The organism is Pseudomonas sp. 008 (assembly GCF_016861935.1).
GTDB lineage: Bacteria > Pseudomonadota > Gammaproteobacteria > Pseudomonadales > Pseudomonadaceae > Aquipseudomonas.
This window is the reverse complement of record NZ_BOMA01000005.1, coordinates 394,977-435,916: the sequence shown is the minus strand read 5'-3', so window position 1 is coordinate 435,916 and position 40,940 is coordinate 394,977. Positions and strand designations below refer to the sequence as shown.

Annotated in this window: 41 protein-coding genes and 1 tRNA gene (1 of these 42 only partly in view); 29 read left to right on the top strand and 13 right to left on the bottom strand. The window is 58.7% G+C overall.

Annotation, left to right across the window (positions count from 1 at the left end; genetic code table 11):
• Nucleotides 1-178: 178 nt before the first annotated feature.
• Nucleotides 179-2,071, top strand: a complete 1,893-nt coding sequence (mrdA, locus tag JUI81_RS13625; protein ID WP_019582845.1) for a penicillin-binding protein 2 — start codon at nucleotides 179-181, stop codon at nucleotides 2,069-2,071.
• A gap of 11 nt (nucleotides 2,072-2,082) precedes the next feature.
• Here mrdA and JUI81_RS13620 read toward each other — a convergent pair whose 3' ends face one another.
• On the bottom strand, nucleotides 2,083-3,042 hold the full coding sequence (locus tag JUI81_RS13620) for a LysR family transcriptional regulator (protein WP_204124461.1): 960 nt from the start codon (nucleotides 3,040-3,042) through the stop codon (nucleotides 2,083-2,085).
• A 121-nt stretch (nucleotides 3,043-3,163) separates the two neighbouring features.
• On the opposite strand from JUI81_RS13620, the gene JUI81_RS13615 reads away from it, so the two are divergent.
• Nucleotides 3,164-3,919, top strand: coding sequence for a class II aldolase/adducin family protein (locus JUI81_RS13615; protein ID WP_019582843.1), 756 nt, complete (start codon nucleotides 3,164-3,166; stop codon nucleotides 3,917-3,919).
• 229 nt (nucleotides 3,920-4,148) lie between these two features.
• Here the strand turns inward: JUI81_RS13615 and JUI81_RS13610 are convergent, their stop codons facing one another.
• Genes JUI81_RS13610 through mfd form a run of 3 tightly spaced genes read right to left on the bottom strand, consistent with a single transcriptional unit; the run spans nucleotide 4,149 to nucleotide 10,889 of the window.
• Nucleotides 4,149-6,839: a DEAD/DEAH box helicase gene (locus tag JUI81_RS13610; protein ID WP_028939825.1), complete on the bottom strand. Its 2,691-nt coding sequence runs from the start codon at nucleotides 6,837-6,839 to the stop codon at nucleotides 4,149-4,151.
• 11 nt (nucleotides 6,840-6,850) lie between these two features.
• A complete protein-coding gene (locus JUI81_RS13605; RefSeq protein ID WP_204124460.1) occupies nucleotides 6,851-7,429 on the bottom strand; it encodes a CsiV family protein in 579 nt (192 codons plus the stop codon).
• Nucleotides 7,430-7,439: 10 nt separating this feature from the next.
• Nucleotides 7,440-10,889, bottom strand: a complete 3,450-nt coding sequence (mfd, locus tag JUI81_RS13600; protein ID WP_018930293.1) for a transcription-repair coupling factor — start codon at nucleotides 10,887-10,889, stop codon at nucleotides 7,440-7,442.
• A 354-nt stretch (nucleotides 10,890-11,243) separates the two neighbouring features.
• On the opposite strand from mfd, the gene JUI81_RS13595 reads away from it, so the two are divergent.
• Nucleotides 11,244-12,707 carry a glyceraldehyde-3-phosphate dehydrogenase gene (locus JUI81_RS13595; RefSeq protein ID WP_026331975.1) on the top strand — a complete coding sequence of 488 codons (1,464 nt, stop codon included), beginning with the start codon at nucleotides 11,244-11,246 and terminating at the stop codon, nucleotides 12,705-12,707.
• Between the two features lie 99 nt (nucleotides 12,708-12,806).
• On the opposite strand, the gene JUI81_RS13590 is transcribed toward JUI81_RS13595, so the two are convergent.
• The 3 genes from JUI81_RS13590 to JUI81_RS13580 all read right to left on the bottom strand — a co-directional run bounded on the left by JUI81_RS13590 (nucleotide 12,807) and on the right by JUI81_RS13580 (nucleotide 15,044).
• Nucleotides 12,807-13,496, bottom strand: a complete 690-nt coding sequence (locus tag JUI81_RS13590; protein WP_019582840.1) for an endonuclease — start codon at nucleotides 13,494-13,496, stop codon at nucleotides 12,807-12,809.
• Between the two features lie 4 nt (nucleotides 13,497-13,500).
• Nucleotides 13,501-13,791 carry a DUF1654 domain-containing protein gene (locus JUI81_RS13585; RefSeq protein ID WP_204124459.1) on the bottom strand — a complete coding sequence of 97 codons (291 nt, stop codon included), beginning with the start codon at nucleotides 13,789-13,791 and terminating at the stop codon, nucleotides 13,501-13,503.
• Between the two features lie 164 nt (nucleotides 13,792-13,955).
• Complete coding sequence (locus JUI81_RS13580; RefSeq protein ID WP_019582839.1) at nucleotides 13,956-15,044, bottom strand: asparaginase; 1,089 nt, start codon at nucleotides 15,042-15,044, stop codon at nucleotides 13,956-13,958.
• A 334-nt stretch (nucleotides 15,045-15,378) separates the two neighbouring features.
• Between JUI81_RS13580 and JUI81_RS13575 the strand changes: the two genes are divergently transcribed.
• The 8 genes from JUI81_RS13575 (at nucleotide 15,379) to JUI81_RS13540 (ending at nucleotide 23,008) form a co-directional block, all read left to right on the top strand.
• A complete protein-coding gene (locus JUI81_RS13575) occupies nucleotides 15,379-15,828 on the top strand; it encodes a hypothetical protein (protein WP_204124458.1) in 450 nt (149 codons plus the stop codon).
• Between the two features lie 175 nt (nucleotides 15,829-16,003).
• The gene (locus JUI81_RS13570; protein ID WP_019582837.1) at nucleotides 16,004-16,960 is read left to right on the top strand and encodes a sugar ABC transporter substrate-binding protein; all 957 of its coding nucleotides are present in this window, start codon (nucleotides 16,004-16,006) and stop codon (nucleotides 16,958-16,960) included.
• Between the two features lie 56 nt (nucleotides 16,961-17,016).
• Nucleotides 17,017-18,570 carry a sugar ABC transporter ATP-binding protein gene (locus tag JUI81_RS13565; RefSeq protein ID WP_019582836.1) on the top strand — a complete coding sequence of 518 codons (1,554 nt, stop codon included), beginning with the start codon at nucleotides 17,017-17,019 and terminating at the stop codon, nucleotides 18,568-18,570.
• Nucleotides 18,567-19,544 (top strand): ABC transporter permease, encoded by a 978-nt coding sequence (locus tag JUI81_RS13560; RefSeq protein ID WP_007940220.1) that lies wholly within the window; start codon nucleotides 18,567-18,569, stop codon nucleotides 19,542-19,544. The genes JUI81_RS13565 and JUI81_RS13560 overlap by 4 nt, the downstream gene beginning before the upstream one ends.
• A 3-nt stretch (nucleotides 19,545-19,547) precedes the next feature.
• Nucleotides 19,548-20,567, top strand: coding sequence for a LacI family DNA-binding transcriptional regulator (locus tag JUI81_RS13555; RefSeq protein ID WP_019649606.1), 1,020 nt, complete (start codon nucleotides 19,548-19,550; stop codon nucleotides 20,565-20,567).
• Between the two features lie 60 nt (nucleotides 20,568-20,627).
• Nucleotides 20,628-21,545 carry a ribokinase gene (gene rbsK, locus JUI81_RS13550; RefSeq protein WP_204124457.1) on the top strand — a complete coding sequence of 306 codons (918 nt, stop codon included), beginning with the start codon at nucleotides 20,628-20,630 and terminating at the stop codon, nucleotides 21,543-21,545.
• Nucleotides 21,542-21,946: a D-ribose pyranase gene (gene rbsD, locus JUI81_RS13545; protein WP_019582833.1), complete on the top strand. Its 405-nt coding sequence runs from the start codon at nucleotides 21,542-21,544 to the stop codon at nucleotides 21,944-21,946. Before rbsK ends, rbsD begins: the two co-directional genes overlap by 4 nt.
• Nucleotides 21,947-21,979: 33 nt before the next feature.
• Entirely contained in the window at nucleotides 21,980-23,008 is a 1,029-nt protein-coding gene (locus JUI81_RS13540) for a nucleoside hydrolase (protein ID WP_204124456.1), read from the top strand.
• 38 nt (nucleotides 23,009-23,046) lie between these two features.
• On the opposite strand, the gene JUI81_RS13535 is transcribed toward JUI81_RS13540, so the two are convergent.
• The gene (locus JUI81_RS13535) at nucleotides 23,047-23,253 is read right to left on the bottom strand and encodes a hypothetical protein (RefSeq protein ID WP_019582831.1); all 207 of its coding nucleotides are present in this window, start codon (nucleotides 23,251-23,253) and stop codon (nucleotides 23,047-23,049) included.
• Between the two features lie 132 nt (nucleotides 23,254-23,385).
• On the opposite strand from JUI81_RS13535, the gene JUI81_RS13530 reads away from it, so the two are divergent.
• Both JUI81_RS13530 and JUI81_RS13525 read left to right on the top strand, forming a co-directional pair.
• Nucleotides 23,386-23,691 (top strand): hypothetical protein, encoded by a 306-nt coding sequence (locus JUI81_RS13530; protein ID WP_018930280.1) that lies wholly within the window; start codon nucleotides 23,386-23,388, stop codon nucleotides 23,689-23,691.
• A 166-nt stretch (nucleotides 23,692-23,857) separates the two neighbouring features.
• The gene (locus tag JUI81_RS13525; protein ID WP_019582830.1) at nucleotides 23,858-24,175 is read left to right on the top strand and encodes an I78 family peptidase inhibitor; all 318 of its coding nucleotides are present in this window, start codon (nucleotides 23,858-23,860) and stop codon (nucleotides 24,173-24,175) included.
• A gap of 71 nt (nucleotides 24,176-24,246) precedes the next feature.
• On the opposite strand, the gene JUI81_RS13520 is transcribed toward JUI81_RS13525, so the two are convergent.
• Nucleotides 24,247-24,459, bottom strand: coding sequence for a cold-shock protein (locus JUI81_RS13520; RefSeq protein ID WP_003179963.1), 213 nt, complete (start codon nucleotides 24,457-24,459; stop codon nucleotides 24,247-24,249).
• Nucleotides 24,460-24,749: 290 nt separating this feature from the next.
• On the bottom strand, nucleotides 24,750-25,052 hold the full coding sequence (locus tag JUI81_RS13515) for a hypothetical protein (RefSeq protein ID WP_018930277.1): 303 nt from the start codon (nucleotides 25,050-25,052) through the stop codon (nucleotides 24,750-24,752).
• 373 nt (nucleotides 25,053-25,425) lie between these two features.
• On the opposite strand from JUI81_RS13515, the gene thrS reads away from it, so the two are divergent.
• From thrS to JUI81_RS13470, 9 genes are all read left to right on the top strand, one after another.
• Nucleotides 25,426-27,348: a threonine--tRNA ligase gene (gene thrS / locus JUI81_RS13510; protein WP_007940231.1), complete on the top strand. Its 1,923-nt coding sequence runs from the start codon at nucleotides 25,426-25,428 to the stop codon at nucleotides 27,346-27,348.
• Nucleotides 27,348-27,899, top strand: coding sequence for a translation initiation factor IF-3 (gene infC, locus JUI81_RS13505; RefSeq protein ID WP_172435341.1), 552 nt, complete (start codon nucleotides 27,348-27,350; stop codon nucleotides 27,897-27,899). The genes thrS and infC overlap by 1 nt, the downstream gene beginning before the upstream one ends.
• 60 nt (nucleotides 27,900-27,959) lie before the next feature.
• Nucleotides 27,960-28,154 carry a 50S ribosomal protein L35 gene (rpmI, locus tag JUI81_RS13500; protein WP_002553160.1) on the top strand — a complete coding sequence of 65 codons (195 nt, stop codon included), beginning with the start codon at nucleotides 27,960-27,962 and terminating at the stop codon, nucleotides 28,152-28,154.
• Nucleotides 28,155-28,182: 28 nt separating this feature from the next.
• A complete protein-coding gene (rplT, locus tag JUI81_RS13495) occupies nucleotides 28,183-28,539 on the top strand; it encodes a 50S ribosomal protein L20 (protein WP_007905879.1) in 357 nt (118 codons plus the stop codon).
• 109 nt (nucleotides 28,540-28,648) lie between these two features.
• A complete protein-coding gene (gene pheS / locus JUI81_RS13490) occupies nucleotides 28,649-29,665 on the top strand; it encodes a phenylalanine--tRNA ligase subunit alpha (RefSeq protein WP_007940232.1) in 1,017 nt (338 codons plus the stop codon).
• Nucleotides 29,666-29,691: 26 nt separating this feature from the next.
• On the top strand, nucleotides 29,692-32,073 hold the full coding sequence (gene pheT / locus JUI81_RS13485; RefSeq protein WP_028939817.1) for a phenylalanine--tRNA ligase subunit beta: 2,382 nt from the start codon (nucleotides 29,692-29,694) through the stop codon (nucleotides 32,071-32,073).
• A 3-nt stretch (nucleotides 32,074-32,076) separates the two neighbouring features.
• Nucleotides 32,077-32,379 (top strand): integration host factor subunit alpha, encoded by a 303-nt coding sequence (ihfA, locus tag JUI81_RS13480; protein ID WP_002553164.1) that lies wholly within the window; start codon nucleotides 32,077-32,079, stop codon nucleotides 32,377-32,379.
• A complete protein-coding gene (locus JUI81_RS13475; protein WP_003179985.1) occupies nucleotides 32,360-32,716 on the top strand; it encodes a MerR family transcriptional regulator in 357 nt (118 codons plus the stop codon). The genes ihfA and JUI81_RS13475 overlap by 20 nt, the downstream gene beginning before the upstream one ends.
• Before the next feature lie 89 nt (nucleotides 32,717-32,805).
• Nucleotides 32,806-32,882 (top strand) — tRNA-Pro (locus JUI81_RS13470).
• Nucleotides 32,883-33,455: 573 nt separating this feature from the next.
• Here the strand turns inward: JUI81_RS13470 and JUI81_RS13465 are convergent.
• Nucleotides 33,456-33,818, bottom strand: coding sequence for a helix-turn-helix domain-containing protein (locus tag JUI81_RS13465; protein ID WP_096480799.1), 363 nt, complete (start codon nucleotides 33,816-33,818; stop codon nucleotides 33,456-33,458).
• 112 nt (nucleotides 33,819-33,930) lie between these two features.
• Between JUI81_RS13465 and JUI81_RS13460 the strand changes: the two genes are divergently transcribed.
• On the top strand, nucleotides 33,931-34,665 hold the full coding sequence (locus tag JUI81_RS13460; protein WP_096480798.1) for an SDR family NAD(P)-dependent oxidoreductase: 735 nt from the start codon (nucleotides 33,931-33,933) through the stop codon (nucleotides 34,663-34,665).
• A gap of 72 nt (nucleotides 34,666-34,737) precedes the next feature.
• Complete coding sequence (locus JUI81_RS13455) at nucleotides 34,738-35,337, top strand: NADPH-dependent F420 reductase (protein WP_204124455.1); 600 nt, start codon at nucleotides 34,738-34,740, stop codon at nucleotides 35,335-35,337.
• Between the two features lie 167 nt (nucleotides 35,338-35,504).
• Here the strand turns inward: JUI81_RS13455 and JUI81_RS13450 are convergent, their stop codons facing one another.
• On the bottom strand, nucleotides 35,505-35,957 hold the full coding sequence (locus JUI81_RS13450; RefSeq protein WP_096480796.1) for a helix-turn-helix domain-containing protein: 453 nt from the start codon (nucleotides 35,955-35,957) through the stop codon (nucleotides 35,505-35,507).
• 160 nt (nucleotides 35,958-36,117) lie between these two features.
• On the opposite strand from JUI81_RS13450, the gene JUI81_RS13445 reads away from it, so the two are divergent.
• The 5 genes from JUI81_RS13445 (at nucleotide 36,118) to JUI81_RS13425 (ending at nucleotide 40,459) form a co-directional block, all read left to right on the top strand.
• A complete protein-coding gene (locus JUI81_RS13445; RefSeq protein WP_230172884.1) occupies nucleotides 36,118-36,630 on the top strand; it encodes an NADPH-dependent F420 reductase in 513 nt (170 codons plus the stop codon).
• A 105-nt stretch (nucleotides 36,631-36,735) separates the two neighbouring features.
• Nucleotides 36,736-37,704, top strand: a complete 969-nt coding sequence (locus tag JUI81_RS13440; protein ID WP_204124454.1) for an SDR family oxidoreductase — start codon at nucleotides 36,736-36,738, stop codon at nucleotides 37,702-37,704.
• Nucleotides 37,705-37,788: 84 nt separating this feature from the next.
• Complete coding sequence (locus JUI81_RS13435) at nucleotides 37,789-38,730, top strand: SDR family oxidoreductase (protein WP_096480794.1); 942 nt, start codon at nucleotides 37,789-37,791, stop codon at nucleotides 38,728-38,730.
• Between the two features lie 113 nt (nucleotides 38,731-38,843).
• Nucleotides 38,844-39,464 (top strand): NADPH-dependent F420 reductase, encoded by a 621-nt coding sequence (locus JUI81_RS13430; RefSeq protein WP_204124453.1) that lies wholly within the window; start codon nucleotides 38,844-38,846, stop codon nucleotides 39,462-39,464.
• Between the two features lie 587 nt (nucleotides 39,465-40,051).
• On the top strand, nucleotides 40,052-40,459 hold the full coding sequence (locus JUI81_RS13425; protein ID WP_018930269.1) for a DUF3224 domain-containing protein: 408 nt from the start codon (nucleotides 40,052-40,054) through the stop codon (nucleotides 40,457-40,459).
• Between the two features lie 269 nt (nucleotides 40,460-40,728).
• On the opposite strand, the gene JUI81_RS13420 is transcribed toward JUI81_RS13425, so the two are convergent.
• Nucleotides 40,729-40,940: the end of a LysE family translocator gene (locus JUI81_RS13420; RefSeq protein ID WP_204124452.1), read on the bottom strand. Its footprint extends 415 nt past the window's final position; only the last 212 of its 627 coding nucleotides appear in the window; its start codon lies beyond the right edge, outside the window; the stop codon is at nucleotides 40,729-40,731.

Genomic DNA, 40,940 nt, shown 5'->3' with positions numbered 1-40,940 from the left:
CTTTGGCAACAGAAGGCTAGCGGATGGCCATTCCTGGTAACGGTCGCATCGTTCGTGAAACTTCGGCAGAGCGCGCTAAAAACCACGCCGTTTTTGGTATGGTGCAGCTCGTTTCAACGGACTGACTGCAAGCCTACGGATCGGTACTCCCGTTTATAGTCAAAGAGTTGCTGCAGAAATGCCCGAACCGATACCAATCAAGGACCACGAGAAAGAGACGCTCCTGGTCAACAAAAGACTGATGGCCTGCGCCTTGTTCGTCGCCGCCATTACTTGCGCGCTGGTGGTGCGCATGTACGTCCTGCAGGTTGTCGAGTTCGACTATCACTCGACAATCTCCGAAAACAACCGCGTCCATGTCCTGCCGATCACTCCAACTCGTGGGCTGATCTACGACCGCAATGGTGTGGTCCTGGCAGACAACCGGCCCAGCTTCAACCTGACCATCACCCGCGAACGCGCTTCTGATGTCAAACGCGAGCTGGATGAAGTGGTCAACCTCCTGCACCTGCCGGCCGAGGACCGTACGCTGTTCGACAAGGCGATGAAGCAGGCCAGGCACCCCTTCGTCCCGGTCACGCTGTTCTATGAGCTCAGCGAAGAACAGATAGCCGTACTCGCGGTCAACGAGTTCCGTCTACCCGGAATCGATGTAGAGCCGCAGTTCGTTCGCCACTACCCCATGGGCGCGCACTTTGCGCATTCGATCGGCTACGTCGGTCGCATTAACGAAAAAGAATCCAAAGCCCTGGACACGGTGGAATACCGTGGCACCCAATCCATTGGCAAAACCGGTATCGAGAAATTCTACGAATCAGAATTGCACGGCCATGTGGGTTACGAAGAAGTCGAAACCAATGCTCAGGGCCGCGTGCTGCGAGTGCTCAAGCATACCGACCCGATCCCCGGCAAAAACATCGTCCTGAGCCTCGACGTCAAACTTCAGGAAGCCGCCGAGGAGGCATTGGGCGATCGGCGTGGCTCGGTGGTCGCTCTCGATCCGTCGACTGGCGAAGTATTGGCCATGGTCAGCAAGCCAAGCTTCGACCCGAACCTGTTTGTGACGGGCATCAGCTTCAAGGAATACGCGGCACTGCACGACTCCATCGACCGGCCGCTGTTCAACCGTGTGCTGCGCGGGCTCTACGCACCTGGCTCGACCATCAAGCCGGAAGTGGCGATCGCCGGCCTCGACGCCGGAGTCGTAACCCCGCAGACCCGAGTCTTCGATCCGGGCTATTACCAGTTACCGGATTTTGATCATAAATACCGTAACTGGAATCACAGTGGTGATGGCTGGGTGAACATGGACACGGCGATCATGCGCTCCAACGACACCTACTTCTACGATCTGGCCCACAAGCTGGGCATTGATCGTCTGCACGACTACATGGCGATGTTCGGCCTTGGCGAGAAGGTCTCGCTGGACATGTTCGAAGAGTCTCCCGGGTTAATGCCGTCTCAGGCCTGGAAGCGCGCCACGCGGCGACAGGCGTGGTTTCCCGGCGAGACAGTGATCCTCGGCATTGGCCAGGGCTACATGCAGGTCACTCCTCTGCAGCTGGCACAGGCCACCGCGCTGATCGCCAACAAAGGTGTATGGAACCGGCCGCACCTGGCCAAGACCGTGGATGGCGTCGCGCCGGTGGACGAGCATCCGATGCCGAACATCCTGCTCAAGGATCCGCGTGACTGGGAGCAGGTCAATCACGGCATGCAGATGGTGATGCACGACGCCCGCGGGATTGCCCGAGCGGCGGCACAGGGCGCGCAGTACCGCATCGCCGGCAAAAGTGGCACCGCGCAAGTGGTGGCGATCAAGCAGGGTGAGCGCTACAACCGGGCGAAAACCCTGGAGCGCAACCGCGACAACGCCTTGTTCGTCGGATTTGCCCCGGCTGAACATCCGCAGATTGTCATCTCGGTGATGATCGAAAACGGTGAGGCCGGTGGTCGCGTCGCCGGCCCTGTGGTGCGGCAGATCATGGATGCTTGGCTACTCGATCAGGACGGCCACCTGAAGCCGCAATACGCCGCGCCGAGCAAAGCCCCGGGCGACCCTCACGTTTAAGGATCAAGGCTTCACAGCACAGGCTCACGAATGCTGAGCATGTGCTGGAAGCTTTCCAGGAACACGGTTTCGGCCTGACTCATCTTCTGTTCTCGATTCCACAACAGCTGGATATCGGAATCCACCACGCCATCTTCCGGCGGCAAACGCCAGAGCAAACCTTGCTCGACATCCCGGCGTACGAGATGAGTCGGCAGACACCCAATACCAAACCCTGCACAGATCAAGCGGTAAATTTCTTCGAAACTGGTAGATGACGCGACGATCTTTCCGGTAAAGCCTTGCTGGTCGCGAAACAGTGTGAGGGGGGAAAGGTTGCCGCCGAGCTGATCGCTGGTGAAGCTGACGAAGTTCTCTGCGGCGAGCTGTTCCAGGGTCAGATTCTCTTGTCCGAAAAGTCGATGACGTTGCCCGCAAAAGTACGCATAACGCTCGCGAAACAGCACTCGCTGTTCCAATCGTGGCTGCGGTAGACGGCACAATCCAACGCCAATGGTCGCGGTTTTTTGCAGCAGCGAACTGATGATATTCGAGCTGCCCATCACCTCGACTTCCAGCTCGATTTTCGGGTGGGCTTCATGGAAGTCAGCGAGGAACTCATCGTAGTGGCGTGCCTGCACACCGCTGACTGTGAGGATGCGAATCTTACCCACCACGTCGTCGTGCCGACTCTCCAGCACCGTTCCCAATCGGGAAATATCGCCGTAAATGTCTGTCGCAATGCTCAGGACTTCTTCCCCGGTTTCCGTCAGATCGAACCGCCTTCCATTGCGGGCGATCAACACGCATTCCAGTTGTTCCTCCAGACGCTTCAAAGCCTGGCTGACCGCCGACTGGGTGATGTGCAGCCGTGCTGCGGCCCGACTCATGCTGCCTTCCTGACTGATCACCAGATAAGTGCGCAGCAGGTTCCAGTCGAGACGGTCATTCAGAAAGCGACGACCGACCCAAGGGTTAGAGCTTGAGGGCATAAAACTCCATGTAGTAGCAGTTCTAATAATAAAGATAAGAATATGAAATTTTACTAATCCTTGCATGGAAGCGATAAAGCTCACAAGCGCCACAGAGTGCGCTGACTAAAGAGGTGTATTCGTGAGCAAACCTGAACACATCGGCACGGTTGAATGGCAAGCCCGTTGCGAACTGGCCGCGCTGTATCGTCTGGTCGCGCACTTTCGCATGACCGACCTGATCGACACCCACATTACCCTGCGGATTCCAGGGCCTGAGCATCACTTTCTGATCAACCGCTACGGGGTTATTTTCGACCGCATGCGCGCCTCGGATCTGGTCCGCATCGATCAGGAAGGGCGAGTGGTCGATCCGGCTTATGAAGGTCATCGAGTCAATGCAGCAGGCTTTGTGATCCACTCAGCAATCCACATGGCTCGTCCTGACCTGAATTGTGTGATCCATACCCACACGGCTGCCGGCATGGCCGTCGCCGCGCAGAAGCACGGCTTGTTGCCGATCAGTCAGCACGCGTTGAAGTTTTACGGCAAGTTGGCGTATCACACCTATGAAGGCATTGCCCTATCGCTGGATGAGCGCGAGCGTCTGATTGCCGATCTGGGGCCGCATCGGGCGATGATCCTACGTAATCACGGACTGCTGGTCGGTGGCTCCGGCGTGGCCCAGGCATTTCAGGAAATTCACTTCCTGGAGCGTGCCTGTCAGGCACAGGTTCAAGCGCTGGCCGGTGGTTCGGCGCTGCATTACCCGTCTCCGGAAGTCTGTGAGCACACCGCCGAACAGTTTGACCGCGATGAACAGGACAACATCATCGACCTGGCCTGGGAGGCCGCTCTGACCCTGATCGAGTCCCAGCGCGAGTCCTACTTATCGTAAACTCTGTCATCAACAGCATTGTTTTGCTGTCCCGCGAAGGCGTCAGCACATTCAATATCGGCGTTGACTGAGACACAGCCTTCGCGGGCAAGTCGGGTCGCCGCATCGCTCGCTCCTGCTGGAGGACATGTTCGATTTCAGAAGACCCCTTTCGCGAGCAAGTTCCCGCAGGATTGCTACTCACCCTGTGGGGGCAAGCTTGCTCGCAATGGTGATCTGACTATCCCTGCTACTTATCAATTTTTTCCGGCAACGGCGCAAACAACGCCTCGATATCATCGCTCTGCAGCTTCCAGTCCCCGGTCTTGCGTCCATCCAGCACGCCTGCGGCCAGATCGGATTTTTCCTTCTGCAGATGCTGAATCTTCTCTTCCACCGTGCCCCTGGCAATCATCTTGTAGACGAACACCGGCTTCTCCTGACCAATGCGATACGCACGATCCGTCGCCTGATTTTCCGTCGCCGGGTTCCACCAAGGGTCGTAGTGAATCACCGTATCGGCTTCGGTCAGGTTCAGGCCCACACCGCCAGCCTTCAAACTGATCAGAAAGATCTGACGCTTGCCGCTCTGGAATTCCTTGACTGGCGTGCGTCGGTCACGGGTCTGGCCGGTCAGGATCGCGTACGCCACGCCGCGTTTGTTCAGCTCGTCCTCGATCAGCGACAACATTGAGGTGAACTGCGAGAACAGCAGAATCCGCCGACCTTCCTCGAACAGCTCTTCAAGCATTTCCATCAGGCTATCGAGTTTGCCGGAGGTGCTGCCGCGAGCGGGCAGGGCAGCATCGTTGACCAGGCGCAAATCACAGCACACCTGACGCAGCTTCAGCAGTGCCTCAAGAATGATGATCTGGCTGCGTGCCACGCCTTTGCGGGTGATCTCGTCGCGGACTTTTTTGTCCATTGCCAGGCGCATGGTTTCATACACATCGCGCTGGGCTTCGTTGAGCTCGACCCAATGGACGATTTCGGTTTTCGGCGGCAGTTCGGTGGCCACTTGTTCCTTGGTCCGGCGCAGCAGGAACGGTTTGATCCGACCGTTCAGGTGTTGAAGTCGTACTTCACTGGCACGCTTTTCTATCGGTACGCGGTAATCGCGGTTGAAGCTTTTCACATCACCGAGCCAACCCGGCAGCAGGAAGTGGAACAGCGACCACAGCTCGCCCAAGTGGTTTTCCAGCGGCGTGCCACTCAGGCACAAACGCTGGCGAGCATTCAGCTCACGGGCCGCATGGGCGGCCTTGCTGTTGGGGTTCTTGATGTACTGCGCTTCATCCAGCACCAGTACGTGCAACGGCTGCGCGGCTAGACGTTCGACGTCCTTGGGCAGCAGTGCATAGGTGGTCAGGATCAGGTCGTAATCAGCCAGATTGTCGAAATGCTTTTTGCGACTGGCACCGTACAGCGCCAGCACTTTGAGTTGCGGCGTGAAATGCGCCGCTTCGTCGAGCCAGTTCGGAATCAGGCTGGTGGGCATGACCACCATGCACGGCCGATCGAGGCGCCCGGCATTCTTCTCGCTGAGAATGTGCGCCAGGGTTTGTAGGGTTTTGCCCAGGCCCATGTCGTCCGCGAGAATCCCGCCGACCTCCAGTTGTCGCAACGACTGCATCCAGCTCAGGCCTTCCAGCTGATACGGGCGCAGGGTGGCATTCAGGCCCTCGGGCGCTGCGGCGGTGTGGTCCTTGATGTCGCGCAGGCGCTGGGCAAAGGTGCGGATCTGCTCGCCACCTTCCCAGAGCAGCGGCAGGCCTTCCAGCGGGTTCAGTCGCGTGGCGTCGGCCTTGCTCAGGCGCAGCGTGGTTTCGCCGGGCTCTTGCAGGTAAAACTCACCAAGGGTGGCCAGCACTGGTTTCAGGCGGCCGAAGGGCAGGGCGACCTGCAGCGGGCCCTGGTCGGTGCTGCGGCGTTGCGGAATGTTCACCAGGATCAGTTCGTCGTCACGACGTCGGGCGAGCCGTTCCGGGTTGAGGATTTCGGTGTGGGAGCGCATCAGGTTCAACAGGATCGGCAGCAGGCTCAGGCGTTCGCCGTTGACGATGATCCCCAGTTCCAGGTCGAACCAGTCGCGTTCCGGAGCCTGCTCGACGGTGGCGTACCAGTCGTCCACGGCAGTCAGGTCGAAGCCGAAATCCTCGTCGATCTGCAACTCCCAGCCTTGGGTGCGCAACTTCGGCAGCTCATTGAGGGTGAAGGTCAGCCAGGCGCTGTCGTTGACCATCTCGTAGAGTTCGCCGGCACTTTCCGGCAAGGCCTTGCTTTGTCGGGTGGCGACTTTGAAACCGAGGATCCGCAGCTGCTCCCTGTAGGTCTGTTCGACTTCCGGGTGACGTTTTATCCGCAGCGTCTGTGTTTCCTGACGAATCAGGATGTCAGCGTTTTTCTGTCCGCTGACGTATTCGTCCAGATAGCTGAAGGACAGCGCCGCGCGATGCTGAATGTAACGCTGCATTTTGCCGTTGCGCGGTTCGAAGGCGCTGAACTCGATGCTCGCCAGCCACAGGCGCGGCACCGGTTGCACGTTGTCCACCAGCACTTGCGGCGGCGCTTTCGGGCTACGGTTTTCCAATACGGCCTGAAGTTTTTCCAGCAGTTCGGCGTCTTTCGCGGCCGCCGGATACGCGAGGGTTTCCTGCACTTGCAGTAGCACCGCCGCGCAATGTTTGCAGTTGCTGTGAACCGGGCAGGTGCACGTGGCGTCGATCATCAGCAAGGTGCCTTTGGCCGACTCGCGCAGGCGAATGGTCTGACGGTAAACGTTACCGCCAGAGCCTTCGCAACTGGCGGTGATGGTGGCGTCGCCGACTTCGACGATCCTGACGCGGTTCTCCAGTGCGTAGCGGCGGCCACGCTCCAGGCTCTGTTCCTTGAATCGGCTGACCCAGGATGTTGCCAGGGGTTTGCTCAGGGTCGGGGGCATAAAGAAGTCAATCAGTCCGGAATTTCATCAGGGACTGGCCGAGGCGCAGGGGCGGTCAGCGAGGTGATCTTGATCAACAGGCCCAGGTGGCCATTGTCGAGGAAGTTCAGCAGGCCGTTCTTGGTGTGGCTTTCCTGCTTCAGGCGTTCGCTGGCGGTGACCATGCCGTTGGCGTCAATCTGATTGACCCAGAAGTCGGCGTCGACGTCAGTGAAGCGCCCCAGTTTCAGGTTCAGCGTGCCCTCGATCGGGAATTGGCCAAACTGTTCCTTGCCTTCGCTGATCGCGACTTTGCTGGCTTCTTCACCCAGGTGCTGTTGCCAGGCCTTGTGCAGCAACACCGTGTACTCGTTGCTGGCGGTGAGCTTTTCCACTTCGGCATTCAGGCTTGGCGTACGAAAGCTGTCGGGGCTGATGCGTTGGGCTCCGGCAGCCCAGTCTTCTGGCGCGGCGCGGCTGACGATGGCAGGCACGGCGTTTTGCCGTACCAGAATCATTTCAACCTGATACAGATCATCGGCAAACGCGGTCGAGGCGAGCAGCGACATCAACAACGTCATCAGCAAGGTCAGTGAGCGAAACAGGCGCATGCGGCGTCCTTCAAGCAGTGGTCGGAATGAGGCGCTCGAATAGCGCCTCTACAGTATTAAAGCGTTCTTCCGGGCGCTCCATGGGCACGAGGAATTTGAACATTGTGGCGCCTTCGAATTTGTAGCGTTTGGGCTGGCTCTGGATCAGTTTGATCAGTGTCAGCGGGTCGACCGGGGTCTGTGCCGCGAACTCGATCCGACCACCTTGCGGGCCGCCGTCGACTTTCTTGATGCCCAGCTGTTCGGCTTGCAATTTCAGCGCCGTGATCCGCACCAGGTTCTTGGTCGGTTCCGGCAACAGGCCGAAGCGGTCGATCATCTCCACTTGCAGGTCCTTGAGGCCTTCCTCATCGGTGGCCGAGGCAATGCGTTTGTAGAGAATCAGTCGAGCATGAACGTCCGGCAGGTAGTCTTCGGGAATCAACGCCGGTACACGCAGATTGACTTCCGGACCGCCGCCCAGCGGTTGATCGAGGTTCGGCTGTTCGCCCTTGCGGATCGACTTCACTGCACGCTCGAGCATTTCCATGTACAGCGTGAAACCCACGGCCTGGATCTGCCCGCTCTGGCCGTCGCCCAGCAGTTCGCCGGCACCACGGATTTCCAGGTCGTTGGTGGCGAGCACGAAGCCCGCGCCGAGGTCCTGGGTATTGGCGATCGCTTCCAGACGTTTTTCCGCATCGGGAGTGATTTGCTGGCGCGGGGGTGTCAGCAGGTAAGCATATGCCTGGTGGTGACTGCGACCGACCCGGCCACGCAACTGGTGCAACTGGGCCAGGCCGAACTTGTCGGCGCGTTCGATGATGATGGTATTTGCGCTCGGCACGTCGATGCCGGTCTCGATGATGGTCGAGGCGATCAGCACGTTGAAGCGCTTGTGATAGAAGTCGCTCATCACTTGTTCGAGTTCGCGTTCGCGCATCTGCCCGTGGCCAATGCCGATCCGCGCTTCCGGCACCAGTTCGGCGAGGTCGGCGGCGCATTTCTCGATGGTCTTCACGTCATTGTGCAGGTAGTAGACCTGGCCGCCACGCAGCAACTCACGCAGCAGGGCCTCTTTGACCGTGCTCTTGTTCTGTTCCATGACGAAGGTGCGCACCGACAAACGACGGGCCGGCGGTGTGGCGATGATCGACAGGTCGCGCATGCCCGACACCGCCATGTTCAGCGTGCGCGGAATCGGCGTTGCGGTCAGTGTCAGAATGTCAACTTCACTGCGCAGTGCCTTGAGCTGTTCTTTCTGACGGACACCGAAACGGTGCTCTTCGTCGATGATCACCAGCCCCAGGTTTTTGATTTTTACGTCATCTTGCAGCAGCTTGTGTGTGCCGATCACGATGTCGATCTTGCCTTCGGCCAGGTCCGCAACCGCGGCGTTCACTTCCTTGGCCGACTTGAAACGGCTCATCACTTCCACGGTCACCGGCCAGTCGGCAAAGCGGTCGCGGAAGCTGTTGTAGTGTTGCTGGGCGAGCAGGGTGGTCGGCACCAGAATCGCCACCTGACGACCGCCGTGCACCGCGATGAACGCCGCGCGCATGGCCACTTCGGTCTTGCCGAAACCGACGTCGCCGCAGACCAGCCGATCCATCGGTTTGGGCGCGAGCATGTCTTCGCGCACCGCTTCGATGGTGGTTTGCTGGTCCGGGGTTTCTTCGAACGGGAAACCGGCGCTGAAGGTCGCGTAATCGGCTTTCGGGTCGGCGAAGGCATAACCCTCGCGAGCGGCGCGGCGGGCATAGATGTCGAGCAACTCGGCGGCCACGTCGCGCACCTGTTCGGCGGCTTTGCGCTTGGCTTTCTGCCAGGTCTCGGAGCCGAGGCGGTGCAGCGGGGCCAAGGCATCGTCGCTGCCGGTGTAGCGGGCGATCAGGTGCAGGTTGGCTACCGGCACGTACAGCTTGGCGCCTTCGGCGTATTCGAGGGTCAGGAACTCGGCGGCCTGGTTGTCGATTTCCAGGATCGTCAGCCCCAGATAGCGGCCGACACCATGATCGATGTGCACCACCGGCGCACCTTCGCGCAGCTCGGTGAGGTTTTTGATCACCGCATCGTTGTTCGCGTCGGCGCGTTTCTCGCGGCGACGGCGCTGCATTACGCGCTGACCGAACAATGGGCTTTCGGCAACCAGGGCCAGCGCTGGGTCGTCCAGCAACAGGCCTTCGTCGAGTGGTGCAATGGTGATCGCCAAGCGCTCTTTGCTGGCGACAAAGTCCGGCCAGCTGTCGACGGTTTTCGGTCGCAGCTTCAAGCGTTCGAGCAATTCCAGCAGCACTTCACGACGGCCCGCGGACTCGGCGGTAAACAGCACGCGGCCGGGGAATTCGTCGAGGAAACTGGCCAGCGCCGCCAACGGCTGAGTGGCCTTGGCTTCGATGGCCAGGTTCGGCAGCGGCTGAGCCGGGAAGCGTTCGCGGCCGACACCGGTTTCGACGTCTTGTTGACTGGCCACCACACGGGGCCAGCTCTTCAGGCGCGCAAAGCAGTCTTCCACCGGCAGGAACAACTCGGCCGGTGGCAATAAAGGACGGGACGGATCGACGCGGCGTTCTTCATAGCGGTTACGCACATCATTCCAGAAATTCTCCGCGGCCTGTTCGATGCCCGGCAGGGAAAACACTTGCGTGTCCTGGGGCAGGTAATCGAACAGGGTGGAGGTTTCCTCAAAGAACAGTGGCAGGTAGTACTCGATGCCCGCCGGCGTAATCCCGCTGCTCAAATCCTGGAAAATCGGGCAGCGACGGAAGTCGACATCGAAGCGCTCGCGAAACCGCGCCTTGAAGCGGGTCACGGCTTCTTTCTGCAGCGGGAATTCCTTGGCCGGTAACAGCTTGACCGAGTCGACCTTGTCGATGGAGCGCTGGTTTTCCGGGTCGAAAGTGCGCAGGGTCTCGATTTCGTCGTCGAACAGGTCGATGCGATAAGGCAGCTTGCTGCCCATCGGGAACAGGTCGATCAGCGAGCCGCGCACGGTGAATTCGCCATGCTCGTACACGGTATCGACGTAGCGATAACCGGTGGCCTCAAGCCGGGTGCGCATCTGCTCGACATCGAGTTTCTGGCCGACATCCAGCACCAGGCTGCTGCCGAGCAGGAATTTGGTCGGCGCCAGGCGATGCAGGGCAGTGGTGATCGGCACCACCAGAACGCCATGCGCCAGCTCCGGCAACCGATACAGGCTGGCGATACGCTGCGAGATGATGTCCTGGTGTGGCGAGAACAGGTCGTAGGGCAGGGTTTCCCAGTCGGGGAAGTGCAGAACAGGCAAATCCGGGGCGAAGAAACTCAGCTCCTGTTCCAGCCGTTCGGCACTCTGGCTGTCGGCGGTCAGTAGCAAGGTAAAGCGCTTGGCAGCGCTGGCGGCCTCGGCGATGGCCAGGCTCAGGGCTGCACCGGGCAGGTTGCCCCAGTGCTGTTTACCTGCCGCGGCAGGGAGAAGCGGTAGACGCAGAACGGGCACGGAAGGTTGAGCTCCAAGCGTTGCGACAAAGTCGGTAATTGTAACGGTCTCGAGTGCCGGCTGTCAGTTGCAGACTGTGTCTATATACACAGGTTGAGCAAAATGTAGTGGTAATGACAAAAACTGGCGATTTAATACTGAAAATGTAGTGCCAAAACCGCCCAGTGTTACGGAGGGTTACGGACACTGTGGCGTTATCGTCGAAAAATTGACTGTGCTGAAAGCCCCGTATTTACTGGGCTGGCGCGGGGCGTGATTTTTTTGAACGGAATTTTGTTACCGCTCGTGCGACAGGCGCGCATTGCTACGGGAGGCTCTCGGCGGCATAATGTAGCCCCTTTTTTCTGCCCCTACATGTGGAAGGTTACCGTGACTCAGAAGCCCGACCAGTGTCTTGGTGAATGGATCGACCGTGAAGCACTCGCAGAAGCGATGATTCCGCTTATCGGTCAGCTTTACCGCAATAACAACGTGGTGAGCTCGATCTATGGCCGCAGTCTGATCAACCAGTCTGTCATCGCGATTCTCAAAGCTCACCGCTTTGCTCGCCATCGCCAGTCCGATGACAGCGAATTGTCCGTCCACGAAACATTCCCGCTGCTCAAGGCAATGAGCGAGCTCAAGCTCGGCGCTGCTTCGGTAGACCTGGGCAAGTTGGCCGTCAAGTTCAAGGCCGAAGGCAATGGCCGTACCGCCGAAGCGTTCGTCCGTGACGAACTGGCTGATGTGGTCGGAAAGCAGAATGGTTCCGGTCGTACCGGCACCGACGTTGTCCTGTACGGCTTCGGTCGTATCGGTCGTCTGCTGGCGCGCATCCTGATCGAGAAAACCGGTGGTGGCGACGGCCTGCGTCTGCGTGCCATCGTTGTCCGCAAGGGCGCCGAGAACGATCTGGTCAAGCGTGCCAGCCTGCTGCGTCGCGACTCGGTGCACGGTTCGTTCAACGGCACCATCACCATCGATGAAGCCAACAACACCATCACCGCTAACGGCAACCTGATCCAGGTTATCTACGCGAAGAACCCGACTGAAGTGGACTACACCCAGTACGGCATCAAAAACGCGCTGCTGGTGGACAACACCGGTGTATGGCGTGACGCCGACGGCCTGGGCCAGCACCTGGCCTGCCCGGGTATCGACCGCGTTGTTCTGACCGCGCCTGGCAAAGGCAAGCTGAAGAACATCGTTCACGGTATCAACCACGGTGAAATCACCGCTGACGACAAGATCGTTTCTGCCGCTTCCTGCACCACCAACGCCATCGTGCCGGTGCTGAAAGCGGTCAACGACAAGTTCGGCATCGTCAACGGTCACGTTGAAACGGTTCACTCGTACACCAACGACCAGAACCTGATCGACAACTTCCACAAAGGCAATCGTCGTGGCCGTAGCGCCGCGTTGAACATGGTGATCACCGAGACCGGTGCTGCCACTGCTGCCGCCAAGGCGCTGCCTGAACTGGCCGGCAAGCTGACCGGTAACGCGATTCGCGTTCCGACGCCAAACGTGTCGATGGCCATTCTCAACCTGAACCTTGAGAAAGCCACCACCCGTGAAGAGATGAACGAGTACCTGCGCTACATGGCGCTACACTCCGATCTGCATAAGCAAATCGACTTCGTCAACTCGCAGGAAGTGGTTTCCACCGACTTCGTGGGCTCGCGCCACGCAGGCGTAGTGGACGCTGAAGCGACCATCTGCAACGACAACCGCGTTGTTCTGTACGTTTGGTACGACAACGAGTTCGGTTACAGCTGCCAGGTAGTTCGCGTGATGGAAGACATGGCCGGTGTAAACCCGCCAGCATTCCCGCGCTAAGCCTTAGCCGCACATGAAAACGCCCCGACTTCGGTCGGGGCGTTTTTGTTTGGGCGCCTGGCGAGGGCGCAATCTGCCGGGGAAAGTCCTGGCAGCCGGTTAGCCGCAGGCCTTCATGTCTACTGGCCCGACAAACTCATTGCCGCGGCCCATCACGCACGCCACGCTCTGATTGCGCTGACGTTCCCAGGCCTGAACCGGGTAGGTCTTGTTCCAGGCTTCGTACAATTGCCGATCCTGTTTCGACAGGCGCAAGCCGTACTGTTTGCTCATGTAGAAATACGTTCGGGCGATCATGCCGCGAATGGAAGGCCGGGGCATGACCTTCTTCGCCTTGAAGTCGACCTGAGTCAGGCATGAGCCATATTGACCCGATTGCACGGGTAGCCAGCCGAAACTGAAATTGCTCCGATCGCCATTCACTTCGCCGATGCTGGGCACCAGATTGTGCAGGTCGGCCTCAGCTTTTTGATAGGTTGGGTCGTAGCGCGTGCAGTTCTTGCGACCTCCCTGTTGCCAGCACTGACGCTGATGGCCGATCTGCCAGGCCGGGACAATGTGTTCCCACTCGATGCGCGAGGCGCGCTTGGCGTTTTTGCGTGGCACATAACCACAGGCGGCGAGGTTCACGCGGTTGCCGGTGTATTTGCAGCCGCAATAAAACTCGGTGGATTGCGGAGCGTACAACTTCCAGGCGACTTTCTTGGCTTCGTTGAAGGTGCGTGGGGCGCCAGCCTGGGCACCAAGGGTGATGAGCAGAAACAGCAAGGCAAACCAGCGGACGCTCATTAACTCAATCTTCCTTCGGCACAACCCAGAAAATCTGCACGCCGCCATCGTCGCGATGGGCGAGGGTGACGTTGTCGTTCTCGTCGATTTCTTCGAGCAAACGCTCCCACTCATCCACGGGCTCGTCCGGAAGACGGAAGATCAGTGCAGTTTTGGCTTTCTGGGCGGTGGGGGAATTGATGATTTTCTGAACGCGCATACCCAGGCGTTCGTAAGCGTCAGGAGAGGCGGAGGTAGTGGCCACGGAGTTATCCTTATTAAGCTGTACGTGCATACAGTATTTAACTGTAGGCATTTTCGCAACTGCTTAAAATTCAAGAAAGTCCTCTGACAGTGGTTTTTTCCGTTCGGTGTAGGACGAAGGGAGATTCTTTATCGGAAAGACATCGTGAACCACTCGCCAGGACTGGCGAGTGGTGACAGCGGTGCCCGACCGCGAACGGGTCGGGCGAGGGCGTATCAGTACTCCCAGAACATCCGTTGCAGCTCTTTGCTGTCGTTGGTCTTGGTCAGTGCGACCATGGCCAGGATGCGGGCTTTTTGCGGGTTCAGGTCGTTGGCCACAACCCAGTCGTACTTGTCGTCAGGTTGTTCGGCGTTACGCAGGACGAAACCACCGGCGTTGACGTGGGAAGAGCGAATGATTTGCACGCCGTCCTTGCGCAAGGCCTGCAGGGCAGGGACCACGCGGGATGAGACCGAGCCATTACCGGTGCCGGCATGGATGATGGCTTTGGCGCCTGATTGAGCCAGGGCTTTGTAGGCGGTGTCGCTGACATTGCCATAGGAGTAGGCAATTTCCACGTCAGGCAGGCTCTTGATGGTTTTGATGTCGAATTCCGAGTCCATGGTGTGGCGCTTGGCCGGCAGGCGGAACCAGTAGGATTTTCCTTCGACCACCATGCCCAGCGGGCCCCAGGCGCTTTTGAACGCCTCGGTCTTGATGTTGATCATTTTGCTGACATCGCGACCCGACTGGATTTCATCGTTCATGGTCACCAGTACACCTTTGCCGCGCGCGTCTTTGCTGCTGGCCACGGCGACGGCGTTGTACAGGTTCAGCATGCCGTCGGCCGACATGGCAGTGCCTGGGCGCATGGAGCCGACGACGATAATCGGCTTGTCGGTTTTTTCCACCAGGTTCAGGAAGTAAGCGGTTTCTTCCAGGGTGTCGGTACCGTGGGTGATGACAATGCCATCGACGTCTTTGCTGTCGGCCAGTTCAGCCACTCGACGTCCCAGTTGCAGCAGGTTGTCGTTGGTGATGCTTTCGGATGCGATCTGCATGACTTGTTCGCCGCGAACATTGGCCAATTGGCTCAGTTCCGGAACTCCTGCGATCAATTGTTCGATGCCGACTTTCGCCGCTTGGTAGGTGGCACTGTTGGCGGCGCTGGCGCCCGCGCCGGCAATGGTGCCGCCGGTGGCCAGGATCACCACGTTCGCCAGTTTCTGTCGGGTTTCGACTTCTTTTGCCTGAAGAGCGGTAGGCAGAAGCATAAGCAGGGCCAAAGCGCCCGGAATAAAAGTGTTGAAGGCAGATTTCATTATTGTTTTCTCTAGTAGTGAGACGGTGCAGATGCAGGTTCATCTAGAAGCGCCCCAAGCAGATCTGAACGCCGGGGGTGGAGAGGAAGAGCAGGATCTGTACCAGTCGGGCGCTGGAGAGGGTGATCTTTTAACCTGATGATTTTTATCAATATTGTTGCCGTGGCTGGCGATACTTCGCGCCTGGCTGTCCGGGTTTCCGAATATGTTCAGCTTTTATGTTCGGCTCACCGACCTTCATTGAGAAGGTCGCCTTGCAAAATCAAAAATCGGTGCTAAAGAAAACCCCGCGCAGGTCGATGCTCCTTTAAAGGATCTTTTTTCAGGAGTTCACATGTCGTTTACTGTCGGTTTTGCAAATGCGGGTGCAATCACTATCGGGGGCAAGTCCCCGGCGACCATCAACGACTTGAGTGAAGCGACATCCGACGCCTCGACCCAGGCGCTGGGTGAAGAGCAGGGCGACGACAAGCAGGTCAGAACCGGTGGCGGCGCGGCGGCTCAGAGCGAAAGCAAATCCGAGAAAACCAGCAGTCAGAGTATTGCGGTGCAGGTATTGCTCAAGCGCATGCAGGAACTGCAGCAGCAACTGCGCGAACAACAGCAACAACTGGCGGCCGCTCAGGCAGCGAATTATCCGACCCCGGAAGCCAAGGCCACGGCTGTCATGACGATCCAGGGGCAAATCGCCGATACCAGTGCTGCGCTCGCGCAAGTGACAGGCAATCTGGTCAAGGAGCTGGCCAAGGATTCCAGCGGCGGTTTGGTCAACACCACGGCGTGAGGCAAAACGGGTTGGCATTTGCCTACCGAGACACAGAACGGGGCGTTGACAAATCTCGGCAGGGTTCGCATAGTTCGGTCTACGCAAACGTTTGCGCGGTCGCCGTCGATGGGTTGATCCATTGATGATCCAGCGTAAGCGTTGCCAAGAATAATCATAAGATCGGAGTGAACCCATGAAGCTGCCATTCGCTGGACGTCTTCTCGCTGTCGCTATGCTGGCTGCCGCATCCGCCGCGTTGCCTGTCTCTTCGGCATTCGCCGCAACCCCTGAAAAACCTAAAGTCGCGCTGGTCATGAAATCCTTGGCCAACGAGTTCTTCCTGACCATGGAAGACGGCGCCAAGGCCTACCAGAAAGACCACTCCGGCGACTTCGAGCTGATCTCCAACGGCATCAAGGACGAAACGGACACGGCCGGCCAGACGCGCATCGTCGAGCAAATGATCCTGTCCAAGGTCAACGCACTGGTCATCGCTCCGGCAGACTCCAAGGCCATGGTCCCGGTCATCAAGAAAGCAGTCGATGCCGGTATCACCGTGATCAACATCGATAACCAGCTGGACCCGGCTGTCGTCAAAAGCAAAAACATCACCGTTCCATTCGTAGGCCCGGACAACCGCAAAGGCGCGCGCCTGGTGGGTGAATACCTGGCCAAGCAACTGAAGGCCGGTGACGAAGTCGGCATCATCGAAGGCGTTTCCACCACCACCAACGCCCAGCAGCGCACTGCCGGCTTCAAGGATGCGATGGAGGCGGCGCAGATCAAAGTCGTGTCCCTGCAGTCCGGTGATTGGGAAATCGACAAGGGCGGCAAGGTGGCCTCGTCGATGCTCAGCGAATACCCGAACATCAAGGCCCTGCTGGCCGGCAACGACAGCATGGCGGTCGGCGCGGTCTCTGCCGTGCGTGCCGCCGGTAAGGCCGGCAAGGTGCAAGTGGTCGGTTACGACAACATCAATGCGATCAAGCCAATGCTCAAGGACGGTCGCGTCCTGGCCACCGCCGACCAGTTTGCTGCCCGGCAAGCAGTGTTCGGCATCGAGACCGCGCTGAAAATCATCAAAGGCGAGAAAGTCGATAGCGGCGCCAACGGCGTCATCGAAACTCCGGTAGAGCTGGTTACCAAGTAGTCTTTCTGGCGACACAACGGTGCTCGCCCCTTGGGGCGGGCGCATGGAGAGTTTTTATGTCAGTTTCCGCCCCGAACGCTGTCCTCTCGGTCAGCGGTATCGGTAAGACCTACGCTCAACCTGTCCTGACCGGCATCGACCTGACGCTGATGCGCGGCGAAGTGCTGGCGCTGACCGGCGAGAATGGTGCCGGCAAAAGTACGCTGTCGAAAATCATTGGCGGGCTGGTCGCGCCGACCACCGGCCAGATGCGATTCCAGGGTCAGGATTACTGCCCCGGCAGCCGCAGCCAGGCTGAAAAGCTGGGCGTGCGCATGGTCATGCAAGAACTCAATCTGTTGCCGACATTGTCGGTGGCGGAAAACCTGTTCCTCGACAACCTGCCCAGCCTCGGTGGCTGGATCAGCCGCAAGCAACTGCGCAGGGCGGCGATCGAGGCCATGGCTCAGGTCGGCCTCGACGCCATCGATCCGGACACCCTGGTCGGTGAGCTGGGTATCGGTCACCAGCAGATGGTGGAAATCGCCCGCAACCTGATCGGCGATTGCCATGTGCTGATCCTCGACGAGCCGACCGCGATGCTGACGGCCCGTGAAGTTGAAATGCTCTTCGAGCAGATCACTCGCCTGCAGGCGCGCGGCGTGGCGATCATCTACATTTCCCACCGCCTCGAAGAACTGGCACGGGTGGCCCAGCGCATCGCGGTATTGCGCGACGGCAACCTGGTCTGTGTCGAGCCGATGGCCAATTACAACAGCGAGCAACTGGTCACCCTGATGGTCGGCCGTGAGCTGGGCGAGCACATCGACATGGGCCCGCGCAATATCGGTGCCCCGGCCTTGACGGTCAAAGGGCTGACCCGTTCCGACAAGGTTCGCGATGTGTCCTTCGAAGTGCGCGCCGGCGAGATCTTCGGGATCTCCGGTTTGATCGGGGCAGGGCGCACCGAATTGCTGCGCCTGATCTTCGGTGCCGATACAGCCGACAGCGGCACCGTTGCGCTGGGGTCGCCGGCTCAGGTGGTGGATATTCGTTCACCGGCCGACGCGGTCGGTCATGGCATCGCGCTGATCACCGAAGATCGCAAGGGCGAGGGCCTGCTGCTGACGCAATCTATCAGCGCCAATATTGCCCTGGGCAATATGCCGGTGATTTCCAGCGGCGGCTTCGTCAACAACGGTGACGAGATGTCGCTGGCCCAGCGTCAGATCGACGCCATGCGCATTCGCAGTTCCAGCCCGACGCAATTGGTCTCGGAATTGTCCGGCGGCAATCAGCAGAAAGTGGTGATCGGCCGTTGGCTCGAGCGCGACTGCGCGGTGATGCTGTTCGACGAGCCGACCCGAGGAATCGACGTCGGCGCCAAGTTCGACATCTATACATTGCTCGGTGAGTTGACCCGTCAGGGCAAAGCGCTGGTGGTGGTATCCAGCGACCTGCGCGAACTGATGCTGATCTGTGACCGCATTGGCGTGCTGTCGGCAGGGCGTCTGATCGACACCTTCGAGCGTGACAGCTGGACCCAGGATGATTTGCTTGCCGCCGCGTTCGCCGGCTATCAAAAACGTGATGCGTTGCTCAACGAAGCAGCGCCTAGGGATCTTCCATGAATACTGCAACTCTGGTCGGCAAACGTAGTGGCAATTTTTACGGCCTCGGCACTTACCTGGGCCTGGCCGGTGCCTTGCTGGCGATGGTCGCGCTGTTCTCTGTGTTGAGCAGCCATTTCCTGTCTTACGACACCTTCAGCACCCTGGCCAACCAGATTCCCGATCTGATGGTGCTGGCGGTCGGCATGACCTTCGTATTGATCATCGGCGGAATCGATTTGTCGGTGGGTTCGGTGCTGGCGCTGGCGGCGTCGACAGTCAGCGTGGCGATTCTCGGCTGGGGCTGGAGCGTGCTGCCGGCGGCGTTGCTGGGAATGGGCGCCGCGGCACTGGCGGGCACCATCACCGGTTCAATTACCGTGGCCTGGCGGATTCCGTCGTTCATCGTGTCCCTCGGTGTGCTGGAAATGGCGCGGGGCCTGGCATACCAGATGACCGGTTCGCGCACCGCCTATATCGGTGATGCCTTCGCCTGGCTGTCCAACCCGATCGCGTTCGGCATCTCGCCGTCGTTCATCATTGCCTTGCTGATTATCTTCATCGCCCAGGCTGTGCTGACGCGTACGGTGTTCGGTCGTTACCTGATCGGCATCGGCACCAATGAAGAGGCGGTACGTCTGGCGGGGATCAATCCGAAGCCCTACAAGATCCTGGTGTTCAGCCTGATGGGGCTGTTGGCCGGTATCGCTGCGTTGTTTCAGATTTCTCGCCTGGAAGCGGCGGACCCGAATGCCGGCTCCGGTCTGGAGCTGCAAGTGATCGCCGCGGTGGTGATCGGCGGTACCAGCCTGATGGGCGGGCGCGGTTCGGTGATCAGCACCTTCTTCGGTGTGTTGATCATTTCCGTACTGGCGGCGGGTCTGGCGCAGATCGGCGCGACCGAGCCAACCAAGCGCATCATTACCGGTGCGGTTATCGTGGTGGCGGTGGTGCTCGATACCTATCGCAGTCAGCGCGCAAGCCGGCGGACCTGAGTCATGGCAACGATCAAGGATGTAGCGGCACTCGCGGGCATTTCCTACACCACGGTTTCCCATGTGGTGAACAAGACGCGGCCAGTCAGTGAGGAAGTACGGATCAAGGTCGAGGCGGCAATCAAAAGCCTCGACTACGTGCCCAGCGCCGTGGCTCGCTCGTTGAAGGCGAAAACCACCGCGACCATCGGGCTGCTGGTGCCCAACAGCCTCAACCCGTACTTCGCCGAGCTGGCCCGTGGCATCGAGGATTACTGCGAGCGCAATGGCTATTGCGTCATTCTCTGCAATTCCGATGACAACCTGGACAAGCAGCGCAGCTACCTTCGCGTGCTGCTGGAAAAACGCATCGACGGCTTGATCGTAGCGTCTGCCGGTGGTGACAGCAGCCTGGCCGAAGGCCTGACGGGCGTGCGTACGCCGATGGTGATCGTCGACCGTGACCTGGAGGGTGTCGATGCGGACCTGGTGCGCATCGATCACGAATACGGCGCCTATCTGGCGACCCGGCACTTGCTGGAGTTGGGGCATCGGGACATCGCCACGATTGGCGGGCCGGCGAGTACCAGCGTGGCGCAGATGCGTCTGGCCGGTTATTGCCGGGCGTTGAAAGAGGCGGGTGTCGAGGTGCCGCGCGAGCGCATGCTGGAAAGCGACTTCACCAGCACCGGCGGTTACAACGCCGCCGCGATCCTGCTGGAAAAGAACCCGCCCAGCGCGATCTTCGCCGGCAACGACATGATCGGCATCGGTGTGTTGCGTGCGGCTGCCGAGCGCAATATTCGTGTGCCCACCGAGCTGTCGGTGATCGGATTCGACGATATCCAGATGAGTCGTTACGTCTATCCGGCGTTGACCACCGTGGGCCAGTCAATCCTGCAACTTGGCGAGATGGCGGCCGAGGTGTTGCTGCGCCGGATCGCCGCGCCGGATCTGGCGACCGATCAGCGCATCGTGACGCCCAGTATTGTCCTGCGCGAATCGACCGCGCCGCTGGCCGGTGTGTTTGCCCAATATCGCTGAGCCGAAAGCACCGCTAAACAAAAAAAGCACCGCTGAAATCGAATTGATGAGTAAAGATGTATGCCAGCAAAAGTAGTGGTAATAGGCAGCCTGAACATGGACCTGGTGACCCGGGCGCCACGGCTGCCCCGTGGTGGTGAAACGCTGATCGGCCAGTCATTTGCCACGGTTTCCGGCGGCAAGGGTGCGAACCAGGCCGTGGCCGCGGCGCGGCTGGGAGCGCAGGTGTCGATGGTCGGTTGTGTCGGCAGCGATGCTTATGGCGAAGCGCTGCGCGGAGCGCTGTTGGCCGAGCGTATCGATTGCCAGGCCGTCAGTACGGTCGAGGATTCCAGCGGCGTGGCGTTGATCGTGGTCGATGACAACAGTCAGAACGCGATCGTGATTGTTGCCGGTGCCAACGGCGCGCTGACCCCTGAGGTGATCGACCGTTTCGACAACGTATTGCAGATGGCAGATGTCATCATCTGTCAGCTGGAAGTGCCGGATGCCACAGTCGGCCATGCTTTGAAACGCGGTCGTGAGCTGGGCAAGACCGTGATCCTCAATCCGGCACCGGCCAGTCGCCCGTTACCGGCGGATTGGTATGCGGCCATTGATTACCTGATTCCCAACGAAAGCGAAGCGTCGGCCTTGAGCGGTTTGCCGGTGGATTCACTGAGTACTGCCGAAGCTGCCGCGACCCGCTTGATCGCCATGGGCGCCGGTAAGGTGATCATCACCCTTGGTGCTCAGGGATCGCTGTTCGCCAATGGCACACGCTTCGAGCATTTCCCGGCACCGAAAGTGAAGGCGGTCGATACCACCGCGGCTGGCGACACGTTTGTCGGTGGTTTCGCAGCGGCCCTGGCGGCCGGCAAAAGCGAGGCCGAGGCGATCCGTTTCGGTCAGGTCGCCGCTGCGCTGTCGGTCACCCGGGCCGGCGCGCAACCTTCGATTCCTACCTTGTCCGACGTTCAGGCATTTAAAGCACCATGAAAAAGACACCTTTGCTCAACGTTGCGTTGTCGCGGCTGATCGCGTCCCTGGGTCATGGCGATACTGTCGTGATCGGCGATGCCGGCCTGCCGGTTCCGCCCGGCGTTGAATTGATTGACCTGGCCTTGACCCACGGCATTCCGGATTTCATCAGTACCTTGAAGGTCGTGCTCAGCGAAATGCAGGTCGAAAGCCATGTGCTGGCCCATGAAATTCTGGACAAAAAACCGTCGGCCTTGAGCACGCTGGATGAACTGAATGCCGACGGTGCGCTGGGCCGGCGTGAACTGCTCAGCCATGACCAATTCAAAGCGCTCAGCCGACAGGCACGGGCGATTGTTCGTACAGGCGAATGTCAGCCGTACTGCAACATCATTTTGGTGGCTGGCGTAACGTTCTAACTTTCCGTTCTTCCCACGCACAAGGAGTGCGCTATGCATCGCTATGCCCAGAAACTGCATCACCTGCTTCGGAGTCTGCTGCTTTTGTCCCTGATTACCGCAACAAGCGCCCACGCGGCGGAAAAGATCGACTTGATCATCGACACCGATCCGGGTGCTGACGACGTGGTCGCCTTGCTGTTTGCCCTGGCCTCGCCGGAAGAGCTGAACATTCGTGCGCTGACCACCGTCGCTGGCAACGTGCGTCTGGACAAGACTTCGCGTAATGCGCGTCTGGCCCGCGAATGGGCGGGCCGCGAAGAAGTGCCTGTTTACGCGGGTGCACCGAAACCGCTGATGCGCACGCCGATCTATGCCGAGAACATCCACGGCAAGGAAGGTCTGTCGGGCGTCACCGTGCACGAGCCGAAGAAAGGCCTGGCCAAAGGCAATGCGGTCAACTACCTGATCGATACCCTGAAAACCGCCAAGCCCCACAGCATCACCATCGCCATGCTCGGCCCACAGACCAACCTGGCCCTGGCGCTGATCCAGGAACCTGAAATCGTTCAGGGCATCAAGGAAGTGGTGATCATGGGCGGTGCGCACTTCAACGGCGGCAACATCACCCCGGTGGCCGAATTCAACCTGTTCGCCGACCCACAGGCGGCGGAGGTGGTGCTGAAGAGTGGCGTCAAGCTGACGTATCTGCCTCTGGACGTGACTCACAAGATCCTCACCAGTGAAGCGCGCCTGAAGCAGATCGCTGCACTGAACAACCATGCCAGCAAGCTGGTGGGCGATATTCTCAACGAGTACGTCAAGGGTGACATGGAGCACTATGGTATTCCGGGTGGCCCGGTGCATGACGCCACGGTCATCGCTTACCTGCTCAAGCCGGAACTGTTTACCGGTCGCTCGGTAAATGTGGTGGTCGACAGTCGCGAAGGGCCGACCTTCGGTCAGACAATTGTTGACTGGTATGACGGCCTGAAGGCGCCGAAGAATGCCTTCTGGGTTGAAAATGGCGACGCCCAGGGCTTCTTCGACCTGCTGACCCAGCGCCTGGCTCGCTTGAAGTAATCCAAAGACCCGCAGGTGCCAGCCTGCGGGTTTTTCCGCTACTCGGTATCCGTTACGCCCATGTAGTCGGCAGGGTACCTTTCGAGAACCTGGGTGATGAAGGTCTGGGCGGCCTGCGTCCCCAGTTCCTTGACCAGCAAATCGATACCAATGATTGCCAGCTCTTCCGGAGTGCCCGGGCTGTAAGAGCTGTGACCCTGTGGCCACTTGATTGTGATATTGGCGTCGATGCTTACGGTGGTCATGATGGGGCTCGTGAAGTCGGGAAAGTCTGAGTGTCGAGTTAACCATTTTGCAGGACGTTTGGCACTCCGACTTAGGCATCAGGGGAGGGCTATGCGACACTTGGTCTTTGACGAATTTTCAAGGATTGTGCTGTGCAGATCGATTTGAACACTCCTGACGGCTTGACCCTCGAAGCAGTGCGTCAGCTACTGGCCTCTGCCAGCGACGATGAGCACACCCAGTTGCGGGTCACCAAGGGCGGCATCGCCTACATTTCGTCGGGTGTCGTGGGCGGTACTGATATCGACGGGCTGCGGTTTCGCCTGGAAACATGGGCCAAGGGCTCAGGTTATGTCGGACGGGTCGCAGCCAGCGATGAGGTGTGGGTCATGCAGATCTTCAACGCGCTGAAAGACAACTGGCCGAATCCGCCGTACGACTACATCGACGTCTATTGAACGCTGTTCATATTCAGTGACGATTGCGGGATGAACGTCAGGCTGCTGCTCAGGCAAACTCGCCACTCGTCCAGATCGAGGGCAGGGTGATAGCGCCCGCCTTGAAACCAAACACCAAAATGGCGGTCGCACGATCTCTGCTTAATTTTTGAAAAAAGGAGGCTTCATGCCTTGGAAGCTCGCGTCATTGGGTACGTTGTTGGCCGCCACTCTGCTGGCCGGTTGCAGCAGTACGTCCACCGAGTCGGCAAAGGACCCTGTGGCGACCGATACCGGCCACAGCCGTTGTGAAGCAAAGTCTGCCGAATTCACCATTGGCAAAAAGGCTTCGCCCCAATTGCTGGAGCAGGCACGTACCCGCGCAGGCGCGCAGAATGCCCGGTTCCTCAAGCCTGACGACATGGTGACTCTGGAGTACCGCTCCGATCGCCTGAACCTGAACACCGACAGCAATCTGGTGGTCACCCGCGTCAATTGCGGCTGATTGCTTCAGGTTTTGTTTCACCCATAAAAAACCCCGTCACATGGACGGGGTTTTTTTAGTGCGCCAGAAAATTACTCTGGGCGAACTTGTGCAGCTTGCATACCCTTTTGGCCTTTCTCAGCCACGAAGGAAACGGTTTGGCCTTCTTTCAGGCTTTTGAAACCGTCGCTTTCGATAGCTTTGAAGTGTACGAACAGGTCGTCACCGCCACCTTGAGGAGTGATGAAGCCGAAGCCTTTTTCATCGTTGAACCATTTAACGGTGCCGGTTTGGCGATTAGACATGGTGTATCTCCAAGAAACATATATTTTCAGTAGTACTGTGCTGCTCAGGCCAACTGGGCACACCGGAGTATCATAGTCGAAATGTTCGCTTTGGGAGCCCCCCGGACGTGCTGTTTGCCCTACAGTCGTGTTTTCTTTGCCGCTTCATACGGCTGAAAGCCCCGTTTTAAAAGGCTTTCAGCCAAAAGTAAAGACAATAAAAAAAGCTGCAAAACCTGCATAAATCGTACGAAAAAGCTGAAAACCGTTACTTTTTATCAGCGTTGGGCCGAGTCAAAAGGACTTTTTCCTCACTTTTTCGCCGGTGCATTGGCCTTGCATTTGGCGATCTCGCCCAGTGCCTTCTGTTGCAGTTCCGGGGTGGCCTTGTTGTCCATCAGCGACTGAATATCGCTGGCCGGGTAGGATTTGATCGCGTCGGCGCCACAAGCGCAGTGGGATTTTGCCGCAGCAGCGCCAATCTGAGGGGAAGCCGCCTGTGTGCACTGAGCCATGTACTTCTCGCGCTCACCCTTTGGCCAGTCGGCGTGGGCCGCCAGCGGCAGCAACAGGACGACGGGGGCGACTACTGCGAATAAACGATTCAGACGCATGCTGAGATGCTCCTTTCGGGTCAATGTCTTTTATCTGATGGGTGACACGGGGTTCAAGTTCAGCACTCTGGCACAAAAAAGCCTGATTTGCCCCCGGAGAAAACCTCGGTGCATCGATGACCGTTCATCTGTGCTAGCATGCCTGGCGCGGGTGTTTGCAGGCTCCGGATGACCTTCCGTCCCGGCAGCGGCAAATGCGCGAATAACCCTGATTTGAATCCCAGTCACTCTGGTTCGGTTTTCCGGTTGGCCGCAAGGCTCCTGCCGCTGTAAGGCAGGCGTTCGTCATTGAATGGCCTGGATCGGATCTTGTACTGGCTCATCCCAACCCACGTGACCTTTGGTAGGGGTCACCACTAGGAGAGGAGGCGCCATGCCAACTATTACTCTTCCCGACGGCAGTCAACGTTCATTCGATCACCCGGTTTCCGTAGCCGAGGTCGCCGCATCCATCGGTGCAGGCCTGGCCAAGGCCACCGTAGCCGGCAAGGTCAATGGCAAGCTGGTCGACGCCAGCGACATCATCGACAGCGACTCTTCGCTGCAAATCATTACGCCAAAGGATGAAGAGGGGCTGGAGATCATTCGCCACTCTTGCGCCCACCTGGTTGGCCACGCGGTCAAGCAGCTGTACCCGACGGCCAAGATGGTCATCGGTCCGGTCATCGAAGAAGGCTTCTATTACGATATCGCCTTCGAGCGTCCTTTCACGCCTGACGACCTGGCCGCCATCGAACAGCGCATGCAGCAGCTGATCGAAAAAGATTACGACGTGATCAAGAAAGTCACTCCGCGCGCCGAAGTGATCGAAGTGTTCAAGGCTCGTGGCGAAGACTACAAACTGCGCCTGGTCGAAGACATGCCGAACGAGCAGGCCATGGGTCTGTACTATCACGAAGAATACGTCGACATGTGCCGTGGTCCGCACGTGCCGAACACGCGCTTCCTGAAATCCTTCAAGCTGACCAAACTGTCCGGCGCCTACTGGCGTGGCGATGCCAAGAACGAGCAATTGCAGCGCGTTTACGGCACCGCATGGGCAGACAAGAAGCAGCTGGCGGCTTACATCCAGCGCATCGAAGAAGCTGAAAAACGCGATCACCGCAAGATCGGCAAGCGTCTGGGCCTGTTCCACACCCAGGAAGAGTCGCCGGGCATGGTGTTCTGGCACCCGAACGGCTGGACTCTGTACCAGGTGCTCGAGCAGTACATGCGCAAGGTTCAGCGCGACAACGGTTACCTGGAGATCAAGACTCCACAAGTCGTTGACCGCAGCCTGTGGGAGAAATCCGGGCACTGGGCCAACTACGCCGACAACATGTTCACCACGCAGTCGGAAAACCGCGATTACGCCATCAAGCCGATGAACTGCCCGTGCCACGTGCAGGTGTTCAATCAGGGCCTGAAAAGCTACCGCGAGCTGCCGATGCGTCTGGCCGAGTTCGGTGCCTGCCACCGCAACGAGCCGTCGGGTGCGCTGCACGGCATCATGCGCGTTCGCGCCTTCACTCAGGACGATGCTCACATCTTCTGTACTGAAGAGCAGATGCAGGCCGAATCCGCCGCGTTCATCAAGCTGACCATGGACGTCTATGCCGACTTCGGCTTTAAAGAAGTCGAAATGAAACTGTCCACTCGTCCGGAAAAACGCGTCGGTTCCGACGAGTTGTGGGATCGCGCCGAAGCGGCATTGGCCGCAGCCCTTGATAGTGCGGGCCTGCCGTACGATCTGCAGCCGGGCGAGGGTGCGTTCTACGGTCCGAAGATCGAGTTCTCGCTGAAAGATTGCCTCGGTCGCGTCTGGCAGTGTGGTACCCTTCAGCTCGATTTTAACCTGCCTGTCCGTCTGGGAGCCGAATACGTCTCTGAAGACAACAGTCGCAAGCACCCGGTGATGTTGCACCGGGCGATCCTGGGTTCCTTCGAGCGCTTCGTCGGAATTCTGATCGAGCACTACGAGGGTGCATTCCCTGCGTGGCTGGCGCCGACCCAGGCAGTGATTATGAATATCACTGATAAACAAGCCGATTTTGCCGCCGAGGTTGAAAAAACTCTCAACGAAAGCGGATTTCGTGCCAAGTCTGACTTGAGAAATGAAAAGATCGGCTTTAAAATCCGCGAGCATACTTTGCTCAAGGTTCCCTATCTCTTGGTTATCGGAGATCGGGAAGTCGAGATGCAGACTGTCGCTGTGCGTACTCGTGAAGGTGCTGACCTGGGCTCGATGCCCGTCGCCCAGTTCGCTGAGTTTCTCGCGCAAGCGGTTTCCCGGCGTGGTCGCCCAGATTCGGAGTAATTATTATTAAGCGTGAAATGAGACAAGATAAACGAGCTGCACCGAAAGCCCCGATCAACGAGAATATCTCGGCACGCGAGGTTCGGTTAATTGGGGCTGAAGGTGAACAGCTTGGGATTGTGTCAATTGAAGACGCGCTTCTTAAGGCTGAAGAGGCCAAACTGGATTTGGTGGAAATTTCCGCCGATGCAGTACCCCCTGTTTGCAAACTGATGGACTACGGCAAATCGATCTTCGAAAAGAAGAAGCAGATTGCCGCGGCCAAGAAAAACCAGAAGCAGATTCAGGTTAAAGAAATCAAGTTTCGTCCAGGGACGGAGGAAGGGGATTACCAGGTAAAACTGCGCAACCTGGTACGTTTCCTGAGTGACGGGGACAGGGCCAAGGTATCCTTGCGATTCCGCGGCCGTGAGATGGCCCACCAGGAGCTGGGGATGGAACTCCTCAAGCGAGTTGAAGGTGACTTGCTCGAGTACGGTTCGGTCGAACAGCATCCTAAGATGGAAGGACGCCAGCTGATCATGGTCATCGCCCCGAAAAAGAAGAAGTAATCAACAGGGCACGGCAGGCCTTCTGATTATGTTTATCAACTGAATGCGGAGTATCCGAACATGCCAAAAATGAAAACGAAAAGTGGTGCTGCTAAGCGGTTTTTGAAAACTGCTAACGGTATCAAGCACAAGCACGCTTTCAAGAGCCACATCCTGACTAAAATGTCGACCAAGCGTAAGCGTCAACTGCGCGGTAGCAGCTTGCTGCATCCGTCTGACGTGGCAAAAGTCGAGCGCATGCTGCGCCTTCGTTAATTTTAGTCAAGAATAGAGGAAGTAACTCATGGCTCGTGTAAAGCGTGGCGTCATTGCCCGTAAACGTCACAAAAAAATTCTGAAACTTGCTAAAGGCTACTACGGCGCTCGCTCGCGCGTATTCCGTGTTGCCAAGCAAGCGGTAATCAAGGCAGGCCAATACGCCTACCGTGACCGTCGTCAGAAAAAACGTCAGTTCCGCGCTCTGTGGATCGCTCGTATCAACGCTGGTGCACGTATCAACGGTCTGTCCTACAGCCGTTTCATCGCCGGCCTGAAAAAAGCGTCCATCGAGATCGACCGTAAGGTTCTGGCTGATCTGGCAGTGAACGAAAAAGCGGCGTTTGCTGCGATTGTCGAGAAAGCTAAAGCCACCTTGGCTTAAGTACCCCCGACAGTCACCCGGCCTCACCTCTGTGGGGCCAGGTGTTAAACGTCATAAATAGGGGAAGAGCCTTCAAGCTCTTCCCCTATTTTGTATCTGGAGTCTGTACATGGAAAACCTGGATGCGCTCGTCTCTCAAGCACTAGAGGCTGTGCAAAGCGCTGAAGATATCAATGCCCTGGAGCAAATCCGGGTTCACTACCTTGGCAAAAAGGGTGAATTGACTCAGGTGATGAAGACCCTGGGGAATTTGCCGGCAGAAGAGCGTCCGCAAGTCGGCGCGCTGATCAACGTTGCCAAGGAGCGTGTCACAGAGGTTCTCAATGCGCGCAAGGCGTTGTTCGAGGAGGCCGATCTTGCGGCCAAGCTCGCCGCCGAATCCATTGACGTGACCCTGCCTGGCCGCGGCCAGACCTCAGGCGGTCTGCATCCGGTTACCCGGACTCTGGAACGTATCGAGCAGTTCTTCACCCACATTGGCTACGGCATCGCCGAAGGCCCTGAGGTCGAAGACGATTACCACAACTTCGAAGCGCTCAACATCCCAGGCCATCACCCGGCTCGGTCGATGCATGACACCTTCTATTTCAATGCCAACATGTTGCTGCGCACCCATACCTCGCCGGTACAGGTCCGCACCATGGAATCGAAACAGCCGCCGATCCGCATCGTCTGCCCAGGCCGTGTGTACCGCAGTGACTCCGATATCACCCACTCGCCGATGTTCCACCAGGTCGAAGGCTTGCTGGTCGACCGCGATATCAACTTCGCCGACCTGAAAGGGACCATCGAAGAGTTCCTGCGCGTGTTCTTCGAAAAAGAACTGGCCGTGCGTTTCCGTCCTTCGTACTTCCCGTTCACCGAGCCATCCGCCGAAGTCGACATGGAATGCGTGATGTGCAGCGGTAAAGGCTGCCGTGTCTGCAAACAGACTGGCTGGCTGGAAGTCATGGGCTGCGGCATGGTTCACCCGAACGTGCTGCGTATGTCCGGGATCGACCCGGAAGAGTTTTCGGGCTTTGCCTTCGGCATGGGCGTTGAGCGTCTGGCCATGCTGCGTTACGGCGTGAACGACTTGCGTCTGTTCTTCGACAACGACTTGCGGTTCCTCGCGCAATTTCGCTAGTCGTAACGAATTCTTAGGAGAGCAGGATGAAATTCAGTGAACAATGGCTGCGTGGCTGGGTAAGCCCGCAGGTAAATCGCGACGAGCTGGTTGCTCGTCTGTCGATGGCCGGCCTTGAGGTCGATAGCGTTACGCCGGCCGCCGGTGAATTCAGTGGTGTGGTAGTGGGCGAGGTGCTGAGCACCGAGCAACACCCAGACGCCGACAAGCTGCGCGTTTGCCAGGTCAGCAGTGGCGCGGAGACCTTCCAGGTTGTGTGCGGTGCGCCAAACGTGCGCCCGGGCCTGAAGATCCCGTTCGCCATGATCGGTGCCGAACTGCCAGGCGATTTCAAAATCAAGAAAGCCAAGCTGCGTGGCGTTGAATCCAACGGCATGCTGTGCTCCCAGGCTGAGCTGCAAATTGGCGAAGGCAACGACGGCCTGATGGAATTGCCGGCCGATGCGCCGGTCGGTCAGGACATTCGTGAATACTTGAACCTGGAAGACGCCAGCATCGAGGTCGACCTGACCCCGAACCGCGGTGACTGCCTGTCTCTGGCCGGTCTGGCCCGCGAAGTCGGTGCGCTTTATGCTGCCCCGGTGGTGCGCCCGGCCATTGCCAGCGTTCCTGCCGTGCACGACGAAGTGCGTTCGATCGAAGTACTGGCGCCGAACGCTTGCCCGCGTTACCTAGGTCGCGTGATCCGTAACGTTGACCTGTCCAAGCCTACGCCGCTGTGGATGGTCGAGCGCCTGCGTCGCGCCGACGTGCGCAGCATCGACGCCGCCGTCGACATCACCAACTACGTGATGCTGGAACTGGGCCAACCGCTGCACGCATTCGATCTCGCCGAAATCAATGGCGGCATCCGCGTGCGCATGGCCGAAGATGGCGAGAAGCTGGTGCTGCTCGACGGTCAGGAAGTCAGCCTGCGTAGCGATACGCTGGTGATCGCCGACCACACCCGCGCCTTGGCTATCGCCGGCGTCATGGGGGGCGAGCACAGCGGCGTCAACACCGCGACCACCCGCGATATTTTCCTGGAAAGCGCGTTCTTCGACCAGATTGCCGTCGCTGGCAAGGCCCGTTCCTATGGCCTGCACACTGACGCTTCGCACCGCTACGAGCGCGGCGTGGACTGGAAGCTGGCCCGTGAAGCCATGGAGCGCGCCACTGGCCTGCTGCTGGAAATCACCGGTGGCGAAGCCGGCCCGATCGTCGAAACCGTCAGCGAGCAGCATCTGCCGTCGATCGCACCGATCACCCTGCGTGCCCAACGCATCACCCAGATGCTGGGCATGGAAATGGATTCGGCCGAAGTCGAGCGTCTGCTCAGCGCTTTGGGCCTGACCATTACTGCCGATGGGGCAGGGCAGTGGCGCGTTGAAGTGCCAAGCTTCCGTTTCGATATCAGCCTGGAAGTCGATCTGATCGAAGAGCTGGCCCGTCTGTACGGCTACAACCGTCTGCCGGTTCGCTACCCGCAAGCCCGTCTGGCACCACAAGCCAAGGCTGAAGCGCGCAGCGATCTGCCTGAGCTGCGTCGTCTGCTGGTGGCCCGTGGTTATCAGGAAGCGATCACCTACAGCTTCATCGATCCGAAACAGTTCGAGTTGTTTAATCCGGGTGTCGAGCCGCTGCTGCTGGCCAACCCGATTTCCAACGACATGGCGGCCATGCGTTCGTCCCTGTGGCCGGGCCTGGTCAAGGCGCTTCAGCACAACCTGAACCGCCAGCAGGATCGTGTCCGCCTGTTCGAAAGCGGCCTGCGTTTTGTCGGTCAGCTGGAAGGTCTGAAGCAAGAGCCGATGCTGGCTGGTGTGGTGTGCGGTAGCCGTCTGCCGGAAGGCTGGGCGCAAGGTCGCGATGTCGTGGATTTCTTCGACGTCAAAGCCGATGTAGAAGCAGTGCTGGGTTTCGCCGGTGCACTGGATGCGTTCACGTTTGTGCCGGGTAAACACCCAGCGTTGCATCCGGGTCAAACCGCACGCGTCGAGCGTGATGGTCGCCTGGTCGGCTACGTCGGTGCCATCCACCCTGAATTGTCGAAAACCCTCGGTCTCGACCGTCCGGTCTTCGTTTTCGAGCTGGTTCTGGCCGAAGTGGCTTCGGGCAAAATGCCAAAATTCAGCGAGTTGTCGCGCTTTCCTGAAGTGCGTCGTGACTTGGCATTGATTGCGGCCACGGACGTGCCGGCCACTGCTGTGCTGGATGTAATCCGTGAAAATGCAGGCGAATGGCTCACGGACCTCAGGCTATTTGACGTGTATCAGGGTAAAGGCATTGATCCTGATAGAAAAAGCCTTGCGGTCGGCTTGACCTGGCAGCATCCATCGCGCACTCTTAATGACGATGAGGTGAATACCGCAACGCAAAACATCCTCACCTCGCTCGAACAAAGGTTGAACGCCACGTTAAGGAAGTGACGTATGGGGGCTTTGACGAAAGCTGAGATGGCGGAACGTCTGTACGAAGAGCTGGGCCTGAACAAGCGGGAAGCCAAGGAATTGGTCGAACTGTTTTTCGAAGAAATCAGGCACGCGCTCGAAGACAACGAACAAGTCAAATTGTCCGGTTTCGGCAATTTCGACCTTCGGGACAAACGCCAGCGGCCTGGCCGCAATCCGAAAACGGGAGAAGAAATCCCGATCACGGCTCGCCGTGTGGTCACCTTTCGTCCAGGGCAGAAGTTGAAGGCCCGAGTTGAGGCTTATGCTGGAACCAAGTCATAACGACGAACTACCCGTCATCCCGGGCAAACGCTACTTCACCATTGGTGAAGTCAGCGAGCTGTGTGCGGTAAAACCACACGTGCTGCGCTACTGGGAGCAGGAGTTTCCTCAACTCAACCCCGTCAAACGCCGCGGAAACCGCCGGTATTATCAGCGCCAGGACGTGCTGATGATCCGGCAGATCCGCGCGCTTCTTTACGATCAGGGGTTCACCATCGGCGGCGCGCGCTTGCGTTTGTCCGGCGATGAAGCCAAAGACGACACCACCCAATACAAACAAATGATCCGTCAGATGATCGCCGAGCTGGAAGATGTTCTGGTGGTCCTCAAGAAATAAATTCCTGCTTTTAAATACTTCCAGTTTTCAAAAGCTTGCGATATATTCTTGAGCGTTCCTCGAGATGAGGGACAGAGTCAACGCCTAGTCGGGGCGTAGCGCAGTCCGGTAGCGCACTAGCATGGGGTGCTAGGGGTCGAGTGTTCGAATCACTCCGTCCCGACCATATAATTCAAAGGGTTGCGAGATTTTATCTCGCGACCCTTTTTTATTTTGGGTCGTTTTTACCCCTACAAAACGGTAGGCTCTCAACAGAATCATCACCGCATCTTGTCATGTGAGTTCACGTCGCCTCCGGCCCTTCTTCGCGCTGCCTTTGGCACAAACGGGTGTCGTTTCGCTCGGTGGAGCACATCGAAGTGCAAGGTGCAAAGCTCACCAATGTGGCCAGCCCCTCTAACTGCATCTCTGGACGAATGGTCAAGTTTTCGAGTAGAACCTTGATGCCACTCCGGCCACGCTTTCAATAGTCTGAATCCCCGAATCATAACGCTTTCACGCGGTTGATCGGCAACGAAACGGCGTTCTTGCTGATGGCCCCGACCGTTTCGGAGACGTTGCGTCGAGTCCGCGATGGCCACCCCATCGTCACTGACCCGAATTCGGCATTGCTCAAAGGTGCGCTGGGTTTTATAGCCCTTGCGCTCGTTGTTGGCGTGGTAGCTCAGGTGTTCGTTCTGCGAAAAGACGGCGCGCGCCTGCGCAAAATCGTCCCACTCAACGGTTCGTCAGCATGCCGCTAGGCCAAAGCATCGCGTTTGGCGAAGATGCTTGCCATTTGCGCCGCGTTCTCGGTTCCCCAGGTGCACAGCGGGATGATCGCATCAGCCAGACTACGACCGATCGGGGTCAGCGTGTAGTCCACGCGCGGGGGCACTTCCTTGTAGTCGGTCCGTGCAAGCACTTGGTCGGCTTCCAGATCCTTCAACTGCTGGATCAGCACCTTGTCGCTGACGCCAGGGATCAAACGCTTGAGCTCGCCATAGCGTTTCGGACCGTCGCGCAGGAAAAACAGGACCAGCGGTTTCCACTTGCCCGAGATGATGCGCAGCGTGGCGTTGAGCCCGCAGCCGGTATCGCAGATTTCAGATGTCGTCGTCATTTTTTGATACTTACCAAAAGGTGCATACTTGTCCTTAGGTTATCAGCGCTGCATCCTCGTCTCAAGCAAGCAATTTCCTGCTTGGGTACAACTCCAACGAAGGATGCACGTCATGACCAGACTGAATGGAAAGACCGCCGTGATCACCGGCGGCGCTACCGGTATCGGCCTCGCCGCAGCGAAGCGCTTCATCGAGGAAGGCGCCTTCGTCTTCATCTTCGGCCGTCGCCAGGAAGCGCTCGACGCCGCCATGGCCGACCTCGGGCCTAATGCCCGCGCGGTGAAGGGCTCGGTCTCCGATCTGGCCGACCTCGATCGACTCTACGCGGCGGTGAAGGCCGAGCGCGGAACCCTCGATATCGTCTTCGCCAATGCCGGGACGGGAAGCCCGCTTGCGCTCGGCAAGATTACCGCCGAGCACATTGACGAAACCTTCGAGACCAACGTGAAGGGCTTGATCTTCACGGTCCAGAAGGCGCTGCCGCTGATGGGGCAGGGCGGTTCGATCATCCTGACCGGATCGAGCGCCGGCACCACGGGCGCCCCGGCATTCAGCGTCTACAGCGCAAGTAAGGCAGCAGTGCGCAACCTCGCGCGGACTTGGGCGGAGGACCTGAAGGGCACCGGTATCCGGGTCAACGTGTTGTCGCCCGGGCCAACGGCGACCGAACTCGCGAAGGCAGCGCTAGGCGAGGAAGGCATGAAGGTCTTCGCCTCGATGAATCCGCTCCAGCGCATGGCCGATCCGGCGGAGATTGGAGCGGCAGCCGCGTTTCTCGCGTCGCAGGACAGCAGCTTCATGACCGCCAGTGAGGTCGCCGTCGACGGCGGTCTGGCGCAAATCTGATTCGCTACGCCCGAGCGGTTACTCCATTGCATCTTCGGAGCCGCACGGCGTGGCAAACCAAAGGAGATTTTTATGAGCTACGCAATTATCGGCTTCGGCAAACTCGGCCAAGCGCTTGCCAAGGCGTTTGCCCGCAAAGGCATCGAAGTATCCGTTGCAACCACGCGCGATCCGGAAAGTTTTGCAGCCGATGCGGCCGCGATCGGCCCCGGGATTATTCCAAAAACACTGGCGGAAGCCATCGAGGCGGACATTGTCTTTTTGGCTGTCCGTTACGAGTCGCACCGGGAAGTCGCGAAGGCGCTGCAGAACTGGAAGGGCAAGACCGTCATCGATGTGACCAATGCCTACGGCGTGCCCCCTGAGGAGCTGGGAGGACAGCCTTCCTCCAAGGTCGTCGCGCAGGCCTTCACGGGTGCAAGACTGGTCAAGGGCTTCAACCATCTGGTCGCTGCCGTTCTAGACCAGGACCCGGCCGTACAGGGTGGCAGGAGAGTCGTGTTCCTGGCGAGCGACGATGACGGCGCCGCAGCGGAGATTGGTGCGCTCGCGGAAAATCTCGGTTTCTCGCCGATCAAACTTGGCGGGCTTTCGGAAGGTGGACTGCTTGTGCAGGCGCGCGGGAATAGCTGGGGTCCGTTGATCTTTAAGGACTTGGTCAAGTTCGATTGATGGATCGTGATCGTCAACTTTGATGCGATCTCCCTCGTGGAAAAGGGCTGCCATAGTCTGATTGAAGTGAGGGCGGCGCCGGCTTCAGGTCCTTGCTGACAGACCCGCAACTTATACGATTGGATAAGTGCCAATTGCGCCGTGACAGGGCGCGTTTGCCGCCTTGTTCATCCCCCGCTCTCAGGAAAGATGCACCCGCCATTGCGGACCAGCGCCTTCACTTCCTCGCTCACTTGCATCGGGTTTTGACTTAATCGAGCAACAAACTCCTCACGGCGCCGCACGTACGACTTCGAATCATGCTTCGCGCTCCAGAGCACAATGTTGATCACAATTGGAATGAGGTCCAGGCCCTTCTCGGTCAACGTGTAAAAGTCCTTGCGTCTGTCGTCGGGGCTGGGCGCCTTCGAGAGAACGCCTTGCTCCTCCAGAAAGGCAAGTCGGGAAGCAAGAACATTGGTCGCGATTCCCTCTTCCGATTTCAGGAAATCGCCATATGTCTTCTTTCCTACAAAAACGATATCGCGAATGATCAAGAGCGACCACCGGTCGCCGAAAATCTCCACGCCGTAGTTCACCGCGCAATGGGACCGAAAGTCTTCTTTAAGAGCTGTTTTCATGGCTGGATCTTAGCATCACTTGCATGTCGCAAGTAAAACTCAATAGATCACTTGCATTTTGCAAGTTAAAAGACCAGCATGGGTCCTACGTTGAGTGAGTTCGCCGGATCGCACCAGCAGCCTTGGAATGATCTACCCCATACCTGCAAGGAAACCGCGCATGAGCACTATCAGCATCATCGGCTCAGGTGACGTGGCCGTAGCGATCGGCGGCCTTGCCGCCAAAGCCGGACCCACCGTCGAGGTGATGAGTCGTGACGCCGCCAAGGTGCGGGCGCTGGCCGAGCAGATCGGAGCAGGTGCCACGACAGGCACTTACGGCGCCGCCCTGGCTGGGGATGTTGTCATCCTGGCGGTTCCGTACTCCGCCGTTCTCGATGTGGTGAAGCAATACGGGGAGGCACTGGCCGGCAAGCTTCTTGTCGACATCACCAACCCCGCCCCTACCGACGCGGAAGTTGCCAAGGTGTTAACACCCACTTCTCCCACGCCCTGGCCGACGGTCCGACCGAGGGCCACCCGCTGGACGTGTTCATCGCCGGGGACGGCGAGCAGGCGAAGGTACGCGTCTCGGCGTTCATCAAAAACCTCGGACTGCGTCCGATGGACACTGGGCCGCTGCTTATGGCTCGAACGCTGGAGCTCGACTGCCTGCTGTCGCTGGGCCCCATGACCCACTCGGTCAAAAGCACCCATTTCGCGATCGGCGTCAGCCTTCCCGACTTAGCGCACGCACACCAGCGTGTCTCGTATCACTCTGCTCAGAAAGGCCAATAACATGCTCGTTTTCGTCACTGGCGGCACCGGCCACGTCGGTTCGTACGTCATCCCCGACCTCATCGCAGCCGGCCACGAGGTCGTCGCTCTGGCAAGGTCAGACGCATCCGCGTCAGTGGCGTCCGCGCTCGGCGCCAAGGTGCGTCGTGGAGATCTTGCCGACCTCGAAGGGCTCAAGGCGGCGGCGGTCGAGTCCGACGGCGTCATCCACCTCGGATACAGGCCCGAACTGCTTCCGTCCGGCGGGATCGCGGCCTTAGTCGAATCGGAACTCGCGATCGTCCTCGCGTTCGGTGAGGCGCTGGCGGGCACGGATAAGCCACTGGTCGTTGCAGGCAGTATCGGCACGCCCATGAACGTGGGCAGGGCGGCGCCTATCGGCGCACCGGTTAGTCTGGGTCGCCCGGCGACCGAGGATGATCCCGCTATAACTGGCGGCCCGATCAATTCAGGCACTCTGTTGGCACGCAATATCGTGGAAACCGCTGTCGTGGGCCTGGCGGAGCGAGGCGTTAGATCGTCGGTCGTGCGGATTCCCACTCTCTTACACAGTGCGACCGGTCGCCTGCAGCTGATCATGCTCGCGAAAACAAAGGGTTTCGCCGGCTATCCGGGAGACGGCAAGAACCGGTGGCCCGCCGTACACGTCCGCGATCTTGCCTCTCTGTTCCGCCTGGCGCTCGAGAAGGGGGCCGCAGGTAAAACCTGGCACGCGATCGGCGACGAGGGAATCCCGTTCCGCGAGATCGCCGAGGCTATAGCCGCTCGGCTGGGAATACCCGCCGTGAGCATCCCCGCGGACGAACTGATGCTGCCGGGCTACTTTGGGTTCCTGGCGGCAGTGGTCACGCTAGACCTCCCCGCGTCGAATGCCATAACCCGCCAGGCTCTTGGCTGGGACCCCGTTCAGCCCGGTCTGATCGAGGACCTCGACAACGGCCATTACTTTCCGCCGACTGACTTGAGCTGACGGCGGGGCGCTGGATCGTTAATGCGCCCAGCACAGTCCCCTAGCGCCTTTTTCCGCACCCCATCACCCACGAGGAACACGCATATGCATGTTTTTGTTACCGGCGGCACCGGCCATTCCGGTCCGTACATCATCTCCGATCTTATCGCCGCCGGCCATGAGGTCACTGCTCTGGCTCGGTCCGACAAGGCCGCGGCGGAGGCTGCTGCGCTCGGCGCCAAGGTACGTCGCGGCAATCTTGAGGATCTCGACGGGCTAAAGGAAGCGGCCGCAGCGTCGGACGGCGTCATTCATCTCGCGCATCGGCAGGACCTGATCCCAACCGGCGGGATCAACGCCGTTGCGGCCGCGGAGCTTGAGATCATGCTCGCCTATGGCGAAGCATTGGCCGGAAGCGCAAAGCCGTTGGTCGTGTCTGGAAGCGTCGGCTCGCCCGGGTGGGAGGGCTTGGGCCGGCCGGCCACCGAGGAGGATCCGCCCCTTCCCGGCGGCGATCCGTACAAGAATACCCTGCGGGTTCGGAACATCGTGGAAACCACGGTGATCGGTCTCGCCGAAAAGGGCATACGGTCTTCAATCGTGCGGATCCCTGAGATCATGCACAGCTCCACCGATAACGCCGGCTTCCTTCCGCTGTTGATCGGGCTGGCCAGGGAAAAGGGTGTCGTCGGCTACCCCGGAGAAGGTGCCAACCGTTGGGGGGCCGTGCATGCCCGTGACCTCGCCACCGTGTTTCGCCTGGCGCTGGAAAAAGGCGCGGCGGGCAGAAGCTGGCATGCAATCGCCGACGTGGCTGTTCCGTACCGCCAGATCGCCGAAGCTATTGCCAGCCGGTTGAATCTGCCGGCCGTGTCTATCCCCGCGGACGTGCTGATGCTGCCCGGATACTTCGGGTTCCTTGCGAATCTGGTCACGCTGGACACCCCGACATCGAACACTATCACGCGCCGGGTTCTTGGCTGGGAACCGACTCAGCCCGGACTCTTCGCCGATCTTGATAGCGGTCATTACTTTCCGGCCGACTGATGAGGTGACGGCACGCCGCCGGGTCGCACTGCTCCCGGCGGGTGGCCAAGCCGTGACAGCGTAACCCGTCCAGAAACGATGAAAAACTACCCGATTTCAAACGGAGACTGCACATGAGCACTATCAGCATAATCGGTTCGGGAGGCATGGCTGCGGCTGTTGGCGGCCGTATCGCCAAGGCCGGACACACCGTCGAGGTTGTCAGTCGCGATCCCGCCAAGGCGCAGACGCTTGTCGACAAGATCGCATCCGGAGCGATCACAGGGACTTACGGCGCCACTCCGGCGGGCGAGATCGTCATTCTCGCCGTACCGTACACCAAGGCGGTGGCTGTACTGGCCGACTTTGGGAACGCGCTCGACGGTAAGGTGATCATCGATATCACCAACCCGGTTGCTCCCGATCTTTCGGGCCTCGTTACCCCCCACGGCAGTTCCGGTGCGCAGGAGATCGCCAAGGGCGCCCCGGCCAGCGCGCATGTCGTCAAGGCGTTCAATACCCTCTTCGGCCATGTACTTGCGAAGGATGAACGCCTCGATGCGTTCATTGCGGCGGACGATGCGGACGCCAAGGCGCGCGTCTCGACCTTCCTTGAGAGTCTCGGGCTGCGTCCGTTGGATGTCGGCGGCCTGCAGATGGCCCAGACACTCGAGTGGCTCGGTCTGATGATGATCGGCCTGGCTAAAAACGGCGCCGGCACCTGGGACATCGCCATGAGTGTCGATATCGGCTGAATCACCGACACCACGTCCTCACCAGCAGGCCAACAACGTGTTCGGTTGGATCGGACACGATCCTGGGTAAAGGAAATGGAGAGATTTCGATGAGCACACAAGAGAATGTCCAGGCTGTGAAGAATTTTTTTGCAGCCATGGACCGCGGCGATAAGCCAGGTCTGCCGAAGATATCGAGTGGATCATTCCGGGCGAGGGGTGGCCGCTGGCCGGCACGCACCTATACACACAGTCACCCATGCCGCCACCGTCATTAATGCGTTAACTCGATCACTGATGGGCAGTGATGCGAATCAAGTTACCTATGAGCCCCAAAGCGCACAAGCCGGCGGATTCTGGCGCAGGCGTAGGCAACGACGCAAGGCGTTGTAGCCTCGATGAAGTAACACCGGGTGTACTTAAACACGCAGCTAAATATCTAGGGTAAGGCGAGCGGATATACAGAGCTACGGCCTGCCTACGCACCAGGCTAGTGATTGTCAGCAACTGCTGCCGCATAGGTGGCAACGGGTATAATTAGGCAGAACGGTGTTCCCGGCACATCAGACCAGCACATTCCCTTACTACGACGAAAGAGCTAAATCCCCATGAAAATGACTGTTAGCTGCACGTTTCAGATAACTGGCTGGGACGAGAAGCCGTCTCAAGAACTTGAGGGCACTCCGAAACTCTCACACGCCAAAGTCACGCAGTCCTATTCTGGCGCCATCGAGGGAACAAGTAGCGTCGAATACCTCATGTCTTATAGCGTTGACGGCACAGCTAGCTTTGTTGGTTTTGAACGGATTTGTGGTGTGGTAGCAGGTAAGAGCGGAACATTTGTTGTTCGGCATTCGGGATCATTTTCGGAGGGAAAGGCGCGCAGCACTTGGAGTGTCGTGAAGGGGGCAGGCACGGGGGATCTAGTAAATCTTAGCGGTAATGGTAACTACGTTGCTGGTCATGGTGAGCCGGCACAAGTGTCATTTGAATACTCGTTTGAACCTGACAGCTAAAGTGTATTGGCTGGATGCATCCCCGTTTCTGGCAAAGCTTATCCGAGGCTTTTGACGTGAACGAGGTTTGAAGGGCTAAGGGTTGTATGGATTCACGGTCGCAGTAACGGCGATTGCCTGGAGATGACGAACACCATTCGATTGAAATGAGGTCGTCTAGGCGTGTCTACCGGACGCTTACGAAAGATCAGCCTTAAAGTCGTCAGCGTCATAATCACAGAAACCCAGCGAGGCTGGAATTCCAGCCCCGCAGCGCCAAGACATTGATCCTATTTTTGGCTGAGCGTCGCTATCGATACTCCCGAAGCGACGAAGGTGAGTCCTGCCCCTACGTTCAGGCCATTTACCAGCCGTGGGCTCTGACGCAAAAATCGGGACAGTACAGTGGCAAATACGCCCATAAGTGCGAATCCCACTGCCGTAAGTGCGGCGAACCATATGCCGTACACCAGCATCTGCACGCTCACTGAGCCGCGTTGTG

Excerpts from the sequence above, each read along its gene's own strand:
- mrdA (WP_019582845.1), top strand. The coding sequence starts at position 179 with ATGCCCGAACCGATACCAATCAAGGACCACGAGAAAGAGACGCTCCTG.
- JUI81_RS13620 (WP_204124461.1), bottom strand. The coding sequence starts at position 3,042 with ATGCCCTCAAGCTCTAACCCTTGGGTCGGTCGTCGCTTTCTGAATGAC.
- JUI81_RS13610 (WP_028939825.1), bottom strand. The coding sequence starts at position 6,839 with ATGCCCCCGACCCTGAGCAAACCCCTGGCAACATCCTGGGTCAGCCGA.
- JUI81_RS13605 (WP_204124460.1), bottom strand. The coding sequence starts at position 7,429 with ATGCGCCTGTTTCGCTCACTGACCTTGCTGATGACGTTGTTGATGTCG.
- JUI81_RS13595 (WP_026331975.1), top strand. The coding sequence starts at position 11,244 with ATGTGGAAGGTTACCGTGACTCAGAAGCCCGACCAGTGTCTTGGTGAA.
- JUI81_RS13590 (WP_019582840.1), bottom strand. The coding sequence starts at position 13,496 with ATGAGCGTCCGCTGGTTTGCCTTGCTGTTTCTGCTCATCACCCTTGGT.
- JUI81_RS13585 (WP_204124459.1), bottom strand. The coding sequence starts at position 13,791 with ATGCCTACAGTTAAATACTGTATGCACGTACAGCTTAATAAGGATAAC.
- JUI81_RS13580 (WP_019582839.1), bottom strand. The coding sequence starts at position 15,044 with ATGAAATCTGCCTTCAACACTTTTATTCCGGGCGCTTTGGCCCTGCTT.
- JUI81_RS13575 (WP_204124458.1), top strand. The coding sequence starts at position 15,379 with ATGTCGTTTACTGTCGGTTTTGCAAATGCGGGTGCAATCACTATCGGG.
- JUI81_RS13570 (WP_019582837.1), top strand. The coding sequence starts at position 16,004 with ATGAAGCTGCCATTCGCTGGACGTCTTCTCGCTGTCGCTATGCTGGCT.
- JUI81_RS13565 (WP_019582836.1), top strand. The coding sequence starts at position 17,017 with ATGTCAGTTTCCGCCCCGAACGCTGTCCTCTCGGTCAGCGGTATCGGT.
- JUI81_RS13560 (WP_007940220.1), top strand. The coding sequence starts at position 18,567 with ATGAATACTGCAACTCTGGTCGGCAAACGTAGTGGCAATTTTTACGGC.
- JUI81_RS13555 (WP_019649606.1), top strand. The coding sequence starts at position 19,548 with ATGGCAACGATCAAGGATGTAGCGGCACTCGCGGGCATTTCCTACACC.
- rbsK (WP_204124457.1), top strand. The coding sequence starts at position 20,628 with ATGCCAGCAAAAGTAGTGGTAATAGGCAGCCTGAACATGGACCTGGTG.
- rbsD (WP_019582833.1), top strand. The coding sequence starts at position 21,542 with ATGAAAAAGACACCTTTGCTCAACGTTGCGTTGTCGCGGCTGATCGCG.
- JUI81_RS13540 (WP_204124456.1), top strand. The coding sequence starts at position 21,980 with ATGCATCGCTATGCCCAGAAACTGCATCACCTGCTTCGGAGTCTGCTG.
- JUI81_RS13535 (WP_019582831.1), bottom strand. The coding sequence starts at position 23,253 with ATGACCACCGTAAGCATCGACGCCAATATCACAATCAAGTGGCCACAG.
- JUI81_RS13525 (WP_019582830.1), top strand. The coding sequence starts at position 23,858 with ATGCCTTGGAAGCTCGCGTCATTGGGTACGTTGTTGGCCGCCACTCTG.
- JUI81_RS13520 (WP_003179963.1), bottom strand. The coding sequence starts at position 24,459 with ATGTCTAATCGCCAAACCGGCACCGTTAAATGGTTCAACGATGAAAAA.
- JUI81_RS13515 (WP_018930277.1), bottom strand. The coding sequence starts at position 25,052 with ATGCGTCTGAATCGTTTATTCGCAGTAGTCGCCCCCGTCGTCCTGTTG.
- thrS (WP_007940231.1), top strand. The coding sequence starts at position 25,426 with ATGCCAACTATTACTCTTCCCGACGGCAGTCAACGTTCATTCGATCAC.
- rpmI (WP_002553160.1), top strand. The coding sequence starts at position 27,960 with ATGCCAAAAATGAAAACGAAAAGTGGTGCTGCTAAGCGGTTTTTGAAA.
- rplT (WP_007905879.1), top strand. The coding sequence starts at position 28,183 with ATGGCTCGTGTAAAGCGTGGCGTCATTGCCCGTAAACGTCACAAAAAA.
- pheS (WP_007940232.1), top strand. The coding sequence starts at position 28,649 with ATGGAAAACCTGGATGCGCTCGTCTCTCAAGCACTAGAGGCTGTGCAA.
- pheT (WP_028939817.1), top strand. The coding sequence starts at position 29,692 with ATGAAATTCAGTGAACAATGGCTGCGTGGCTGGGTAAGCCCGCAGGTA.
- ihfA (WP_002553164.1), top strand. The coding sequence starts at position 32,077 with ATGGGGGCTTTGACGAAAGCTGAGATGGCGGAACGTCTGTACGAAGAG.
- JUI81_RS13475 (WP_003179985.1), top strand. The coding sequence starts at position 32,360 with ATGCTGGAACCAAGTCATAACGACGAACTACCCGTCATCCCGGGCAAA.
- JUI81_RS13465 (WP_096480799.1), bottom strand. The coding sequence starts at position 33,818 with ATGACGACGACATCTGAAATCTGCGATACCGGCTGCGGGCTCAACGCC.
- JUI81_RS13460 (WP_096480798.1), top strand. The coding sequence starts at position 33,931 with ATGACCAGACTGAATGGAAAGACCGCCGTGATCACCGGCGGCGCTACC.
- JUI81_RS13455 (WP_204124455.1), top strand. The coding sequence starts at position 34,738 with ATGAGCTACGCAATTATCGGCTTCGGCAAACTCGGCCAAGCGCTTGCC.
- JUI81_RS13450 (WP_096480796.1), bottom strand. The coding sequence starts at position 35,957 with ATGAAAACAGCTCTTAAAGAAGACTTTCGGTCCCATTGCGCGGTGAAC.
- JUI81_RS13445 (WP_230172884.1), top strand. The coding sequence starts at position 36,118 with ATGAGCACTATCAGCATCATCGGCTCAGGTGACGTGGCCGTAGCGATC.
- JUI81_RS13440 (WP_204124454.1), top strand. The coding sequence starts at position 36,736 with ATGCTCGTTTTCGTCACTGGCGGCACCGGCCACGTCGGTTCGTACGTC.
- JUI81_RS13435 (WP_096480794.1), top strand. The coding sequence starts at position 37,789 with ATGCATGTTTTTGTTACCGGCGGCACCGGCCATTCCGGTCCGTACATC.
- JUI81_RS13430 (WP_204124453.1), top strand. The coding sequence starts at position 38,844 with ATGAGCACTATCAGCATAATCGGTTCGGGAGGCATGGCTGCGGCTGTT.
- JUI81_RS13425 (WP_018930269.1), top strand. The coding sequence starts at position 40,052 with ATGAAAATGACTGTTAGCTGCACGTTTCAGATAACTGGCTGGGACGAG.